The sequence below is a fragment of the Haloflavibacter putidus genome, assembly GCF_006546625.1.
Classification (GTDB): Bacteria; Bacteroidota; Bacteroidia; order Flavobacteriales; family Flavobacteriaceae; genus Mesonia; species Mesonia putida.
On sequence record NZ_VIAR01000003.1, the window covers coordinates 57,672 to 115,342 of the forward strand.

Annotated in this window: 52 protein-coding genes and 1 tRNA gene (1 of these 53 only partly in view); 27 read left to right on the forward strand and 26 right to left on the reverse strand. The window is 36.1% G+C overall.

Features of this window, described 5'->3' with window-relative positions:
* The 3 genes in view from FKR84_RS03835 to tsaB are tightly spaced (at most 9 nt apart) and all read left to right on the forward strand, a layout consistent with a single transcriptional unit that may run on beyond the window.
* Nucleotides 1–438, forward strand: the 3' end of a protein-coding gene (locus tag FKR84_RS03835) for a TolC family protein (RefSeq protein ID WP_141420880.1). The gene continues 894 nt to the left of window position 1, outside the view; only the last 438 of its 1,332 coding nucleotides appear in the window; its start codon lies off the left edge, out of view; its stop codon occupies nucleotides 436–438.
* Between the two features lie 4 nt (nucleotides 439–442).
* Nucleotides 443–1,705, forward strand: coding sequence for an efflux RND transporter periplasmic adaptor subunit (locus FKR84_RS03840; protein WP_141420881.1), 1,263 nt, complete (start codon nucleotides 443–445; stop codon nucleotides 1,703–1,705).
* Between the two features lie 9 nt (nucleotides 1,706–1,714).
* Nucleotides 1,715–2,386: a tRNA (adenosine(37)-N6)-threonylcarbamoyltransferase complex dimerization subunit type 1 TsaB gene (tsaB, locus tag FKR84_RS03845; protein WP_141420882.1), complete on the forward strand. Its 672-nt coding sequence runs from the start codon at nucleotides 1,715–1,717 to the stop codon at nucleotides 2,384–2,386.
* Here the strand turns inward: tsaB and FKR84_RS03850 are convergent.
* Nucleotides 2,383–3,234 carry a mechanosensitive ion channel family protein gene (locus tag FKR84_RS03850; RefSeq protein WP_141420883.1) on the reverse strand — a complete coding sequence of 284 codons (852 nt, stop codon included), beginning with the start codon at nucleotides 3,232–3,234 and terminating at the stop codon, nucleotides 2,383–2,385. The genes tsaB and FKR84_RS03850 overlap by 4 nt on opposite strands.
* Before the next feature lie 57 nt (nucleotides 3,235–3,291).
* On the reverse strand, nucleotides 3,292–5,349 hold the full coding sequence (locus FKR84_RS03855; protein ID WP_141420884.1) for a thioredoxin domain-containing protein: 2,058 nt from the start codon (nucleotides 5,347–5,349) through the stop codon (nucleotides 3,292–3,294).
* A gap of 154 nt (nucleotides 5,350–5,503) precedes the next feature.
* Between FKR84_RS03855 and FKR84_RS03860 the strand changes: the two genes are divergently transcribed.
* Nucleotides 5,504–7,756 (forward strand): inorganic phosphate transporter, encoded by a 2,253-nt coding sequence (locus FKR84_RS03860; protein ID WP_141420885.1) that lies wholly within the window; start codon nucleotides 5,504–5,506, stop codon nucleotides 7,754–7,756.
* Nucleotides 7,757–7,834: 78 nt separating this feature from the next.
* Here the strand turns inward: FKR84_RS03860 and FKR84_RS03865 are convergent, their stop codons facing one another.
* Nucleotides 7,835–8,740, reverse strand: coding sequence for a NifU family protein (locus FKR84_RS03865; RefSeq protein WP_141420886.1), 906 nt, complete (start codon nucleotides 8,738–8,740; stop codon nucleotides 7,835–7,837).
* A 217-nt stretch (nucleotides 8,741–8,957) separates the two neighbouring features.
* Between FKR84_RS03865 and FKR84_RS03870 the strand changes: the two genes are divergently transcribed.
* Complete coding sequence (locus FKR84_RS03870) at nucleotides 8,958–9,959, forward strand: PorP/SprF family type IX secretion system membrane protein (RefSeq protein WP_141420887.1); 1,002 nt, start codon at nucleotides 8,958–8,960, stop codon at nucleotides 9,957–9,959.
* A 1-nt stretch (nucleotide 9,960) separates the two neighbouring features.
* Here FKR84_RS03870 and murI read toward each other — a convergent pair whose 3' ends face one another.
* The 8 genes from murI to FKR84_RS03910 all read right to left on the reverse strand — a co-directional run bounded on the left by murI (nucleotide 9,961) and on the right by FKR84_RS03910 (nucleotide 17,959).
* The gene (gene murI, locus FKR84_RS03875; protein WP_141420888.1) at nucleotides 9,961–10,752 is read right to left on the reverse strand and encodes a glutamate racemase; all 792 of its coding nucleotides are present in this window, start codon (nucleotides 10,750–10,752) and stop codon (nucleotides 9,961–9,963) included.
* A 77-nt stretch (nucleotides 10,753–10,829) separates the two neighbouring features.
* On the reverse strand, nucleotides 10,830–11,342 hold the full coding sequence (locus FKR84_RS03880) for an OmpH family outer membrane protein (protein WP_141420889.1): 513 nt from the start codon (nucleotides 11,340–11,342) through the stop codon (nucleotides 10,830–10,832).
* Between the two features lie 51 nt (nucleotides 11,343–11,393).
* The gene (locus tag FKR84_RS03885; RefSeq protein ID WP_141420890.1) at nucleotides 11,394–12,260 is read right to left on the reverse strand and encodes an OmpH family outer membrane protein; all 867 of its coding nucleotides are present in this window, start codon (nucleotides 12,258–12,260) and stop codon (nucleotides 11,394–11,396) included.
* A gap of 42 nt (nucleotides 12,261–12,302) precedes the next feature.
* Nucleotides 12,303–14,873, reverse strand: coding sequence for a BamA/OMP85 family outer membrane protein (locus tag FKR84_RS03890; RefSeq protein ID WP_141420891.1), 2,571 nt, complete (start codon nucleotides 14,871–14,873; stop codon nucleotides 12,303–12,305).
* A gap of 7 nt (nucleotides 14,874–14,880) precedes the next feature.
* Entirely contained in the window at nucleotides 14,881–15,621 is a 741-nt protein-coding gene (locus FKR84_RS03895) for an isoprenyl transferase (RefSeq protein ID WP_141420892.1), read from the reverse strand.
* Complete coding sequence (porG, locus tag FKR84_RS03900) at nucleotides 15,621–16,310, reverse strand: type IX secretion system protein PorG (protein WP_141420893.1); 690 nt, start codon at nucleotides 16,308–16,310, stop codon at nucleotides 15,621–15,623. Before porG ends, FKR84_RS03895 begins: the two co-directional genes overlap by 1 nt.
* Before the next feature lie 96 nt (nucleotides 16,311–16,406).
* Nucleotides 16,407–17,300: an NAD kinase gene (locus tag FKR84_RS03905; protein ID WP_141420894.1), complete on the reverse strand. Its 894-nt coding sequence runs from the start codon at nucleotides 17,298–17,300 to the stop codon at nucleotides 16,407–16,409.
* Nucleotides 17,297–17,959 (reverse strand): acetoin utilization protein acuB, encoded by a 663-nt coding sequence (locus FKR84_RS03910; RefSeq protein WP_317129100.1) that lies wholly within the window; start codon nucleotides 17,957–17,959, stop codon nucleotides 17,297–17,299. Before FKR84_RS03910 ends, FKR84_RS03905 begins: the two co-directional genes overlap by 4 nt.
* An 82-nt stretch (nucleotides 17,960–18,041) precedes the next feature.
* Between FKR84_RS03910 and FKR84_RS03915 the strand changes: the two genes are divergently transcribed.
* From FKR84_RS03915 to FKR84_RS03955, 9 genes are all read left to right on the forward strand, one after another.
* Nucleotides 18,042–18,755 carry a pyridoxine 5'-phosphate synthase gene (locus tag FKR84_RS03915; protein ID WP_141420895.1) on the forward strand — a complete coding sequence of 238 codons (714 nt, stop codon included), beginning with the start codon at nucleotides 18,042–18,044 and terminating at the stop codon, nucleotides 18,753–18,755.
* A 2-nt stretch (nucleotides 18,756–18,757) separates the two neighbouring features.
* A complete protein-coding gene (locus FKR84_RS03920; protein WP_141420896.1) occupies nucleotides 18,758–19,525 on the forward strand; it encodes an alpha/beta fold hydrolase in 768 nt (255 codons plus the stop codon).
* Nucleotides 19,526–19,637: 112 nt separating this feature from the next.
* Nucleotides 19,638–20,894, forward strand: coding sequence for an OmpP1/FadL family transporter (locus FKR84_RS03925; RefSeq protein ID WP_141420897.1), 1,257 nt, complete (start codon nucleotides 19,638–19,640; stop codon nucleotides 20,892–20,894).
* Nucleotides 20,895–20,905: 11 nt separating this feature from the next.
* Nucleotides 20,906–22,444: an SGNH/GDSL hydrolase family protein gene (locus FKR84_RS03930; protein ID WP_141420898.1), complete on the forward strand. Its 1,539-nt coding sequence runs from the start codon at nucleotides 20,906–20,908 to the stop codon at nucleotides 22,442–22,444.
* A 68-nt stretch (nucleotides 22,445–22,512) separates the two neighbouring features.
* Complete coding sequence (locus tag FKR84_RS03935) at nucleotides 22,513–22,854, forward strand: phage holin family protein (protein ID WP_141420899.1); 342 nt, start codon at nucleotides 22,513–22,515, stop codon at nucleotides 22,852–22,854.
* A 75-nt stretch (nucleotides 22,855–22,929) separates the two neighbouring features.
* Nucleotides 22,930–24,252, forward strand: coding sequence for a trigger factor (gene tig, locus FKR84_RS03940; protein WP_141420900.1), 1,323 nt, complete (start codon nucleotides 22,930–22,932; stop codon nucleotides 24,250–24,252).
* A gap of 103 nt (nucleotides 24,253–24,355) precedes the next feature.
* Entirely contained in the window at nucleotides 24,356–25,045 is a 690-nt protein-coding gene (locus FKR84_RS03945) for a ClpP family protease (RefSeq protein ID WP_141420901.1), read from the forward strand.
* 5 nt (nucleotides 25,046–25,050) lie between these two features.
* Nucleotides 25,051–26,283, forward strand: coding sequence for an ATP-dependent Clp protease ATP-binding subunit ClpX (gene clpX, locus FKR84_RS03950; protein WP_141420902.1), 1,233 nt, complete (start codon nucleotides 25,051–25,053; stop codon nucleotides 26,281–26,283).
* Nucleotides 26,284–26,326: 43 nt separating this feature from the next.
* Nucleotides 26,327–28,162, forward strand: a complete 1,836-nt coding sequence (locus FKR84_RS03955; protein ID WP_141420903.1) for a DUF4139 domain-containing protein — start codon at nucleotides 26,327–26,329, stop codon at nucleotides 28,160–28,162.
* Between the two features lie 4 nt (nucleotides 28,163–28,166).
* Here the strand turns inward: FKR84_RS03955 and FKR84_RS03960 are convergent, their stop codons facing one another.
* The 8 genes from FKR84_RS03960 to miaB all read right to left on the reverse strand — a co-directional run bounded on the left by FKR84_RS03960 (nucleotide 28,167) and on the right by miaB (nucleotide 36,457).
* On the reverse strand, nucleotides 28,167–29,762 hold the full coding sequence (locus FKR84_RS03960; RefSeq protein WP_233357657.1) for an ABC1 kinase family protein: 1,596 nt from the start codon (nucleotides 29,760–29,762) through the stop codon (nucleotides 28,167–28,169).
* Between the two features lie 179 nt (nucleotides 29,763–29,941).
* Nucleotides 29,942–31,585 (reverse strand): chaperonin GroEL, encoded by a 1,644-nt coding sequence (gene groL / locus FKR84_RS03965; RefSeq protein WP_141420905.1) that lies wholly within the window; start codon nucleotides 31,583–31,585, stop codon nucleotides 29,942–29,944.
* A 41-nt stretch (nucleotides 31,586–31,626) separates the two neighbouring features.
* Nucleotides 31,627–31,902, reverse strand: a complete 276-nt coding sequence (locus FKR84_RS03970; RefSeq protein WP_141420906.1) for a co-chaperone GroES — start codon at nucleotides 31,900–31,902, stop codon at nucleotides 31,627–31,629.
* 150 nt (nucleotides 31,903–32,052) lie between these two features.
* Nucleotides 32,053–32,403 (reverse strand): preprotein translocase subunit SecG, encoded by a 351-nt coding sequence (gene secG / locus FKR84_RS03975; protein WP_141420907.1) that lies wholly within the window; start codon nucleotides 32,401–32,403, stop codon nucleotides 32,053–32,055.
* A gap of 6 nt (nucleotides 32,404–32,409) precedes the next feature.
* A complete protein-coding gene (locus FKR84_RS03980) occupies nucleotides 32,410–33,219 on the reverse strand; it encodes a hypothetical protein (protein WP_141420908.1) in 810 nt (269 codons plus the stop codon).
* Nucleotides 33,219–33,731 carry an LptE family protein gene (locus FKR84_RS03985; protein WP_141420909.1) on the reverse strand — a complete coding sequence of 171 codons (513 nt, stop codon included), beginning with the start codon at nucleotides 33,729–33,731 and terminating at the stop codon, nucleotides 33,219–33,221. Before FKR84_RS03985 ends, FKR84_RS03980 begins: the two co-directional genes overlap by 1 nt.
* Nucleotides 33,731–34,993, reverse strand: a complete 1,263-nt coding sequence (locus FKR84_RS03990; protein ID WP_141420910.1) for a sigma-54 interaction domain-containing protein — start codon at nucleotides 34,991–34,993, stop codon at nucleotides 33,731–33,733. The genes FKR84_RS03985 and FKR84_RS03990 overlap by 1 nt, the downstream gene beginning before the upstream one ends.
* 18 nt (nucleotides 34,994–35,011) lie before the next feature.
* Nucleotides 35,012–36,457, reverse strand: coding sequence for a tRNA (N6-isopentenyl adenosine(37)-C2)-methylthiotransferase MiaB (gene miaB, locus FKR84_RS03995; RefSeq protein ID WP_141420911.1), 1,446 nt, complete (start codon nucleotides 36,455–36,457; stop codon nucleotides 35,012–35,014).
* Nucleotides 36,458–36,710: 253 nt separating this feature from the next.
* Between miaB and FKR84_RS04000 the strand changes: the two genes are divergently transcribed.
* The 10 genes from FKR84_RS04000 (at nucleotide 36,711) to FKR84_RS04045 (ending at nucleotide 49,262) form a co-directional block, all read left to right on the forward strand.
* Nucleotides 36,711–38,621 (forward strand): BamA/TamA family outer membrane protein, encoded by a 1,911-nt coding sequence (locus FKR84_RS04000; RefSeq protein ID WP_233357658.1) that lies wholly within the window; start codon nucleotides 36,711–36,713, stop codon nucleotides 38,619–38,621.
* Between the two features lie 154 nt (nucleotides 38,622–38,775).
* The gene (locus FKR84_RS04005) at nucleotides 38,776–39,006 is read left to right on the forward strand and encodes a hypothetical protein (RefSeq protein WP_141420912.1); all 231 of its coding nucleotides are present in this window, start codon (nucleotides 38,776–38,778) and stop codon (nucleotides 39,004–39,006) included.
* 366 nt (nucleotides 39,007–39,372) lie between these two features.
* A complete protein-coding gene (locus tag FKR84_RS04010) occupies nucleotides 39,373–39,612 on the forward strand; it encodes a hypothetical protein (protein WP_141420913.1) in 240 nt (79 codons plus the stop codon).
* Nucleotides 39,613–39,658: 46 nt separating this feature from the next.
* The gene (gene topA / locus FKR84_RS04015) at nucleotides 39,659–42,166 is read left to right on the forward strand and encodes a type I DNA topoisomerase (RefSeq protein ID WP_141420914.1); all 2,508 of its coding nucleotides are present in this window, start codon (nucleotides 39,659–39,661) and stop codon (nucleotides 42,164–42,166) included.
* Entirely contained in the window at nucleotides 42,166–43,332 is a 1,167-nt protein-coding gene (locus FKR84_RS04020) for a formimidoylglutamase (protein ID WP_141420915.1), read from the forward strand. Before topA ends, FKR84_RS04020 begins: the two co-directional genes overlap by 1 nt.
* Nucleotides 43,333–43,445: 113 nt before the next feature.
* Nucleotides 43,446–44,849 (forward strand): T9SS ring complex lipoprotein PorK/GldK, encoded by a 1,404-nt coding sequence (porK, locus tag FKR84_RS04025; protein ID WP_141420916.1) that lies wholly within the window; start codon nucleotides 43,446–43,448, stop codon nucleotides 44,847–44,849.
* A gap of 64 nt (nucleotides 44,850–44,913) precedes the next feature.
* Nucleotides 44,914–45,555, forward strand: a complete 642-nt coding sequence (gene porL, locus FKR84_RS04030; protein ID WP_141420917.1) for a type IX secretion system motor protein PorL/GldL — start codon at nucleotides 44,914–44,916, stop codon at nucleotides 45,553–45,555.
* Nucleotides 45,556–45,607: 52 nt separating this feature from the next.
* The gene (gene porM, locus FKR84_RS04035) at nucleotides 45,608–47,173 is read left to right on the forward strand and encodes a type IX secretion system motor protein PorM/GldM (protein ID WP_141420918.1); all 1,566 of its coding nucleotides are present in this window, start codon (nucleotides 45,608–45,610) and stop codon (nucleotides 47,171–47,173) included.
* A gap of 10 nt (nucleotides 47,174–47,183) precedes the next feature.
* Nucleotides 47,184–48,128: a type IX secretion system ring subunit PorN/GldN gene (gene porN / locus FKR84_RS04040; RefSeq protein WP_317129101.1), complete on the forward strand. Its 945-nt coding sequence runs from the start codon at nucleotides 47,184–47,186 to the stop codon at nucleotides 48,126–48,128.
* 69 nt (nucleotides 48,129–48,197) lie between these two features.
* On the forward strand, nucleotides 48,198–49,262 hold the full coding sequence (locus FKR84_RS04045; protein WP_141420919.1) for an NAD(P)/FAD-dependent oxidoreductase: 1,065 nt from the start codon (nucleotides 48,198–48,200) through the stop codon (nucleotides 49,260–49,262).
* Here FKR84_RS04045 and FKR84_RS04050 read toward each other — a convergent pair.
* Nucleotides 49,223–49,621 (reverse strand): DUF983 domain-containing protein, encoded by a 399-nt coding sequence (locus tag FKR84_RS04050; protein ID WP_141420920.1) that lies wholly within the window; start codon nucleotides 49,619–49,621, stop codon nucleotides 49,223–49,225. The genes FKR84_RS04045 and FKR84_RS04050 overlap by 40 nt on opposite strands.
* 68 nt (nucleotides 49,622–49,689) lie before the next feature.
* On the opposite strand from FKR84_RS04050, the gene FKR84_RS04055 reads away from it, so the two are divergent.
* On the forward strand, nucleotides 49,690–51,624 hold the full coding sequence (locus FKR84_RS04055) for an ABC-F family ATP-binding cassette domain-containing protein (protein ID WP_141421205.1): 1,935 nt from the start codon (nucleotides 49,690–49,692) through the stop codon (nucleotides 51,622–51,624).
* A gap of 3 nt (nucleotides 51,625–51,627) precedes the next feature.
* The gene (locus FKR84_RS04060; protein WP_141420921.1) at nucleotides 51,628–51,807 is read left to right on the forward strand and encodes a CPXCG motif-containing cysteine-rich protein; all 180 of its coding nucleotides are present in this window, start codon (nucleotides 51,628–51,630) and stop codon (nucleotides 51,805–51,807) included.
* Nucleotides 51,808–51,857: 50 nt separating this feature from the next.
* Here the strand turns inward: FKR84_RS04060 and FKR84_RS04065 are convergent, their stop codons facing one another.
* Nucleotides 51,858–52,019, reverse strand: a complete 162-nt coding sequence (locus tag FKR84_RS04065) for a DUF1328 domain-containing protein (RefSeq protein ID WP_141420922.1) — start codon at nucleotides 52,017–52,019, stop codon at nucleotides 51,858–51,860.
* A 283-nt stretch (nucleotides 52,020–52,302) separates the two neighbouring features.
* On the opposite strand from FKR84_RS04065, the gene FKR84_RS04070 reads away from it, so the two are divergent.
* Nucleotides 52,303–52,375: transfer RNA gene (locus FKR84_RS04070), tRNA-Met, on the forward strand.
* Between the two features lie 144 nt (nucleotides 52,376–52,519).
* Here the strand turns inward: FKR84_RS04070 and cydB are convergent.
* The 5 genes from cydB to FKR84_RS04095 form a co-directional block, all read right to left on the reverse strand.
* Entirely contained in the window at nucleotides 52,520–53,557 is a 1,038-nt protein-coding gene (gene cydB / locus FKR84_RS04075) for a cytochrome d ubiquinol oxidase subunit II (RefSeq protein WP_141420923.1), read from the reverse strand.
* Between the two features lie 5 nt (nucleotides 53,558–53,562).
* Nucleotides 53,563–54,948, reverse strand: a complete 1,386-nt coding sequence (locus FKR84_RS04080) for a cytochrome ubiquinol oxidase subunit I (protein ID WP_141420924.1) — start codon at nucleotides 54,946–54,948, stop codon at nucleotides 53,563–53,565.
* A gap of 583 nt (nucleotides 54,949–55,531) precedes the next feature.
* A complete protein-coding gene (locus tag FKR84_RS04085) occupies nucleotides 55,532–56,533 on the reverse strand; it encodes a c-type heme family protein (RefSeq protein WP_141420925.1) in 1,002 nt (333 codons plus the stop codon).
* 117 nt (nucleotides 56,534–56,650) lie between these two features.
* A complete protein-coding gene (locus FKR84_RS04090; RefSeq protein WP_233357659.1) occupies nucleotides 56,651–56,842 on the reverse strand; it encodes a hypothetical protein in 192 nt (63 codons plus the stop codon).
* Between the two features lie 78 nt (nucleotides 56,843–56,920).
* Nucleotides 56,921–57,661, reverse strand: a complete 741-nt coding sequence (locus FKR84_RS04095) for a hypothetical protein (protein ID WP_141420926.1) — start codon at nucleotides 57,659–57,661, stop codon at nucleotides 56,921–56,923.
* Between the last annotated feature and the right edge of the window lie 10 nt (nucleotides 57,662–57,671).

Here is a 57,671-nt window from a genome sequence, read left to right on the forward strand (position 1 = left end):
GACCGCGATTTTATAAAACAAGTTTATCAAAATGATGGTACAAGTTACGGTCTGCGTTTAAATGTACCTATACTCAATGGTCTTTCAAGTAGAACCAACGTAAAGCGAAATAAAATTAATTTGCAACGAACAGAATACCAACTTGAGCAAGCAAAACTAGACTTAGAAAGTAATGTATACCAAGCCTATGTAGATGCCAAAGGCTCAGCAGAAGCTTTCGAAGCAGCATTACAAGCCTTAACCTCGCAAGAAAAAGCTTTTGAATATGCTACAGAACGTTTTGAGGTTGGGTTAACCAACTCGTTTGATTATAGTCAGTCTAAACAACGCTATGATAATGCAAAAATAAACGTTAATCAGGCTAAATATGATTATATTTTCAAACTCAAAGTACTCGAATTATATTTTGGGGTTAACCCCGAAAATATAAAACTCTAAAACTATGAAAAAAAAGACTTTATATATTATCGTAGCCATTGTAGTGGTGGTATTACTACTTTTGGTTGTAGGTAAAAAACAAGGCTGGTTTGGTAAAACCGGTAACTTTAAAAAAGTAGAAACTACACTGGTAGAGAAAATAGATATTATAGAAACCGTTTCGGCAACAGGAAAAATACAACCCGAGGTAGAAGTAAAAATTTCTTCGGAAGTTTCTGGAGAGATTATAAAACTGCCGGTAAAAGAGAACCAAGAAGTGCAAAAAGGCGATTTGTTGGTAAAGATAAATCCAGATCTTTATCAATCTAGTTTAGAGCGTTCTCGCGCAGGCTTACAAAATGTAAAATCTTCTTTGGCGCAAAGTAAAGCCAGTTTAAAACAAGCAGAAGCGACCTTTAACCGAAACAAAAAACTTTTTGATAAAGGGGTTATTTCCAAATCAGAATGGGATGCAATTGTATCGGAATACGAGATGGCAAAAGCAGCAAAAGATGCTGCTTATTATAATGTGCAATCTGCTTCTGCATCTGTAACAGAAGCGATGGATAATTTGGGCAGAACAACCATTTATGCCCCAATGACGGGTACAATTTCCCGTTTAGATGCAGAGTTGGGAGAACGCGTGGTAGGAACCCAACAAATGGCCGGAACAGAAATTCTTCGGGTTGCCAACTTAGAAGAAATGGAAGTTGAAGTAGATGTAAACGAAAACGATATTGTAAAAGTTGCAGTGCAAGATTCTGCTATTGTTGAAGTAGACGCCTATTTAGGAAAAGAATTTAAAGGGGTGGTTACCAGTATTTCTAATTCTGCCACAGCAGATTTAACCGCAGATCAAGTAACTAATTTTAAGGTAAAAGTTAGAATTTTAAAAGAGTCTTATAAAGACTTAACAGAAGGGAAACCAAAAAGTTACTCTCCGTTTAGACCGGGAATGACGGCTACGGTAGATATTATTACCAACAAAAAACAAGATATTATTGGTATACCAATTAGTGCTATTGTAATTAAAAACGATACAGCGTCTACCAAGAACAAGAAAACCTCTAAAATTAAAGACGATAAAACTTTTGAAGGTGTTTTTCTTAAAAAAGGCGATGAGGCCAAATATCAAGTAGTAGAAACGGGTATACAAGACGATACCAATATAGAGATTACTTCCGGTTTAGAAACCGATGATGAGGTAATAACCGGACCGTATAACACGGTTACTAAAATTTTAGAAACCGGCGATAAAGTAGAAGTAAAAGAAAATTCAGATAAATAAAAGAAGGTTTTGGCTATAATACTTTGTTTAGAAACCACTACGACCAATTGCTCTGTTGCGTTGGCAAAAGAGGGAAAACTTTTAGCTTTGCGCGAAGATAAAAGCAAGAATTACTCCCACGCAGAGCGCTTGCACGTTTTTATTGAAGAAGTCTTAGAAGAAACAAACCTGAGTTTTAATAATTTGTCTGCCATAGCCGTTAGCAAAGGTCCCGGTTCTTATACCGGATTGCGTATTGGGGTTTCGGCAGCAAAAGGACTTTGTTTTTCTTTAGATATTCCGCTTTTAGCGATAGATACTTTACAGGCCTTAAGCCTTCAGTACACAAAAGAAGAAATAAGCTTTTTTGTGCCAATGTTAGATGCCAGAAGAATGGAAGTTTTTACCGCCGTATATAAACACACTGGCGACTGTCTTCACGCTGCAGAAGCAAAAGTTTTAACGGAAAATGCTTACCAAGAATTTTTAGAAAAAGGCAAGACTTTGTTTTTAGGAAATGCGGTAAAAAAATGGGAAGCTATCTGCTCGCATCCCAATGCAATGTTTTTAGAAACCCTACCATCTGCAAAAGATATGCTTGCGTTGGTCAATGAAAAATACAAAAAAAGCGACACCGTAGATGTCGCTTATTTTGAACCTTTTTATTTAAAAGATTTCGTTTTAACCAAAAAGAAATCTTAGTCGTTTTCTTTATTTAATTCTTTACTGTGGTCGTAAAAATGCACATCGCGCTGTGGGTAAGGTATTCCAATCTCTGCTTCGTCTAGACGAACTTTAGCAGTTTCTATAGTGTACCAGTGGCAACCCCAGAAATCGTCGTTAGTGGCCCAAAACCTGGCCGAAAGGTTTACAGAGTTATCTGCCAACTCGGTAACCACAACTTGTGGCTCCGGATCTTTCATAATGCCTTCTTGCTCGTTCATAATATCTAAAAGAATATCTTTTGCTTGCTTAATATCGGCATCGTAAGAAATTCCAATGGTTATGGCATCTTTTCGTTTACCTTCTACCGTATAATTTATTACTTTATTGTTAGAAACTTCGCCGTTAGGTATAACAGCCAATTGGTTTCCAAAAGTGTTTAATTTCGTGTAAAACAAAGAAATTTCTTTTACACTTCCCGAAACACCTTGCGTTTCTATCCAGTCTCCAATCTTAAAAGGCTTTAATAAAATGATAAGTACCCCGCCTGCAAAATTGGCCAAAGAACCTTGTAAAGCCAAGCCTATTGCCAAACCAGCAGCACCAATAATTGCAATAAAAGAAGTGGTTTCTACACCTACTTGTGTAATTGCGGTAATAAAAACCAAGATTTTAAGTGTCCAACTAACAATATTGGCAAGAAAAGATTGCAGGGCTAAATCATAATCTCTTTTCTGAAGTATTTTTTTAATATAGCGCACAACTATGTTGGCTACCCACCAACCAATGGCTAAAATTAAAATCGCGGCAACTAAGTCCGGTAAAAAGTCTATAAATTTTTCAACATACTCTTTGGCAAGAGCAGAAAAGTCATTTAGTTTATCCATTTTATTAATTTTTTACAAAGAATGTACTTTTTGGTCTAATTATTAAATTTTCATTGTTTAAATTTTGTTAACAGAATCTGTTTGTAAGGCTTTAATAGCACTTTTAAAGTCTTGATGGGGAGCATCACAGGTTTGGTTTCTGCAAATGTAAATCAAGGTTTTATTCTTTTCTCCGCGGTTTTTTAGCAATACCGGTGTGTTTTTCCCTTTCGGGGGAAATTTACTCCCAGCAAAAATGCAATTTGGTAAATAATACGCATTAAATTTACTTTTTATTTCGGAAGCTTTTGGTCCTACAATTACAATTTCATAAAAATCGAAACTAAATTTACAAGCAAGCTTTAGCCAATTGGTATAAGCTCCGGGATAACGGCTAATTTTACTTTGGATGCCCGCAAGCATTTTTTGCGAAAGCTTTAAATAGCTCGTTTCAGCAAAATACTTACTTAAATTAAAAAGATTGTCTGCCATTACTGCGTTAGAACTGGGTATGACATTATCTTCTATTTCTTTGGTCTTTAAAAATAAGTTAGAATTTGTTTTTGGGGTGTAGAAAAATAAATTCTGTTCAGTATCTAAAAATAAATCTATGCTGGTTTGCATTAACTCGTTTGCTTTTTCTAGATAAGAAGTTTTAAAACTTTCTTGGTAGAAAAGGAGTAAAGCTTCAATTAAAAATGCATAATCATCTAAACAACCCTCTACTTTGGTTCCATAGCTGCGTAAAATCTTATTGTCTTTTTGAAGATTATTCCGTAAAATAAAATCTAAAATACCTTGCGCACTTTGTAAATAAGCAGGTTGGTTAAAGGCGGCATAAGCGTCGCAAAAAGCTTTTGCTGTAAGCGCATTCCAAGAAGTAAGAATCTTATTGTCTAATCTGGGTTGGGAGCGTTTGCTTCTTTCTGCTAATAATTTTTGGGTAATTGTATGGATATGTTCCGATAATTCTTCGGTAGAAATATTAAAATCGTTTGCAATTTCTTTGGTGGATTCTTTACGGACAAGAACGTATTTTTGGTCTTCCCAATACCCATATTCATTTATATTAAAATAGCTTTCGGCATATTTGTAATCGTTACCTAAGATAGTTTTTAAATTTTCTTTTTCCCAAACATAAAAAGCACCTTCTGTCAGTTTTCCTTTTTCGTCTATACTATCTGCATCTAAAGAAGCATAAAAACCGCCTTTTTTATGCAGCCAATCTGTTTGCATAAAAGCTAAGGTTTTCTCTACAACTTCTTTACAAAGATTATTTTCTTTGTACTGATAAGTATTGGCATATAAACTCACTAGTTGCGCATTATCGTACAACATTTTTTCAAAATGCGGTATATGCCAGCGCTCATCTACAGAGTAACGCGAAAATCCGCCGGCTAGCTGATCGAATATTCCGCCAAACGCCATTTTTTTCAACGTAAAATAAACAAAATCTTCTGTAGTTTGATTTTTCTCCAGACTGGCATAATGCAATAAAAAATCGAAATTGGTGGGCATCATAAATTTCGGGGCACCGTAATTTCCACCGTTTTTATGATCAAAATGCTCTTTTAATTCGGCTACATTTTTCCGTAAAAAACCTTTAGAAAAATTGGTTTCTTTAAAATCTTCTGGTTGTATAAGTTGCATTTGTTGCAACCCGCTTTCTAGTTTGTTGGCATATTCCAGTATTTTTTCCGGATCTTTTTTATACAAATCTTTTAATTGCAATAAAACAGATTTCCATTGCTCTGGTGGCACGTAGGTAGCTCCCCAAACTGGTCTGCCATCTGGTAGGGCAATAATATTTAAAGGCCAACCACCTTGGCGTGTCATAAGCTGTAAAGCTTGCATATAACTATGGTCAACGTCTGGTTTTTCTTCTCGGTCTACTTTTATATTGGTGTAAAAATCGTTCATAACAGAAGCGATTTCTACATTTTCGAAACATTTTTCTTCCATGACGTGGCACCAATGGCAAGCTGCGTAACCAATACTAATAAGTAGTAATTTGCCGGATTTTTCTGCTTCTTGTAACACATCATTATTGTACGGTAGCCAATTTACAGGATTATGCGCATGCTGTAATAAATAAGGACTGCTTTCGTGAATTAGACGGTTTGTAAAACTTGCCATATTTGCGTTTTTTCTAAATGTAACATATAATAACCTGAATGTGAAAAATGGAGGTAAAAATAATTAGCTATACATTTAATGATTTGGTAACAATAGAATTTAAAAAAATAAATAGAAAAAAGTGATTTTTGCATGATAATAGATTAGATGCTTTATGGAAAATTTTTATCTGGTAATGCTGGTTATTTTGTTTGCGCTTGCAATCACAGATTTGGTTGTTGGGGTTAGTAACGATGCCGTTAATTTTTTAAACTCTGCAATTGGTTCTAAAGCCATTTCGTTTAAAACCATTTTAATTATTGCCAGCCTGGGGGTAGCTATTGGGGCAATTTTTTCTAGTGGCTTGATGGAAGTTGCCCGAAAAGGGATATTTATGCCCGGCGAGTTCTATTTTGATGAAATCATGATTATTTTTATGGCCGTAATGGTAAGTGATGTCTTGCTTTTAGATTTTTTTAATTCTTTAGGCTTACCAACTTCTACCACCGTTTCTATCGTGTTTGAATTATTGGGAGCGGCCGTTAGTGTAGCGGTTCTAAAACTCTATACCACCTCACAAGATTTAAGTTTATTATCGCAATATATAAACACTTCAAAAGCTACCGAAATTGTTATAGGTATCTTACTCTCTGTTGTAATAGCTTTCTCTATAGGAGCAATTGTACAATATGCATCGCGTTTTGTTTTTTCGTTTCAATTTGAAAAGAAAATAAAATACGTTGGGGCTGTTTTTGGCGGGGTTTCTTTGGCCGCTATTACTTACTTTATTTTTATTAAAGGTTTAAAAAGCGTTTCGTTTATCTCTACAGAAGATATAGACTACATTCGCAACAATACTTGGGTAATTTTAGCGATAAGCTTTGTGTTTTGGACAATTGTGTCGCAGTTAATAATGTCTTTGTTTAAAGTACATATTTTACGTGCTATTATTGTTGTAGGAACCTTTGCTTTGGCTTTGGCTTTCGCCGGAAATGACTTGGTAAACTTTATAGGAGTGCCAATTGCTGCTTGGCAATCTTTTGATTTATGGATGGCCTCTGGAGTGGCACCATCTGAATTAAAAATGACCGGACTTTCCGGGGCTGTACCAACTCCCGAACTTTTATTAATTGGCGCCGGCTTAGTTATGGTGGTAACGCTTTGGTTTTCTAGCAAAGCCAAAACCGTAGTAGATACCGGTGTAAATTTGGCACGACAAGGAGACGGGGCAGAAAAATTTAAACCCAATAATCTCTCGCGGGTTTTGGTGCGCTATTTTGTTATTTCGAGTAATGTTATTACCAGCATTTTACCACAACGTTTTAAAAAGAAAATAGAAACTAAGTTTAATAAACCAAACGAGTTGTTGCAAGATCGCCGTATAGATGCTCCAGCTTTTGATATGGTTCGAGCTTCTGTAAACTTGGTGGTAGCAAGTATTTTAATTTCTATTGGTACCAATATGAAATTGCCGCTTTCTACCACTTATGTAACTTTTATGGTGGCAATGGGTTCTTCTTTATCAGATAGAGCTTGGGATCGTGAGAGCGCTGTTTATCGTGTTTCTGGTGTTGTAAATGTAATAGGAGGTTGGTTTGTAACTGCTTTGGTGGCATTTACTGCAGCCGCTATCTTCGCTGCAGTTATTTGGTTTGGCGGAATGATAGCTATTGTTATTCTGGTAATTTTGGCGGTGGTATTAATTGTACGAAGTGCAATGATACACAACAGAAAAATGAAAGAAGAAAAAGCCAAAAAGCGCTTTAACCGTAAAGATATTATTAGCATTAACGAGATAACCAGCGAGACTTCGCAAAATATCTCTGGAGTTATTAAAAACGTAAATAAACGTTATAGTAAAATAATAAATCATTTGGGTTATCACGATTTAGGGAAACTCAAAAAAGATCGTAAAAAATTAAGCAAGTTAGAAGACGATGTAGACGAGTTGAAAGATAACGTGTTTTACTTTATTAAGTCTTTAGAAGAAAATTCCGTAAAGGCCAGTAAATTTTATATTTTGTTTTTAGACCATTTGCAAGATATGGTACAATCTATTTCGCAGATTTCAAATGCCAGTTATCGTCACGTAAACAACAACCATAAAAATCTTAAATTTAATCAGATACGAGATTTAAAAAGTGTTGATCGAGAAATGCAGCTACTTTTTGATCAGATTATAGAAACTTTTGATAACCAATCTTTTGAGAATATTGATAAAATATTAGACGATAAACAATTGCTGTTAGACAAGGTTTCTAATTTAATTCAAAAGCAAATAGACCGCATTAGAACTTCAGAGACCAGTCCTAAAAACTCTAAGTTATATTTTAGTTTACTGTTGGAAACAAAAGATTTTATAGTTTCTACAATGAGTTTGTTGCAACTGTTTCAAGATTATTACGAAAATGCGAAAAGACAATTTTAATAGAAAATTGCAATAAAAAAAGCCTGCAATTTCTTTACGGAAATTTGCAGGCTTTTTTATATAACCTTTACGGAATTTTTAGCCGTTTATAGCTTCTACAGTTTCTACCTTGTCTTGTAACATCTCTTTAAGCATGTTTTCTATACCGTTTTTAAGCGTTATGGTAGAAGAGGGGCAACCACTGCAAGCGCCTTGCAAAATTACTTTAACACTTTTGTTCTCTGCGTTATAGGACTCAAAAACAATATTACCACCATCACTGGCTACTGCCGGTTTTACGTATTCTTCTAAGATGGCGATAATTTGTTTAGAGGTGTTGTCTAAATTGTTTGTTTGCTCTTCCTTTATTTTTTCATCGGTTTTTTTTGCGCGGGCTACAGCTTCTTCACTAAGAATTTCTTTTCCTTCTTGCAAATAATTTCTAATAAACTCGCGCAGCTCCATAGTAATTTCTTCCCATTCTGCTATGTTGTATTTGGCTACAGAAATGTAGTTTTCGTCTATAAAGACCTCTTTTACAAAAGGAAAGTGAAATAGAGCCTGTGCAATTGGCGCATTTTTAGCATCGTCTATATTTTTAAATTCGGCGGTTTTTACTACCAGTTTTTTATTGGCAATAAACTTCATAACTCCGGGATTTGGAGTTACTTCCGCGTAGACGGTAATGGGTATTTTTTTATTGGTATCTGGTTGGCTTATTGCAGCTATACCGCTGTTTAGATATTGGGTTATTTGTTGTGCTACTTCTTCTTGAACATCTTCCCACTCTACAATATCGTATTTTTGAATGGCAATAAAATTTTGCGCAATGTATACCGTTTTTACAAATGGTAAATGAAACAATTTTTGTGCAATAGGCGACTTTTCTGCTTCTTCGATATTTTTGAATTCAAAATTCTCGTGCTCTACTAGAAATTTATCGGTTTCAAACTTTACGATAGATTTATGGTTGGTTGGTCGTATCTCTATTTTATAACTTCTCATAATTGCAAATTTTAGACAAAATTACTAAAAGATATACAACAGATTGAATATATTTACAGCTTATATTTCGAAAGTTGGGGCAAAAAATTGTTTTTCTTCGGGATTAATTATATTTTTCGCTTCCAAAACTAAAACAACTACGACTACGGGATGATCTTTAAATTTTGTTAACTATTATTTTAAGATTATTTTAGTCCTATAAGATAACCCTAGATTTATGAAAACCATAACCCCTTACTTATTTTTATTAACCTTAATTCCTTTTTTTAGTTTTTCGCAAGAACGTGGAATTCCTGTTTATTCAGATTATTTAACAGATAATTTATATCTGGTTCACCCGTCTATGGCAGGAGCTTCTACCCGAAGCAAAATACGTCTAACTGCGAGACAGCAATGGTTTGATGTAGACGATGCACCAAATTTACAAACCTTAAGTGCACACGGAAAAGTTACCGATAAGATTGGTGTTGGTGCAATTTTGTATAATGACAGCAATGGTCGTTTTTCGCAGCAAGGTTTTTACGGTACTTTTGCCTACCATTTGATGTTCTCTAGAAGTGCGGCAGATTTAAATCAGTTATCTTTTGGTCTTAGTGTTGGTGTGCAACAAGAAAAATTAGACGAAACAGATTTAATGGGAGACGATCCTATTATAGCAGGTGTAGAACAAACCGACTCTTATTTTAATATAGATTTTGGTGTTTCTTATTACTTTTTAGAATTTTACTCGCATTTAACGGTTAAAAATGTAATTCCGCAGCAGCGTGATATATTTTCAGAAAATTTTGAAACAGATAATCAAAGACAATATCTAGCTTCTTTGGGGTATGTTATTCCGCTATATGACTCGCCTTGGTCTTTTGATCCTTCTGTGATGTTTATGTATAAAGATGAAACTTCAGAAGCTAGTGTAGATATAAATGCAAAAGCTTACAGAGAATTTGATTTTGGAACGCTTTGGGGTGGCCTTTCCTACAGAAGAAGTTTTGATGGCGCAGAATATACAGAAAACGGGACCAGCGTAGACAACCAGAAATTACAATATGTTTCTCCGTTCTTAGGAATAAACTATAACAATTTTATGTTTGCGTATACCTATACTTACCAAGCAAACTCTATTGTATTGGCCAACTCAGGTTTTCATCAAATTACTTTAGGTTATAACTTTGGCGAAAGCGATGAGCGTTTCCACTGTAATTGTCCAGCAATTAACCAGTAAATTAAAAATCTAAATAAGACACGTTAAAATTATTCTTGCCTGCCTCGATGAGGTGGGCAAGTACTTTTATATCTTTATTAGTGTAGAATTGTGGCTTTTTAAACTGCGGTTCTTCGTTGAGTAAATCTAAACTCTTTAATACTATTTTGGTTTGTCTTGCCACGCCGCGCCCGGAGTCTATAATGTTTACTTTTTTGGGTAAAAGTTTTTTTAACTGCGGAATAAGATAGGGGTAATGGCTGCAACCCAACACCAAATAGTCTATTTCTTTTGCCAGCATTGGTTGCAAGAGCTTTTCTAATAGCTTGAGCGTAACAGGATCGTTTTCTTTGCCGGCTTCTATTGCTTCTACCAAGCCTTTGCCTACCACTTCTATAACTTCTATATTTTTGGTAAACAAATCTGATGTTTTTGTAAATAACTCGCTAGATAAAGTTCCTTTTGTAGCCAAGATGCCAATAACCTTGTTTTTAGAATTTAAAGCCGCGGGTTTTATGGCCGGTTCTATGCCTATAATTGGTACATCAAATGTTTTTCTGAGATAAGTTATAGCATTGGTGGTTGCAGTGTTGCAAGCTACGATAATAAGCTTGCAACCGGCTTTTACCAGTTTGCTGGTATTTTTATGGCTGAGCTCCATAATCTCTGCCGCAGAACGTTCGCCATAGGGAGCATTTTTACTATCTGCCAAATAGATTATATGTTCCAGAGGCAACAGCCGGTGTACTTCTTTAAAAATGGAAGTCCCGCCTACGCCAGAATCAAATATGCCTATTGGATTGGTTTTATTCATAAATTAAAAAAGAGCGCATAAAAAAAGCACTTCCGTAAAAATAAGAAGTGCTTTTGAAATTTTGTAGAAATTATAGATTAAATTCCTAACTCTTTCTGTACGTCATTCATTAGGTTATAACCGTCTGCTAAAATTACGCCGGTTCCTGTAGTAGAATCCAATACGTAATCATAATTATTTTGACGTGCTACTTTTTGGATAGCAGTTCTTGCTTTTTCTAAAATTGGTCTAATTAACTCGTTTTCTTTTTTCTGAAGTTCTTGCTGCGCATTTTGACGGTATTGCATAATTTTTTGCTGGGTAGCTTGCAATTCTTGTGCTCTTGCAGCATTTTCTTCGTCTGTTTTTGTAGAAGCTTCTGCCTGGTATTGTTTGTTTTTATTTTGTGCTTCTTTCATCAAATCGTCTATGTCTGAAGTGTAAGTGTTTTGCAATTTCTCTAATTGCGACATAGCTGCTTGATATTCTGGCATAGATTCTATTAACTCTTGCGTAGCAATGTGAGCTACTTTAGAGTCTTGCGCGTTGGCGCTTAGCATTCCTCCTAAAATAATCGATACTGCTATTAAAAGTGTTTTAAACTGTTTCATTGGATTAAAAATTAAGTGTTACTTGTTTTGTTTAGATGATTATTTAATTTATTATTCTTCTTCGTTTCTATTGCCTTGGCCGTTTCTTGGTGGCATATCGTTATTTGGCCTGTTGTTATTTCTAGCATTCATAATAGAATCGCGTCTGCGTTGACGTTCTTCTAACATTCTAGCTCTTCTTTCTTCAAATTCTTTTTGTTTTGCCGCACGTATAGAATCTCTTTTGCGCTGGCGCTCGTTTTTAAGTGCTTCGCGCTCGTCTTCTATGCGTTGACGTTCTGCTTCCCTTTCGGCTTCTTCTTTTTTGTCTTCTTCTGCTTGCTCTACAGATTTATACTGACTGTCTTGTACGGCTTCTTTTTCTTTTTTGCGGTCTTCTATCTTTGTTTTTTGTGCAGAGCGCTGTATTAAAGCCAAAATTTGGTCGCTAATATCGTGCCTTCTTGCCGAAAACAACATTAAAGCATCTGCAGAGTTTTCAAAAATAAAATCATATTGTCTGGTTTGTCCAATTTCTTGCACCGCATTAAAAACTTGATCTTGCACCGGCTGTATTAATTGTCTTTTTTGAATGATTAAATCGCCTTGCGGACCAAATTTTTCTTGTTGATATTCTAAAATAGCTTCTTCTTCAAACTGTATATCGGCTTCTTTTTCCTCAATTAGCTCTTTAGTTAATAAAGCACGTTCGTTCTCTAAATTTTGCTTCATGCTTTCTACATGCTGGCGTTTAGATTCTATTTCCGTTTTCCATTTTTGCACTTTACTATTTAGTTGTTGTGTTGCTTGCTGGTATTCAGGAACGCTCTCTAAGATATATTCCATATCTATATAACCAATTTTCAAACCGCGTTGCGCGTGCAATTGCACGTTTGCAATAAAAATTGCTATAATAAGAAATAAAAGCCTTTTTTTCATATCGTAAAGTGTTTATAGAAAATATCGTGCCAAATTATTTTTTTAAAATTGCTGCCCAATAATAAAGTGCGTTTCCCAGCCATTTGCACCAGTGTTTGTTCCGGGAATAGGGTCAAACCCATATCCAAAATCTATTCCTAATAAACCAAAAGCCGGCATAAATATTCTAACACCAAAGCCGGCAGAACGGTTTAATTGAAACGGATTAAAATCTCTAAAATCTTCGTAAGTGGCACCGCCTTCTACAAAAGTAAGTGCAAATATAGAAGCAGTAGGCTTTAAAGTAATTGGGTAACGCAACTCTAAGGAGTATTTGTTATATATTGTTGCTCCATCATTTCTAGTAGCTCCGCTGCCCGGGTCTCTGTCTATTGGCGTAAGCGATTGGTTAGGATAACCACGCATACTAATGGTTTCGCGCCCATCTAAACTGTAACCGCCTAAGCCATCACCACCTAAATAAAATCGCTCAAAAGGCGGAATACCTCTATCGTTGTTATACGCTCCTAAGAAACCGTATTCTACGTTGGTACGAAGTACAACTTTATCAAATAGATTGTTGTACCAATCTCCGTTAAATTTAATTTTATAATATTCTAACCAGTTAAATCTTTTCTGGTCTATTTTGGCCGGGTCGGGTTCGCCGTTGGTTTGATATTCAGGATCGTTACCTAAGTTAGCATAATCTACACCATTCCATAAAGAATAAGGAGGCGTAAATTTGGCTGTAATACTAAATTTAGAACCACCCATTGGGTAAATTGGGTTGGTGTATGTGTTATCTCTACTTAAACCTAAAGTTATAGCAAAGTTGTTGGCATTCCCATCAGGGAAATTAAATAAACCAATATTATAATTTTTGAAACTGTAATGTTGGTAGCTTAACGCGGAAGATAAAGTAAAATAATCATCTGGAATGGTAAGACGTTTTGCCAAACCAACAGAACCACCTGTAATTAAAAACCTTCTGTCTCTATTGGCATCTCTATTATATGCATCGTAATAATATTGTATGGTATGCGAGAAAGAAGTAGTAAGACGTATAGGTTTTTTACCGCCCAGCCAAGGTTCTGAAAAAGATAAGCTATAAGTCTGGTAAAAACTTGCAGCTTGGGCTCTTAAAGATAAGGTCTGGCCGTCACCCATAGGTAAAGGTTTATAAGCCTCTTTATCAAAAATTCCCTTTAGGGAAAAGTTGTTAAAAGACAAACCTAGCGTTCCTACAAAACCGCCGCCGCCGTAACCACCTTGTAATTCTATTTGACTGGCGCCACTTTCTGTAACATTGTATTCTAAATCTATCGTCCCATCATTTGGGTTAACGTTTTTAAATTCTGGTGCTAAATTTTCTGGATCAAAAAAGCCTAATTGTCCAAGTTCTCTAACCGTACGTACTACATTTTCTTTACTGTATTGTTGGCCAGGGCGGGTACGTAAATTTCTGTAGATTACGTGGTCGTTGGTTTTTGTATTCCCAACAACGTCTACCTCATCAAAATAAGCAATTTTACCTTCTTGTATTCTTATTTCAAAGTCTATCGTGTCATTATAAACCCTTGTTTCTACAGGATTTATTTGTGAGAATAAATAACCGTTATTCTGGTATAAGTTAGTAAGATCGTCTGCATCTGGACGTTCGGTATCTGCGATTCTTTTTTCTAATAAAACACCGTTATAAACGTCACCTTTTTTTATGCTTAGAACTCTTCGTAATTGCTGGTCTGAGTATTTGCTGTTTCCTAAAAAACTAATATCACCAAAGTAATATTTATTGCCTTCTTCTACTTTTAGGTCTATGGCAATATCGTCATTATCTACTTTACGGATACTATCTGAAACGATACGCGCATCACGATAACCTTCAGATTTGTATTTTTTTATAATTTCTTGCTTGTCATTTTTGTACTCTTCTTCTATAAATTTAGAGCGTTTCCAAAACCTAATAAAATTCTTACGCTTAGTAGACATTTGTCTTCTAATCTTGCCATCGCTAAAAACTTCGTTTCCGGTAATATTAATAGCTTCTACCTTTACTTTTTCACCCGGCGATACATTTACAAACATATTAACCTTATTGGTTTTTGCATCTGTAGTGTCTGTAACCGGTTGGGTGTGTATTTTTACCTTTGCGTTAATAAAACCTTCTTTAGCATAATTGTTTTCTATAGTTTGCTTTGTGGTAGCAATAAGGTTTTCGGTTACTTTTTTACCGGGATCTAAGTCGTTGTTTTTAAGTATCTCTTTACGCTTTTTCTTTTTGTCCAGACCGTTAATGGTAACTTCGTTTAGTTCTGGTACCTCTTGTATTTCCAGTTCTAAGTTTACAGTCTCACCTTCTATGCTGTTTACATAAAAGTTAATATCGCTAAAGAGGCCTAAATCCCATAATTTTTTAATCACGGCACTCATGCGGTCTCCCGGAATATATATTTTATCACCTTTTTTAAGACCGGTAAAAGCAATTACCGTTTGCTCGTTATAGCTACTGTTGCCGGTTACTTCAATTTCACCTATGGTGTATTCTTTGCCATTTGCTATCGGGATATCTTGTGCCGATAGGTGCAAATTAAAGCTAAGAAAGCAAATTAAAAGAAAAAATAAATTTTTTGTCATAATTGCTTTAACTAAGTTGCTCGCTTGTTTTTCCAAATCTTCGTTCTCTGTTTTGATAATTTAAAATGGCTTCATAAAGGTGTTCTTTTCTGAAATCGGGCCATAAAATTTTGGTGAAATATAATTCGGCATAGGCGATTTGCCAAAGTAAAAAGTTACTAATTCTTTGTTCGCCGCTGGTACGTATTAATAAATCTACGTCGGGTAAATTTTGCGTATATAAATTTTCACTGAGTAAGGCTTCGTCAATCTGTGTTTGGTCTAAGTCTCCTTCTTTTACTTGAAGGCTTATTTTTTTAACCGCGTTTACAATCTCTTCTCTTGCGCCATAGCTAAGTGCCAAACAAAGCGTCATTAGCTTATTGTCTTTGGTTTTTTCTATTACTTCTTGTAATTCTTTTTGCGCTTTTTGCGGAAGGTTATCTACGCAGCCAATTGCCGTTAATTTTATATCGTTATCCATCAAGGTGCTAATTTCTTTTTTTAAGGAAGAAACCAGCAAATTCATCAGGGTTTTTATTTCTAATTTGGGGCGGTTCCAGTTTTCTGTAGAAAAGGCAAACAATGTTAGGTTGTCTATACCCAATTCCGCGCAAGCTTCTACTGTTTCGCGCACAGATTTGGTTCCTCTCTCATGACCTGCCACACGTAAAAAACCTTGTTTCTTGGCCCAACGCCCATTACCGTCCATAATAATGGCGATATGCTTGGGCAGTTTTTTGGTATTTATTTGTGTTTTTAAATTCATTAAAATTTACAATAACAGGGTTTACGCCCAAAAGTATAGGTTATGGTAATGCCGCTAAACATATACCAGTCGTTTGTATTTGGATTACCAAAGGAAGGATAGCTTTTCCCGCCTTCAAATTCTTCTGGGTTGCTTCCGTCTAAATTATCTGTAAAGGTGTAACGCGCGCCAATTTCTGCGGCCAATACCCAATTACCGCCCAAACTTCCTTTTATTCCTAATACCATTGGAATGGCAAAATCTATTTTACGGTTTCGTTTTATTAATCTTTCGCCGCGAAGGTACATATCGCGCGTTAGAAATCCGGTAATACCGGAATATAAATATGGTGTTGCTTGTGTTTTGTGGTTGTGAAGGTTCCACTCCCAAAAGGTATACTCTATTCCTAAAGAGCCTTCGGTTAGGCTGTTTTTAAATTCGTAACCACGATTTTGCCTTCTATTTTCGCTGGCATTGGCATCGTCTGCTTCTAGCTCTGTATGCGTTAAAGTGGCTCTAAAACTGTGACGGGTGCTTCTATTCCATTTTAAAATACCGCCAAAAGCTAACGATTTTGGAGCTATATAATTGGTAGAACCTACATCACCTATGTAATTGGCGCCGCCTAGGAAAGCTCCAATTTCGTAAGTTTGTGATTGTGTTGTAGTAGCAAAAAACAGCATTATCATAGCGCCCGTTAAATACCTCATAGATTCTCAAAAGTTTGCAAATATATGAATTAAGTTTTCTCTAACTTAATTTATAAGAATTTTGTGTGTGGTATGATAAACAAATTTTACGCAAAATTATTGTTTTTTGTTTCTTCTATCTTCGCCCCAGAGCAATTTTTTCCGTAAAGTTTTTATAAAGCTGTCATCTTCTAAAATAACCAGGCCTATTTTAAATGCTGCTTTTTTTATGGTAATAATTGTGTCTTTGTGTAAACTGGTAACACGAGAGTCTAATGAGACTAAAAAGTCTTCTAGGCGCCCGGTGACTTGCAATTTTATTTCTGTATCATCTGGAATTATTAATGGTCTGGCATTTAAATTGTGTGGTGCAATTGGAGTGATTAATGAAGATTTTGTTTCGGGAGAAATTATTGGGCCGCCGCAACTTAAAGAATAGCCGGTAGATCCGGTTGGTGTAGAGACTATAAGCCCGTCTGCCCAGTAAGAGGTAAGGTATTTCTGGTTAAGCCAAGTATGAATAGTAATCATAGAAGTAGAGTTTTTTCTGTTTATAGCTACTTCATTTAAAGCGTAGCTGGTTTGAGAAAGACTCTGGTTTTGTGGCGATGTTGCAACATCTAATAATTCGCGCTCAGAAATAATATATTTACCTTCTAGTATGGCTTGTACGCATTCTTGTATTTCTTCTTTTTGTATGGTGGCCAAAAAACCTAACCTGCCGGTGTTAATACCCACAATAGGAATGTCTAATTTTTTTATATAATCTATGCTTTTTAGAATAGTACCATCGCCACCAAGGCTAAATAAAAGATTAAAGCTGTTGTCTAAAGCGTTGAAAGTCGCCCAATTGTTATAGTCTTTTGTAATGGTTTCGTGTTGGTTGATAATAGAGAGAAACTTTTCTTCTATTACTACTTCAAAACCTTCTTTATCTAGCAGCTCTAAAAGTTCTTCGATGTATTTGCCGGAATTTTCATGGTAAAATTGTCCGTAAATTGCTACTTTCATATATTCAGATATTTGTTGAGGTAGTCTGAGCGTTCTTTAAGGTTTTTCAAAAAAGTGTCTTCTTGATGCTTACTCGCAATTTTATAGCCGTATCTTCTAAAAGTTTGAATAATTTCATTAATTCCGCTAAGGCCTAATTTAATAGTTATTTGCACAAAATCTTTATTCATGCTACTTATTAGAATACCCAAAATACTGCCATCATTAGATTCTACAATTCTGCTTACTTCACTAAAAGAATAGTCTTTAAAGCCTCTTTCTACTACCAGGGTAACGCCGTTTTCACTTAAAAATGGTGTCTCGTTAAAAATAGAAAGCAAATCTGCCAATTCTACATAACCCAAATAAGCATTATCGTCGTCTTGTAAGATGGGCATTATATTGGTTTGGTGCTTGGCAAAATTGGCCAAAATGTCTAACCAGTTATCATTTTCGTGCGCAAAAAAGCGCTCTATTGCATATTGGTAGTCTTTTAAAGTTTTTTCTTCTTCAAAACAACGTACATCATTTTCTGAGATGCAACCAACGTATTCCCGGTTATTGGTTAATGGCAGATGGCTGTGAGTCAGTTCTCCAAATAAATGTTTTAAATCACTTATTGGTTGCTCCCAACTTTGTGCAGCTACATCGTTAATTATATACGGCTCTATTTTCATCATCGTTCTTTCTCGCAAATTAATCAAAATATACTACAACAAAGCATATCAACTTTGTATTTTTGTAGGAATTAAAACTTTTATAATGACAAGACTTAGTGTAAATATCAATAAAATTGCCACCTTACGAAATGCTAGAGGAGGAGATGTGCCCAACGTTGTGCACGCAGCAAAACAGGCAGAAAAATTTGGCGCACAAGGCATAACCGTCCATCCAAGACCAGATGAACGGCATATACGCTACGCAGATGTGGCAGATTTGAGCGGGGTGGTTACTACAGAATTTAATATAGAAGGAAACCCGGTGCCTAAGTTTATAAATTTGGTCCTAAAACACAAACCTGCGCAAGTTACACTAGTGCCAGATGCAGTAGATGCCATTACTTCTAATGCTGGCTGGGACACCATAAAACATAAAGATTATCTTGCCGAGGTGATTTCAGAATTTAAGAAAAACGGTATTCGCACCTCTATTTTTGTAGATCCGGATGTAAAAATGGTAGAAGCGGCGCAATATACGCAAGCAGACCGTATAGAATTGTATACAGAAGCTTACGCGGAAGCATACGAAAAAGGCGATAAAACTGGGATACAACCGTATAAAGATTGTGCCGAAATTGCCAACAAAATTGGGTTGGGTATAAATGCCGGTCACGATTTATCTTTAGAGAATATAAAGTATTTTAAAGAAAATATTCCAGGTTTGTTAGAAGTTTCTATAGGTCACGCGCTTATCGCGGAAGCAATTTATATGGGTATGGAAGATACAATTAACCAATATAGAGTTTTATTAAAATAGATATGGAGTTATTTGCTAACGTAATAGGGGAAAAAGGAGAGCCATTTTTAATTTTACACGGTTTTCTAGGGATGGGAGATAATTGGAAAACCCTAGGCAAAGATTTTGCAGAACAAGGTTATCAAGTGCATTTGGTAGATTTGCGTAACCACGGCCGCAGTCCGCATACAGAAGAGTTTTCTTATCAAATAATGGCGCAAGACATTGCAGAGTATTGCAAACAAAATAGCTTAGAAGATATTATTCTTTTAGGCCATTCTATGGGCGGTAAAGTAGCTATGAAGTTTGCAGTAGAAAACCCAGAATTTTTAAAAGATTTAATTATCGTAGATATTGCGCCAAAATATTATTCGCCACACCATCAAACTATTTTAGAAGGTTTAAGCGCTTTGCAAGACGCCAATCTTGATAGCCGTGGTAAAGCAGACGATTTGCTTAAAGAATATATCAAAGAATGGGGAGTGCGTCAATTTTTACTGAAAAACTTGTACTGGAAAACCAAAGATAAATTGGCTTTTAGAATGAATTTAGACGTACTAAAAGAAAAAGTAGAAGCTGTTGGCGAAGCTTTGAACGAAGGAGAAATTTATGAAGGGAAAACCTTGTTTATAGCCGGAGAAAAATCAAATTATATAAAAGAGGAGGACAGAGATTTATTAAAAACCCATTTTCCAAAAAGTAATTTAGTTAAAATTAAAGGAGCCGGGCACTGGGTACACGCAGAAAAAGCCGAAGAATTCTATACCGCAGTAATGGGATTTCTTGATTAAAGAAATAAATTTTATTATGCTAACATAATATTTTTTAATTTTAATACGCATTTTAGGTAAATTATGTTAAGTTTACCTTTAAAAACTTACAACTTTTAACTTAAATTTAATTATGAGAAAACTACTCTTTTTTTCTATGTTCGTTTGTTTTGTAGGCAGTATGTATGCCGGCGGATATAGAATAAGTACACAAGGCCAGCGCGCTTTGGCAATGGGACATACCGGTGTTGCCGTGGTAAATAGTGCAGAACTTGCATTTTTTAATCCGGCAGGATTGGTATATTTAGAAGACCGAATAAACATCTCTGCAGGAGTTACCGGCGTAAAATCTAACGTAAAATGGCAAAACTCTCAAACCGGCGCTTATGCCGAGACAGATACTGGTGTAGGAACGCCGTTCTATATTTATGCATCCTATAAGGTAAACGAATGGTTTAGCGTAGGTTTAAGTGCTTATACTCCCTATGGTAGTAGCGTAGAGTGGCCAACAGATTGGGAAGGTTCTCACTTAGTAAACAATATAGATTTACAAGCTATTTATATTCAGCCGTTGGTTGCATTCAAAGTGTCTGATATCTTTAGTGTAGGTGGTGGGCCAATATTTGTTACCGGCTCGGTAAATTTAAACAGAAATATTAATAGAACACTTACAGACGAGCAAGGCAATAGATCTAATGTAGAAATAGATGCAAGTGGCGTGACCAATTGGGGATGGTCTGCAAGTGCTATGTTCTCGCCAACAGAAAATTTTAGAATTGGGTTTAAATACCAATCCGAGATTATTTTAGAGGCAGAAAATGGCGATGCTACTTTTAGCAACGTTCCTGATTCTCCTTTAGCTCCGGTTTCTAACGGTACGGTAGCTTTTGATGCAGAATTGCCAATGCCGGCAGAGCTAACCGTAGGACTTTCGTACGAGTTTATGGATAAGTGGTTATTTGCTTTTGACTATAACCGCGTTTTCTGGAATGCCTACGATAGTTTAAATATTGATTTCTTAGAACCGGGTATCCCAGATTCGGTTAACCCAAGAGAATATAAAAATTCTTCTACTTACAGATTTGGTCTACAGTACGAAGCTTTAGATAACTTAACTTTACGAGTAGGTTATTATCTTGACGAGTCTCCTGTACATTCCGGTTATTTTGCGCCAGAAACTCCAAGAAATGATTCGCACGCATATACTGCCGGTCTTTCGTTTGCTATAACACCAAAAATTGCTATAGATGCTTCTTTTGCGTATTTACGATTTGATGAAGTAAACGAGAGTTACGATTATTATACAGAAAACGGACAACAAGTTCCGTTTGGTGGTACCTACAAAAACAACGCGTTTTTAGGAGGCTTGGGAGTTACATTAAAATTATAAGATATTAAATTATGAAAAATTATATAAAATTTTTAGCAGTTTTAGCACTTGGGTTCGCAGCTTGTGAACCGGAGTTTGACAACCCGGTAGAAGATTCTGGGGTTTATACAAGTGGCGAAGCAGACTTTACCAATTATGTAGCCGTGGGAAATTCACTTACCGCCGGTTTTGCAGATAATGCTCTGTATCGTCAAGGACAAGAAAATTCTTTTCCTAATATTTTGGCAAATCAATTTGCTAAAGCGGGAGGAGGAGAATTTACGCAACCGTTAACCAACGATAATTTGGGAGGTCTGTTGCTTAACGGCACAACTATTCAAGGTACACGTTTAATTCTTTCGGTAGATGCACAAGGTAATCCAGCGCCTACAAATATTTCGGGTACACCCACCACAGAAGTAACCAATAAGTTAACCGGCTCTTATAATAATATGGGGGTTCCGGGTGCAAAAAGTTATCATTTGGTAGCGCCGGGATATGGTAATGTTGCCGGCGTGGCAACAGGGCAAGCCAATCCGTATTTTGCTCGTTTTAGTTCTTCTGCCAATGCTACTGTATTGGAAGATGCTTTAGCACAAAACCCAACTTTCTTCTCTTTATGGATAGGAAATAACGATGTTTTAGGTTATGCAACTTCAGGTGGAGCCGGCGTAGACCAAACAGGAAATTTAGACCCAAGCACATACGGTTCTAACGATATTACAGACCCTAATGTATTTGCTAGTATTTACTCGCAAGAAGTTTCGGCTTTAGCCGAAACGAGCAGCGGCGGAGTTTTACTTAACATTCCAGATGTAACTACTACTGCTTTTTTTAATACCGTGCCGGTTAACCCTGTACCTTTAGATCAAGCCACGGCAGATATGCTAAACGCTAATTTTGCAGCTTATAATACACAAGTGCTTCCGGGATTAGCACAAGCTGGTTTAATTTCGCAAGAAGAAGCGGCAATGCGCCAAATTAATTTTCAGGCAGGGCAAAATTACGTAACCATTGTAGACGAAGATTTAACAGATTTGTCTGGTGCTTTACAAGGACCTCCTTTTAATTTACCTGCAGAACAAGCACAATTATTAGGACAAATTAGACAAGCTAACGATCAGGATTTAATTCCGTTATCTTCTTCTTCAGTTATCGGTACAACCGTAAATAATAATCCGCAACTTATTAATGGAGTAAGCGTTCCTTTAGGAGATCAACACGTATTAACAGCTGTAGAACAGCAAAAAGTAGCAACTGCCACTGCAAACTATAATGCAGTTATAGAAAATCTTGCACAAAGCAATGGTTTAGCTTTTGTAGATGCTAACGCTTTATTGGCACAAGTTGCCAATGGTGGTTTATCTTTTGATGGCGGTACTGTTACTGCAGAATTTGCTACCGGTGGTGCTTTTTCTTTAGATGGTATACATTTAACCCCCAGAGGTTATGCAATAGTAGCTAACCGGATAATAGATGCGGTTAATACTACTTATAATGCTACTGTGCCAAAAGTAAATGTTGGTTATTACAATGGTGGTCCCGCAATAGGTAGTGGCGACCAGCAATAGTAAATCATTAAATATTTCTAAAAAGCATCATTAAGTAATGGTGCTTTTTTTATTTTTAAACAAAAAATATGCGAACTCTTATAAGAATTTTAGTAACTGCTCTAGTAGTAGTAATCTTAGCAAATTTGCTGGCAGGTGTAGAGATTAGAAATTATTTTACCGGTATCTTGGTAGCTGCAGTACTGGGACTGTTAAACCTAATTGTACGCCCAATTCTAGTATTGTTTACTTTGCCGGTAACCATACTTACCTTTGGATTATTTTTACTGGTAATAAATGCTTTTATTGTACTTATGGTAAGCGGACTTATAGGCGGGTTTTATGTTGCCGGTTTTTGGTGGGCTTTATTTTTTAGTCTTTTGCTTTCTATTTTTCAAGCCATCCTTTTCTCTGTATTTTCAGATAGATAATCCTTTGAATTAAAAACTTGGTTGGCAGGTAAATAAATTGTAATTTTGCACACCAATTTTTTAGAAAAGTAAAGAATGAATATCACAAGAGAAAATACAGATGAACTTAATGCAGTGGTAAAAGTTCAGATAGAGAAAGAAGACTATCAGCCAAAAGTTGATAAAATTTTAAAAGATTATCGTAGAACAGCTAATATTCCCGGTTTTAGAAAAGGTCATGTGCCAATTGGCTTGGTAAAAAAACAATATGGTAAAGCCGTATTGGTAGATGAGGTTAATAAACTCTTGCAAGAATCATTAAACAATTACCTTAACGAAGAAAAATTGGAAGTTTTAGGAAATCCGCTTCCTAAAGAGCAAAAAGACTTTGACTGGGATAAAGAAGATTACAACTTTGAGTTTGAGTTGGGACTTGCACCAAAATTTGAGGTAAGCGTAGATACTAAAAAAACAATTACGCATTACAATATTGTAGCCGATGAGGAGATGATAGACAACCAATTAAAAACCATTCAAAAACAATATGGTAAATTGGTTTCTAAAGAAGAAGTAGAAGAAGGCGACCTTATTGCCGGTACATTTGTTAATGAAGAAGAAGAAATAGAAAATACTACTACTTTAGAAGTAAACGATATTAAAGGAAAAAGAAACCTTGGTAAATTCTTAGGTGCCAAAAAAGGGGATGAGCTAAAGCTGAAAACCAAAAACTTATTCGAGACTAACGAAAAATTGGCAGAATATTTAGGTGTTGAGCAAGATAAAGCAGAAGACCTAGATATTGAGCTAAGTTTTACAATTTCTGAAGTAAACAAACAAGAGCCGGCAGAGTTAAACCAAGAGTTGTTTGATAAACTATTTGGAGAAGGTAAAGTAACTTCAGAAGAAGAACTTAGAAAACGCATTAAAGAAGATGCAGAAAATCAGTTTCAGCAACAAAGCGACCAACAATTGCTTAATGATGTAACCGAAACTTTAATAGAAGAAACCAGCTTTGAGCTGCCAAAAGAATTTCTTCAAAAGTGGATTCAGGTTAGCAGCGAAAAAGAAATGAGCGCAGAAGAAGCAAAAGATGAATATGAAAACAGCGAAAAAGGTTTGCGTTTTCAATTAATCGAAAGTAAGCTTATTCAAGAAAATGATTTGCAAGTGCAGTTAGAGGAAATTAAAGAAATGACTAAGGACCGCATAAAAATGCAAATGGCGCAGTTTGGACAACTAAATCCAGACGAAAAAGAACTAGACGATATTGCCGCACGTGTATTGTCTAACCAAGAAGAAGTGAAAAAACTTTCTGAGCAGGTTATGAACCAAAAATTATTGGATTTCTATAAAGAAAAAGCCAACTTGGAAATAAAAGAAATAACATACGAAAATTTTGTTAAGGAAGTATATAAATAGTCTTTTATAGATTTAATAATTATCTTTAAGGCGTTAAACCCATTGGGTTAACGCCTTTTTGGCTAAAAATAAACAGCCTTTAACGCTAAGAAAAAAGCATATTATGGATTTTGGAAAAGAATTTGAAAAGTTTGCAACAAAAGATCAGGGCATAAACCCAAATTACTACAATAAAATTATTAGTAGTATGACGCCTGTAGGAATGACTCCCAACATTATAGAAGAACGACAAATGAATGCCGTAGCAATGGATGTCTTCTCAAGATTAATGATGGATAGAATTATCTTTCTAGGCACAGCCATTAACGATCAAGTTGCCAATATTGTACAAGCACAAATGTTGTTTTTAGAAAGTACAGACGCCAACAAAGACATACAAATATATATAAACTCTCCCGGTGGTAGTGTTTATGCAGGTTTAGGTATTTATGATACCATGCAATTTATTAAGCCGGATATAGCTACTATTTGTACAGGAATGGCAGCTTCTATGGGAGCCGTTTTACTTTGTGCAGGAGAAGCCGGTAAAAGAAGTGGTTTGCCACATTCTAGAGTAATGATTCATCAACCTCTAGGTGGTGTGCAAGGCCAAGCTAGTGATATAGAAATTACTGCCAACCAAATATTAATTTTAAAAGAAGAATTATACAATATTATAGCTAAGCATAGCGGCCAATCTTACGAAAAAGTACACGAAGATAGTGATCGTGATTATTGGATGCGTGCACCAAAAGCTAAAGAATATGGTATGATAGACGAAATTTTAACAAGAGAAGACAAGAAAGAAGAATAGGTATTATGGCGAAGGAAGAATTAGAGTGCTCTTTTTGCGGAAGGAAAAAACCGGAGACTAATTTATTAATTGCCGGTTTGGATGCGCATATCTGCGATAGATGTATAGAACAAGCGCACGGTATAGTCTTGGAAGAATCTAAACAAGAAGGTAATAAAGCATTAAGTAGCGAGTTAAAACTGCGTAAACCAAAAGCTATTAAAGACTTTTTAGATAGTTACGTTATTGGGCAAGAATACACCAAAAAAGTAATGTCTGTTGCGGTTTATAACCACTACAAACGTTTATTGCAACCGCAAGACGACGAGGAAATAGAAATTCAGAAAAGTAATATTGTAATGGTGGGTCAAACCGGTACGGGTAAAACTTTGGTGGCCAAAACTATTGCAAAAATGCTCAACGTGCCATTGGCAATTGTAGATGCAACGGTATTAACAGAAGCAGGTTATGTAGGAGAAGATGTAGAAAGCATCTTAACCAGATTATTACAAGCCGCAGATTATAATTTAGAAAAAGCGCAGCAAGGTATTGTCTTTATAGACGAAATAGATAAAATTGCGCGTAAAAGCGATAATCCTTCCATTACAAGAGATGTAAGTGGAGAAGGCGTGCAACAAGCTTTATTAAAACTTCTAGAAGGCACAACGGTAAATGTTCCGCCAAAGGGAGGAAGAAAACATCCAGACCAAAAGTTTATAGAAGTAGATACCAGCAACATTTTATTTATTGCCGGAGGAGCTTTTGACGGGATAGAGCGTAACATTTCCAAACGTCTTAACATGCAAGCTGTTGGTTATAGTGCTTCGCGCTCAGAAGACACTATAGAAAAAGATAATATGCTCAAATATATCATCCCAAAAGATTTAAAAGACTTTGGTTTGATACCCGAAATTATTGGGAGATTGCCGGTATTAACTTTTATGAATCCGTTAGACAAACCTACATTAAGACGTATTTTAACCGAGCCGAAAAACGCTTTGGTAAAACAATACAAAAAGCTTTTTGCTATGGATAATATCGAGCTGCATATTACAGATGGCGCTTTAGATTTTATTGTAGATAAAGCAGTAGAGTATAAATTGGGTGCTCGCGGTTTACGTTCTTTGTGTGAAGCAGTTTTAACAGACGCTATGTTCGAGTTGCCAGATACAGATACTACAGAACTTAAGGTAACCAAAGAATACACAGAAAAAGCCCTTAGCAAGTCTACTATTAAAAAATTGAAAGCGGTTTCTTAACAAATCATTTTTATTTTATACCTTAGGGAGCAAAACTAAATTTATGCGCATCGCTTATATTTTATTTTTGCTCCCTTTCTATGTTTTGGCCGGTTCTATAGAGCCTAAGATTACTCCCAAAAAAGTAACGCTTTATTTAGAAAAAGCACAAATACACGCCACTAGTAACTTTCATTTAAAAGCCGGTAGAACACAAGTCGTTTTTAAGCAGATCTCTTCTGAAGTTGACCCCGCGAGTATACAAGTTAAAGGTTTAGGCAAATTAAACCTACATTCTGTCAGTTTTCAAACTAATTATATAGAAAACAAAGACATTTCTACCCCATTAAAGAATTTTCAGCAGCAGCTGGATAAACTAAACAGAGAAAAAGCAGTACTTGAGTTTGAAAAAGATGGTTTAGAAAAAGAACTTTCTTTGCTAGAAGCTAATAAACACGTTAACAACGAAAAACAAAATTTAAGTGTAAATCAATTAGAGGCTTATACGGTTTTTTACCGAAATAAAACCACCAGTGTAAAAACCAAACAATACGATTTAAAAATAGCTTTAGAACAACTCTCAAAGAATATTCAGAACTTAAAAAAACAAATAAGTACTGCCAAAGCAGATGCCGAAAAACCCACAGGAGAAATTATTTTAGAGTTAGAAGCACCAAATGCACAAACAGCAACTTTAGAAATAAGCTATGTGGTAAACAATGCAGGTTGGTACCCAAGTTATGAAATTAAGTCTGAAAATCTTAATTCTAATCTTCAATTTGACTATAAAGCAAATGTTTATCAAGCTACGGGCCAAGATTGGGAAACAGTAAAAATTACCCTTTCTACGGGAAATCCTAACCTCTCTAATCAAAAACCAGAAGTTAAGCCGCATTACTTAAACTTTGTACGGTATAACTACAGCAAACCAAATTACAAGTCACAACCTAAATACCGCTATAATCCGGGAGTAGATTTTGTAAGAGGAAAAGTTACAGACAAAAGTGGCATGCCGTTGCCGGGTGTAAATGTAATAATACAAAATACCAGAGTAGGCACCCAAACAGATTTTGACGGGAATTATAGCTTAGAAATTCCTAACGGAAGAAAATTGTCTTTTAGTTCTGTTGGTTTTGACACCAAAGTTGTACCCATTTATAGCAGTCAGATAAACGTTAGTCTAAGCTCTGGAGCAGCTTTAGAAGAAGTGGTTGTTTCTGCCTTGGCCGATAGCAGATATAAAGAAGACGCAGAATATATCAGGCAGCCTGAAGTAAAAAAAGATATTGCTCTATCGCAAGTTCTTTTTGAGATTTCGAAACCTTATACTATTACTTCCAGTTCTGAAACTCAGATTATAAATATAGATCAATTCGAAATTCCTGCAAAATATCAACATTTCAGTGCTCCTTTGGTTAACCCGGAAGTTTATTTAACCGCCAGTGTAGAAGATTATGAACAATACGACATGTTGCCGGGAGATGCTAATATTTATTTTGATGGCAGTTATGCCGGCAAGGTGTTTTTAGACCCGCGTTTGGCAGAAAGTAAATTGCAGCTTAGTCTTGGTGTAGACCCTAGTATTATAGTAGAGCGCACGCGCGTTAATAATAAAAAAGATAAAAGCTTTTTTGGAAACACCTTAAAAGTTAACCGAAATTATACGCTTAAAATTAACAATCAAAAAAATAGACCTATAAATTTGAAACTTATAGACCGTATTCCGGTTTCGCAAAATGACGCGATTTCTATTGAAGATATAGATTACGGTCAAGCCGAATTAAACAAAGATACCGGTATTCTAACTTGGGAGTTAAAAATAGGAGCTTTAGAACAAACCGATAAAAAATTTTCTTATCAAGTAAACTATCCTAAAGGAAAAACCATCAACTTAGATTAAAGCCTTATTTGTCTTTAAAAATGATTACAATACTCAAATAAATTCCGCCTACGGCAGCCAATAAAAATAATAATATTGCTAGCCCGGGGTAACCAAAAATGCTAAAATCTGTAGGAACTTGCATTAGCATTGCGGCACCAATTATCATAGATGCTATAATTAATCCTAATGTAATGCGGTTGGCAACTTTTTGAAAACCTTGTGTAAGTTGGCGCTCGTCTAAGGCATCAATTTCCATTTTAAAAGAATTCTCTGCCAGATTTTTGGTTATTTGGTTTACACGCTGTGGTAAGTTTTCGCCCAGACGTTTTAATTCTAAAAGCACCCCAAAAAGATCTTCAGATTTTAACTCCTGCCACATTCTGCGTTGCATTATTTTTTTGGTATGGCGCTTTATAGCTTCGTGCAAATCGTAATGAGGGTCTAAAGCAGCAATAATCTGGTCGATATTCATTAAAACTTTTCCCAGTATGTTTATTTCCACCGGAAGGTGAATATTGTTGGTTACGGCAAAATGATTCATCTGTATTATTAACCTACCGGTTTTTAAATCTTGCGCTTCATAATTATCGCTTTCCAATAAAACTCTGCTAATTTTCTTTTCAAAAACCGCGATATCTGCATCTTCTTTCTTTTCGCTCATTTTTAGGAGCGTATTGGCTGTTTTTTCGCCGTTAAGCTGACTAATACCAAGAAGAAGTTCTAACAAGAAATTTCTCATTTTAGGGGTAAGTTTGGCCGCCATTCCTAAATCTATCAAAGCAAGCTTGCCGTCTTTGGTAAGTCTAATGTTACCGGGATGCGGATCTGCGTGTACAAAACCGTCTTCTATAATTTGCTTTAAATAAGCTTCTACCAGATTGTCTACCAAGATAGAATAATCTTCTTCCAGTTTCCGTAAAGGAGAAATATCTGTAACTTTTATGCCTTCTATGAACTCCATAGTAAGCACTTGTTGCGAAGAATAATCGGGTATAGGTTTTGGCACTTTCAGTTTTTCAAACTCTGATAAATTGCTGCGTAAACGCGAAAGGTTTTTTGCTTCATTTTCATAATCGAGCTCTTGAATTAAGACGTGCCGCAATTCTTCTAAAATATCGTCAAAAGCATATTGTTTTATTACTTTAGAGTGTTTTACGGCCATCTCTATAATTTCTTTCAGCGTATCTAAATCGTTTAGAAATTGCTCTTTTACACCGGGACGCCTAATTTTTACCGCTACTTTTTTACCGGAGATAAGAACTGCCTGATGCACTTGACCTATTGATGCAGAAGCCATGGGTTCTTTCTCAAAACTCTCAAAAGCTTTAGAAATACGAGTGCCTATCTCGTCTTCCACAATTTCGTGTATTTCTTCGTATGGAATTGCTTCTACATCGTCTTGCAAATCTGCTAAAGCTTCTAAATATGCATTGGGTAATAAATCTGGCCGTGTAGATAGAAGTTGACCTAATTTGACATAAGTAGGCCCCATACTTTTTAAATCGTCTACCAACTCTTTTGGACTGTGGTTAAATTCTTCCAGCTCTTCTTCGTTAGCATTATCCATTGCTTGGTTGGCGGTCTGTTTCATAAGATCGCTATTCCAATATTTTAGCATGAATTGAAAAAATTTTTGGTAGCGTGATAAATTAGAAATTTCCATAGACTTAGTTTACGAAATTTAAAGGTATATAATTTTTAGGCTCAAAATTGCTATTATCTTCTTAAAATAGTACAAAAAAAGCCTCGCTGCAAAGAGCGAGGCTACTACTAATTGGTAAACTAAATTAATTTGGTTTACATCATTCCGGGCATTCCGCCACCCATTCCTTGTGGCATTCCGCCGCCGCCGGCGTTATCTTCTTCCGGTAAGTCTATTAACGCACATTCTGTGGTTAAAATCATTCCGGAAACAGAAGCTGCGTTTTCTAAAGCAATTCTGGTAACTTTTTTAGGGTCTATAATACCAGCTTTTAACAAGTCTACGTAAGTTTCGCTTTTAGCATCGTAGCCAAAACCTTTTTTACCTTCTAGTACTTTGTTAATAACCACAGAACCTTCGCCACCTGCGTTTTCTACAATAATTCTAAGCGGTGCTTCTATAGCACGACTTACAATTTGTATTCCGGTAGCTTCATCGTTATTGTCTGCTTTTAGTTTTTCTAAAACAGCAATTGCGCGTACTAAAGCTACACCACCACCTGCAACAATACCTTCTTCTACGGCAGCTCTTGTAGCGTGAAGTGCATCGTCTACACGATCTTTTTTCTCTTTCATTTCTACTTCAGAAGCAGCACCAACATAAAGTACGGCAACCCCGCCAGCCAACTTGGCTAAACGCTCTTGCAACTTCTCTTTGTCATAATCTGAAGTTGTACTTTCTATTTGTGCTTTTATCTGGTTAATGCGAGCTTTGATGCTATCATCATCTCCAGCGCCGTTTACAACCGTTGTATTATCTTTATCTATGCTCACTTTTTCTGCAGTTCCTAACTGGTCTATGGTAGCATTTTCTAAAGTAAAGCCTCGTTCTTCAGAGATTACGGTACCACCGGTTAAGATTGCAATATCTTCTAACATTGCTTTTCTGCGGTCTCCAAAGCCTGGCGCTTTAACAGCAGCAATTTTTAAAGAACCTCTTAGTTTATTTACCACCAAAGTAGCTAAAGCTTCGCCGTCTACGTCTTCTGCAACAATTAGTAAGGGTTTTCCGCTTTGTGCAACCGGCTCTAAAATTGGCATTAAATCCTTCATTGTAGAGATTTTCTTATCGAAAATCAAAATGTAAGGATTCTCCAAATCTGTTGTCATTTTTTCGCTATCAGTAACAAAATAAGGAGAAAGGTAACCTCTGTCAAACTGCATTCCTTCTACAACATCTACATAGGTTTCTGTTCCTTTAGCTTCCTCTACAGTAATAACTCCTTCTTTACCAACTTTTCCAAAAGCTTGTGCAATTAGGTCGCCAATTACTTCGTCGTTATTGGCAGAGATAGAAGCTACTTGCTTAATTTGTTCTGAAGAACTCCCTACTTCTTTGGTTTGCTTTTCTAGTTCTTTGGTAATAGCTATAACTGCTTTATCTATTCCTTTTTTAAGTTCCATTGGGTTAGCACCCGCTGCAACGTTTTTTAAGCCTTCTTTTACAATTGCTTGCGCCAAAACGGTTGCAGTTGTAGTACCGTCACCGGCCAAATCGTTGGTTTTGGAAGCTACTTCTTTTACCATTTGCGCTCCCATATTTTCTAACTTGTCTTCTAGCTCTATTTCTTTTGCTACAGAAACCCCATCTTTGGTAACTACAGGAGCTCCAAAAGATTTGCTAATAATAACGTTTCTGCCGCGTGGGCCTAAAGTAACTTTTACTGCGTTGGCTAAGGCGTCTACACCGCGTTTAATGCCGTCGCGTGCTTCTATATCAAATTTTATATCTTTTGCCATAATTTTATTTTTTTAGTTTAGTGAATTGTTGTGGAGTCGACTTATAGTATTCCTAAGATTTCGTCTTCTCGCATGATTAAGTAATCCTTTCCGTCTAATTTTAATTCTGTACCAGAGAATTTTCCGTAAAGCACTTTATCTCCTTCTTTTACGGTCATATCATGTTTTTTGGTGCCTTTACCAGCGGCAACTACTTTTCCGTGTTGAGGTTTCTCTTTGGCAGAATCCGGAATGTAGATTCCCGAAGCGGTTTTGGTTTCTGCTGCTTCTGGCTCTACCACAACTCTGTCGGCTAAAGGTTTAAAATTTAATCCCATTTGTGTGTGTATTTTAATTAATATTATTTTTAATAGTCTTCTTGGGTATTTCGAAAAGTATGCCATTGCTGTTTTTCTGCCAGATTACAAATAAAAAATGCCAACTTGTCACTGCAAGTTGGCATGTTATTTTTTAAGCAAAAGCTAGTTTTACTCGCTTTCTTGACCTTCTGTAGTAGTGGCCGGCGGTAAGTTTTGTGTATTGGTTTCTGGTAAAGTGGTTGGTGTGTTTTCGTCTATAATTCTAGATTCGCGGGTTGCGCCTCCATCCATAATAGCTACGTTAGAAAGTAAGATTAAAACCAATAACACAGTAGCTAAGGTCCATGTACTTTTATCTAAGAAATCTGTTGTTTTCTTTACACCACCCATTTGCTGTGTGCCTCCGCCACCAAAAGAAGAAGACAAGCCACCACCTTTAGGGTTTTGTACCATAATAACTACTACCAGCAAAAATGCTACGATAACGATAAGAACTAAAAATATTGTAAACGTACTCATTAACTTTTATTTTTCTTGCAATTTTTTAATTGCGCGGATTTGGTCTGCAAATAAACTACTTTTTTCGGGATTTTTCAAAATTAATATGTTATAAGCTTGAATTGCTTTCTCATAATTTTTCTGTTCTAAATATACCCGCGCCAAAGTTTCGGTCATTAACTCTTGGCTAGGTTGGTTTTTCTCTAAAGAAACCGGAGGAAAAGTTTTTTCTTTAGACGGTTTTATTTTTGGATTGTTTGCAATAAAATTATCGATTAAATCAAAATTTTCGTCTTTTTTCTTATCGGAGTTTTTTGGAGAAATAGCTTCCTTTTCTTCCGCCAAGGGTTTTACTTTAGTTAGTTGCAACCACTGGGCAAAAGAGTGTTCTTCTTTTTTATCGAATTCTAAAGGCGCACCAATAGCAGAATTTTTATCCTCCTTACGGTTTTCTTTATTTGTTTCTTCTTTTATTGCCGGCGAAAATAAATTGGGATCTAAAATTTTATTTGCTTCCTGAGCGTTCATGGCAATCTCATTTTCCTGCGCTTTTTCAGAAAAATGATTATTGGTAATTTGCTTTGCTATGCTTTGTTGGGTAAACTCTTTAGAAGTGATAAAATCAAACAAAACGGCGCGGTCTGTAGTATGGGCAGCGGTTACTTTTAAAGCTTGATTATAAGAAAAAGAACGGTGCATTTTAATGCCTTTTAATTGCATTGCTCGCGCTGCTTGAAAATAGGGGTAAGCTTCTACCAAAGTATCCAGCTCGTTGGTTTGCTCTGCATCCAAACTGCTGTTTTGCGATAATATAGATAGAAATGCTTCCTTGTTCATTACCAGCCGGTTAAGGATTTATTAAAAATCTCTTGGGTTATTTTAGAATAAATTTCTTCCAATGCCGTGTCTAAAGTGCCGCCAACCAATTGTTGTGTAGCAGGATAATCGTAATAGTGAGAGAAACGTTGTTCAAAATCTTTCTCAGGATCTAAGTTGTTATAAAAACGCACATTTATAGCTATAGTTAGGCGGTTTTGCGCTGCTTGACTGTCTGCTGTGGCTGTCATTGGAGCAATATAGTATCGTGTAATTTCGCCTTCGTAAACCAAATCGCCATTTTGATTGGTAAGACCTAAACTGGTTTGACTTTGTATTAAATCTTGCAATTCTAAAGTAAAGGTTCTGTCTATCCCCGGCTCTACAATATCTGCGTTGTTACGGAAATAATTAACTTGAAAGGTTTTTGCATTTCCTATATCTGCTCCCGATAAAGAATAAACACCGCAACTGCTTAAAAGCAAAAACAAGGGCGCAACAAATACTATAATTTTTAATTTTAGCTTAGCCATTACAAGTCGTATTGTTTTATTTTTCGGTAAAGGGTGCGTTCGCTTATGCCTAATTCGTCTGCGGCAGCTTTTCGTTTGCCATCGTGACGTTCTAAAGATTTTTTAATAAGCTCTAACTCTTTATCTTGTAAAGACAAGGTTTCTTCTTCTTCAATATCTTCCGCAAAGCTATATTTATCTGTAGTTTCTTTGTTTTCGTGCAGGTTTTTTTCAGGAATTTGCAGTACTTCCATTTTTTCATCCAGCTCTTCTTCAAAGTTTTCTTGCTCTTTGTCGTCGCCGTAAATTTTATTGATTAAGGATTGGTGGTCTTCTTGTGCTTCTTCCAAATTACCGCTTTGAATCAATTTTAACGTCAGGTTTTTTAAATCGTTCAAATCGTTTTTCATATCAAAAAGAACCTTGTACAAGATTTCACGTTCGTTAGCAAAATCGCTTTCTTTTTTCTGCTCTTTTACTACTGCAGGGAGGTTGCTGCCCATTTCTGGTAAATAACCAGACAAGGTTTCTTTAGAAATGCTGCGCTCTTTTTCTAACACCGAAATCTGCTCGGCAATATTGCGCAACTGGCGTACATTTCCGGTCCACCGGTATTTTAAAAGCAATTCTTTAGCGCCTTCTTCTAAGCGAATGGACGGCATTTTATATTTTAAAGCAAAGTCTGAGGAAAACTTCCTAAACAATAAATGTATATCTTCTTTTCTTTCCCGAAGCGGTGGCAAATGAATCTCTACTGTGCTAAGGCGATAATATAAATCTTCTCGAAATTTCTCTTTTTTTATGGCTTCAAACATATTTACGTTGGTAGCCGCTACAATACGCACGTTGGTTTTTTGCACTTTAGAAGAACCAACTTTTATAAACTCGCCGTTTTCTAGCACACGCAATAAACGTACTTGGGTGGTGAGTGGTAACTCGCCAACTTCGTCTAAAAAAATAGTGCCGCCATCTGCAACTTCAAAATAGCCACTACGCGTTTGGGTGGCGCCGGTAAAAGCACCTTTTTCATGCCCAAAAAGTTCACTGTCTATTGTGCCTTCGGGAATTGCGCCACAGTTTACGGCAATATATTTGCCGTGCTTGCGGTGAGAAAGAGAGTGTATAATTTTAGGAAGACTTTCTTTTCCTACGCCACTCTCGCCGGTTACCAAAACAGAAATATCTGTAGGCGCAACTTGTATGGCTTTTTCTATGGCGCGGTTTAAACCCGGATCGTTGCCAATAATTTCAAATCGTTGCTTTATAGCTTGTAAAGACTCCATAAGTAAACCTTAAATTGCTTAGTTGTTATCTGAATATCCTACGGCTTCTCCCATTAAAGTCGCACTGGTACAATCTGTTATTTTTACATTTACAAAATCACCAACTTTATACTTCCCTTTAGGGAAAACCACCATTGTATTTTGCGTGTTTCTACCGCTCCATTCTTGGTCAGATTTCTTAGATTCTTTCTCTATTAAGATTTCCTCTATTTTACCAAGATGTTGTTGCGTACGGTAAGCCGAATGTTCTCGTTGTAACTGAATAACCTCTTGCAATCTGCGTTTTTTAACTTCTTCGGGTACATCGTCTTCCATTTTTCTTTCTGCCGATGTTCCCGGTCTTTCTGAATATGCAAACATAAACCCAAAGTCATATTTTACATATTCCATTAAAGAAAGCGTGTCTTGATGGTCTTCTTCTGTTTCTGTAGGAAAACCGGTCATCATATCTTGCGAGATTGCACATTCTGGTAATATTTTGCGAATGTTATCTATCAACTCAAAATATTCTGCTCGCGTGTGCAAACGGTTCATCTTTTTCAAAATGCGATCGCTACCGCTTTGCACCGGTAAATGTACGTATTTACAGATGTTTTTATGTTTAGCCATAGTTTCTATAACGTCTAGCGTCATATCTTGCGGATTGGACGTAGAGAAACGTATACGCATTTTTGGTTGCGCTTTTGCTACCATATCTAACAGATTGGCAAAATTTACTGCAGTTGCTTTTTGCATTTCGGTAGCTTTGGCAAAATCTTTTTTAAGTCCGCCGCCATACCATAAATAAGAATCTACATTTTGACCTAACAAAGTAATTTCTTTAAAACCTTTTGCAGCCAAATCGTTTACTTCTTTTACAATACTTAGCGGATCTCTACTGCGTTCTCGGCCACGTGTAAAAGGTACCACACAAAATGTACACATATTATCGCAACCGCGGGTAATAGAAACAAAAGCAGTTACACCATTGCTTTGTAAACGCACCGGCGAAATATCGCCATAGGTTTCTTCTTTAGAAAGTATAACGTTTACGGCATTACGGCCATCTTCTACTTCGCTAATTAAATTTGGTAAATCTTTATAAGCATCTGGGCCAACAACCAAGTCTACTATTTTTTCTTCTTCTAAAAATTTACTTTTTAGACGTTCTGCCATACAGCCCAAAACGCCAACTTTCATTTTTGGGTTGTGTCTTTTTACGGCATTGTATTTTTCTAAACGTTTACGAACGGTTTGTTCTGCTTTTTCGCGAATAGAACAAGTGTTTACCAAAACCAAATCTGCTTCATCTAGCTTTTGCGTAGTGTTAAAACCTTCTTTGGCCAAAATAGAAGCAACAATCTCGCTATCGCTAAAGTTCATTTGACAACCGTAACTTTCTATAAATAATTTTTTTGTATTGGCTTTATTTTCTTCTAAAACAAGAGATTCGCCTTGTTTGCTTTCGTCAATAACCTTCTCCATAATCCTATTTGTACTAACTAATTTAAAGCGCAAATATACAAGTAAAATGAATTGCTGACAAACTGACAGCATGAAGATTTTAAATTAAAAAGCAAGAACCACTTCCGTAAAGAAAATTTTAAAAATACCTTAAGTTTTTCACGCCTTTATTTTTTATAGTTTTGGCGTTCTAAAGATTGCTTTATCTATTTAAAAAGAATTTTGTGTTTTTTGGGTTTTTTACGGAAGAGCATAGGGCATTTAAAATATAATCTTGAAGGAATTTATAGTTGTTTTATTGGTGATATGCTTTTGCGGAAAAAGTTTTGGGCAGGAAGACAAAAAAAAGTCAGACAGCACCAAACAGGATAGTATTGGTTTTTATGAAAAAATAGAAAACTACTCACAAAAAAGAAAACTAACCGAAGTTTTACACCAATGGATTTTTAGAGGGAAAGAGCCTAAGAAAAATAAACACGAGAAGGCCGCTCCAAGTCCCGATTACACACCTTACTCCGGAAAAGTTATTAGAAATGTTATTATAAAAACCAAAGATCCTTTTGGTTATTCTATTAACGATACTACAGAGAAACCTACCAAATGGTTAGAAAAGACTGGAAACCATATTCATATCAAATCTAAAGATATGGCTATTCGTAAATACCTTTTGATAGAAAAAGGACAGACTTTAGATACATTATTAATACAGGAAACCGCCAGGCTTTTAAGAAAGCAAGATTACATTCGTAGAGTGGGGGTTTTTCCTAAGCCAATTGGTCCAAACAGCGATTCTTTAGATATTCTCGTAGAGGTTTTAGATTCTTGGAGTCTTATTCCTAAAGGAAGTTTTTCTGATTCTCGTACAAGATTAGGTCTGCGCGAACGTAATTTTTTTGGTACCGGCCATCGCTTAAATTTACGCTACGCCAAGCGGTACCAAGATGGCAATACCGGTTACGAAATGATTTATACCATACCCAATATTCAGAATTCGTTTGTTAACGCTACCGGAAAATATGCCTACGATGTAGACAGTTATTACGATCATTTTTTTGCTATAAACCGTGAGTTTTACTCGCCATTGGCGCGTTGGGCGGGTGGAGCTTTTGTGCAAAACCGCTTTTTACACCGGCTTTTTCCTAATGGGGATGCTGAGTTTGTTAACCAAGATTTTAAATTTTTGTACCACGATTATTGGGCAGCTTATTCTTTTAAAATTTTTGAAGGAAAATCTAAACAAGAACGCAGCACCAATTTAATAGTAGGTTTACGCTCTTTTTTTCTGAATTATGATGAGTCGCCGGCTCCGGAGTATGACGAGATTAATTACTTTTCAGACGAGCGTTTTTATTTGGCCAGCCTTGGTTTGGCGTCTCGACAATTTGTAAAAGACCGATTTATTTTTAGAGATGGCGAAACAGAAGATGTGCCAATTGGTAGTCTTTATACATTTACTACCGGGGTGCAACGCAAAAACCAAAACAACCGGTTATATATGGGGGTGCGAGCTTCGTATGGTAATTATTTTGATTGGGGTTTTTTAAGCGGAAATATAGAATTGGGTAGTTTTTTTGAAGCTACACAACCCGAGCAAACCACCCTTAGCGTTAAAGCAAATTACTTTAGCAATCTTTTAGATTTAGGTCGCGGCTGGAAAATGCGCCAGTTTGTAAAACCGCAAATTGTGCTTGGTTTTAACAGGCTAAACTCTATAGGAGATCGTTTAGGGCTTAACGAAAGTGCTTATTTTACTGGCGTAAATAGTTATGAGTATGTAGACTATTATAACAAACATAAATACGTAGATTATAGAAACGGTAATATTAATGGCTTTAGAAGCGAGGCAACTGGTACAAAGAAATATGTAGTAGATTTTCAGACGCAATTTTACTCACCGTGGAATTTTTTAGGATTTCGGTTTAATCCTTTTGTACATGCAAGTTTTGGTGTGTTAACCGGCGGCGAACATAGCTATGCGAGCAATAAATTGTATTCTTCCTACGGAGCAGGGTTTATTATTCGTAACGATTATTTGGTGTTCGATTCTTTTCAGCTTTCGTTTTCTTTTTACCCTTCTATGCCCGGTCAAGGCCGAAATATTTTTTCTGTAAATAACTTTAGAAGTGAAGATTTTGGTTTTCAGGGTTTTAAATTTGATGAGCCCCGGCCGGTGATTTATGAGTAGGCTTCTATAAAATTGCTGCTGGTTAACTACAATCTTATTTTTTTCTTATCTTTTGGGTATGAAACCATTTGTATATATATGCTTTTTTGTTGGTTTAACTTGTTTTCCGCAAAGGCAGGATAAAACAGCAAATTATTATATAGAAAGTTAGTTGGTGCAATGGGATAAAAATGATAATCTGTTAAGGTTTACCACCGTTTTATTGCAAGATATTAGTCCGTCAGAAGTGCAAAAATTATTTTCTTTGCCCAAAGAGGTTTACAACCATAATAGGTTTTTGCAGCTTTATGTACGTGATTATTCAGGTTTAAATTCCGTAAAGAAAAAAGATATAGAGGCTATTTCTGTATACGACTTTACGGAAACTATAGCGCATAAGTATTAACGTGAATTTGATATAACAATTTAGGATCTTTTAGTTCTTTTTCTTCAGTATAGCTAAGCTTTTCCGTAAAGAATTTTTGAAGCCTTGGAAAAAATTTAGGAAAGGCTTAGCGGTTTTTCGCTATAAGCGAAAAAATACCTAAGAAAAAGCGTCTTTTCTTTTGGTTCGTTTTCTTTGGACGAGCAAAGAAAATGAACAAAGCTTCTTTAAGTGCAAGCTTCCTATCGATTAATAAATTTTTCAGTTAAAAAGCTTAGATCGAACTGAGGTTATTACATTAATGACAGCGGTAATTTTAAATTGTCTCCAAAATATACCACTAAATTTACACAACCTATAAAATGCGAATGGTATGAAAAACTGTTTATGATAGAAACGCTCGCTAAAAACACCGATAAAAATCCGGCCTTAATTATAATTCACGCTAATAGGCTTCCCAATAAACAAAAGAATGATTTGGCAGATAGATTTCGCGAATTCATTGCTTCTTATGCGCCAACAAAAGAAAATAAAAAATATAAAAAGCTGCGTGCTGCTTACGACAAGAGCTACATTAATAAGGTAGAATTGGTGAAAACTGACACGATTTTTATATTAAAAAAATAGAAATCAAAAATTTCATATACTTTTGCACTCACAAATATTTTGAAGTATGGCGAAGAATTTAGTGATAGTAGAGTCACCGGCAAAAGCAAAAACCATCGAAAAGTTTTTGGGTAAAGACTATAAAGTAGCTTCCAGTTTTGGGCATATAGCAGATTTACCCACCAAAGAATTGGGCGTAGATGTAGAAAAAGATTTTAAACCTAAATACGTTGTTAGCAAAGACAAAAAAGATGTCGTAAGCAAATTGCGAAAATTGGCTTCTAAAATGGAAACCGTTTGGTTGGCGAGTGATGAAGATAGAGAAGGAGAGGCTATTGCTTGGCACTTGGCAGAAGAGTTAAATCTAGCCAAAGACAAAACTAAACGTATTGTTTTTCACGAAATTACCAAAAAAGCTATTTTAAAAGCGATAGAAAATCCGCGAGAGATAGATTATAATTTGGTAAATGCGCAACAAGCCAGACGCGTTTTAGACCGATTGGTTGGCTATGAGCTTTCTCCGGTATTATGGCGTAAGGTAAAAGGCGGTCTTTCTGCCGGGCGGGTGCAATCTGTTTCGGTGCGGCTTATTGTAGAGCGTGAGCGTCAAATTCTAGATTTTGAGACGACTGGCAGTTATAGAATAGATGCCGAGTTTTCTACACAAGAAGGAAAAAGCTTTAAAGCAAAAATTCCTAAAAATTTTAAAACCAAAAAAGAGGCAGAAGAGTTTCTGCAACAAAATATTGGTGCCAGTTATACAGTAGCAGATTTAACTAAAAAACCTGCAAAAAAGACGCCTGCGCCGCCATTTACAACTTCTACTTTACAGCAAGAAGCAGCCAGAAAATTATACTTTTCCGTAAGTAAAACCATGACAATGGCACAACGGCTATACGAAGCTGGTCATATTACTTATATGAGAACAGATAGTGTAAACCTTTCCGATCAGGCAAAGCAAGGAGCTGCACACGAAATTAATTCCGCTTACGGCGAAAAATATTTAAAAGCCAGAAATTATAAAGGTAAGTCAAAAGGCGCGCAAGAAGCACACGAAGCTATTCGGCCTACGCATTTTGAAAACCACAGCGTTCCGGCAGATCGCGATCAGCAGCGTTTATATGAGTTGATTTGGAAACGTGCCATTGCTTCGCAAATGAGCGATGCGCAATTAGAACGTACCAATGTAAAAATTGAAGCAGATAAACACAACAAGCAATTTACTGCTAACGGAGAGATTTTAAAATTTGATGGTTTTTTAAAAGTTTACCTAGAAAGTACAGATGAAGAGGAAGAAGAGCAAGCAGGATTACTTCCGAAAATGAAGGTAAACGATGCGCTTAAAAATAGATACATTACTGCAACAGAACGATTTACCAGACCGCCGTCCAGATATACAGAAGCTTCTTTGGTAAAAAAATTAGAAGAACTTGGTATTGGGCGCCCGTCTACTTATGCACCAACAATTTCTACTATTCAAAACAGAAAATATATAGAAAAAGGTTCTGTAGAAGGCAAAGAACGTAAATATGCAAAGTTCACTTTAAAAGCCGATAAAGTTTCAGAAAAAACACTTACAGAAATGGTGGGTGCAGACAAAGGGAAACTTATCCCAACAGATGTAGGAATGGTGGTTAACGACTTTTTAGTGCAGCATTTTAGCAATATTCTTGATTATAATTTTACCGCAAAAGTAGAGCAAGATTTTGATGATATTGCAGAAGGAAATGAAAAGTGGACCAAAATGATGAACGAGTTTTATAACGAGTTTCATCCTACGGTAAAAGATGTTGAAAAAAATGCAGAACGAGAAGTTGGCGAACGCGTTTTGGGAGAAGATCCCAAAACCGGAAAACCGGTAAGCGCACGCTTGGGTAAATTTGGTCCAATGGTGCAAATAGGTTCTGTAGAAGACGAAGAAAAACCACAATTTGCCAGTTTAGGACCAGATCAGACTCTATCAAATATCACTTTTGAACAAGCGATGGATTTGTTTAAACTTCCTAAAGAGGTTGGGGAATATAAAGGAGAAAAAGTAGAGGTAAATAATGGGCGTTACGGCCCCTATGTAAAATATGGTAAAAAATACGTTTCTTTAGATAAAGGAGAAGACCCCTTAGATGTTTCTTTAGACAGAGCTTTAGAATTAATTAAAGCAAAAGAAAAGGCAGATGCGCCCATTTATAATTACGAAGGTAAAGACGTGCAAAAAGGTGTTGGTAGATTTGGTCCCTATCTAAAATGGAACGACATTTTTATAAACGTAAATAAGAAATATGATTTCGATAACTTGTCAGAAGACGATATTGTAGAACTCATAGAAGATAAGAAGAAAAAAGAACGCGAAAAGTTAATTCACCATTGGGAAGAAGAAGGCATAAAGGTTGAAAAAACCCGTTGGGGGAGAAGTAAAATAACCAAAGGCCGTACAAAAGTTGAATTACCTAAAACCGTAGATGCTAAAAAATTAACCTTGGCGGAAGTAAAAGAACTGCTGGAAAAGAAATCCGGTAAAAAGAAAACTACCAAGAAAAAAGCTTCCGCAAAGAAAAAATCTTCTAAAAAGAAATCTTAATGGAATTTGATTTTTTAAAGTCCGTAAAATCGGAAATCTTTGAAGAAGCGCAAAAACAACATCCCGATACACTTGGCAAACGAACTCATTTTAATACATCAGAAGAAGACCTGCCAAATTTAGATGGTGTAAACATTGCAATTTTCGGAGTTTTAGAAAATAGACAATCGGTAAAAAACACCGATTCCAGGTTTGATTTTGATAAACTTCGCGAAGAATTTTATAAATTATTTGCTGGAAATTGGGATATTCAAATAGCAGATTTGGGAGATATTGCTCCCGGAGATAGTGTAGAAGATACTTATTATGCGGTTCAAAAACTCAATAATTACCTTATAAACCGTAAAATCTTGCCAATTATGTTAGGCGGCAGTCAAGACTTGGTTTATGCACAATACAGAGCCTATGATGATTTTGGCAGAATGGTCAATTTTGTCAATATAGACGCCTGTTTCGACTTTGGCGATACAGAGCAAAGCATTAATAGTAAGTCTTACGTAGGCAAGATGGTTGTAGACAGACCGTACAATTTATTTAATTATGCCAACATAGGTTATCAAACCTATTTTAACGCGCAAAGCGAAATAGATTTAATAGATAAACTCTTTTTTGAAGCTTATAGATTAGGTGATATAGCCGGTAATTTAAAATTGGCAGAACCCGTTTTGCGAGACGCAGATTTTGTGGCTATAGACGTAAATAGCATAGCTTCTGAAAATATTTTAGGAAGTTTTGCTTCTCCCAATGGTTTTAATAATAGAGAGATATGCGCTATATCGCGCTATGCAGGTATAAGTGACAAAGTGAGTTCGTTTGGTATTTATCATATAGAAAATTTGGATTTTTCGAAAAATAATTTTATGTTGCTCTCCCAAATTTTATGGTATTTTATTGAAGGAGTAAATTATCGAAAAAATGAACAGCAAGTTAATTCTTCAAAAAAATCGTTAATAACTTACAAGGTCCCCATTAATGACGACATTCTAAGCTTTTATAAAAGTGAACTTTCTGGAAGATGGTGGGTAGAAATACCTTTTTCTGACACTGTTAACAATAAGTTAAGAAAAAACACGTTATTGCCTTGTAGTTATGAAGATTATTTAGAAGCTTGCAATCAGAATATTCCTGAGAGATGGTTTAAAGCTAAAATGAAAAACGAAATTTAAATTAGTTAAAAAAGAAACGATCTTAGGTATTTTTGATAAAAAAATTGTTTTTTTACAAATTAATAAATAGGTTTACGCCCTTTAAATAAGATTATCTTAACCTTATTATAGTTATGAGAAAAATTTTTGTTATTGTTGCTGTAGCTTCTTTCCTAGCCAGTTGTGGTGGGGGGGACCGCGGGCAACTTGTTGGAGTAGAAGGTAAAAAATGGCATCCAGAAAAGCCTTACGGAATGACAATTGTTCCGGGGGGTTCATTTATCATGGGTAAATCTGATGATGATGTTGCTGGTTTGAAAGATGCTCCAACCAAAACGGTTACTGTTCGTTCTTTTTATATGGATGAAACCGAAGTTACCAATAGTGAGTACAGACAATTCGTAAACTGGGTAAGAGATTCTACCATTAGACAAATGTTGGCAGAAGAAGCAGAATTTGCCGGAGGCGGAGGAACCCAGGCTCCAGCGGGTCAACGTGGTGCTAGTGGCGCGTCTATTCAAGATTTTGCTTTTAAAGGGTCAGACCCAAACAATAATAACGCTAACCCTAACGATCCAAATGCTAATCAATCTGCTTACGAGCAGTACTCAATACATTTTGATCCTACAAATCAACGTTTAAACTGGGATCCTGAAATTATTACAAAAACTTCTGAATATCCAGATGAGCCTTATGTGCGTGTGATGGATGAAATTTATCTACCGCCAGATGAGTCTTATAATGGGCAGCGTCTTATGGATGTTACTAAATTTAAGTATAGCTATAAGACCATGAATATTCAAGCTGCGGCACGCGGAGAGGGTAAAAGGTCAGACTTTATTCAAGAAGAGGAAGTGGAAGTTTATCCAGATACTACTGTATGGATTAAGGATTTTAACTACTCTTATAACGAGCCAATGCACAACGATTACTTCTGGCATACTGCTTATGATAATTATCCGGTAGTGGGGGTTTCTTGGAAACAAGCAAAAGCTTTTTGTGACTGGAGAACACTTTACCATAATGCAGATAGAAGCGAAAGAGGTTTGCATAATGTAAACACCTATAGATTGCCATCGGAAGCAGAGTGGGAATATGCCGCTCGAGGCGGATTGCAGTCGGCTACCTATCCTTGGGGAGGTCCTTACTCCAAAGACGATAGAGGTTGCTTTTTAGCAAACTTTAAGCCGTTGAGAGGGGATTATGCGGCAGATCAAGCTTTATATACCGTAGAGGCAGAATCTTTTGAAGCAAATGGTTACGGTTTATATAATATGGCCGGGAATGTTGCAGAATGGGTGGATTCTTCATATGATCCTTCTTCTTATGAGTTTTATTCTTCTATGAACCCAAATGTTAATAATGAAAATGATGCGCGTAAAGTAGTGCGTGGCGGTTCTTGGAAAGACGTAGCCTACTTCTTAGAAGTAAGTACCAGAGATTATGAATATGCAGATTCTGCAAGAAGCTACATTGGCTTTAGAACTGTACAAGATTACCTAGGAAACGATTTAACCCTAAATGAACCTAGACGCTAATTAACAGTGTAATTAACTTAACTCAAATAAATCAAACTTAACTTAAACAATTAAAACTTAAATTATGGCAAAAGCTAAAAAATCAAAGAAAATAATGAATATGGTATATGGCCTTGGTGCGGCAGTTGTAATTCTAGGTGCACTTTTTAAAATTATGCACTGGCCATTTGGTAACGAAATGCTTATCTTAGGGTTGGTAACAGAAGCATTAGTTTTTACCATTTCTGCCTTTGAGCCAGCAGATAATGAACTAGATTGGTCTTTAGTCTACCCAGAGTTAGCCGGAGGGCAAACTAGAACAAAACCTGCTAAATCTGAAGAACCTAAAGAAGCAGAAGGAATGTTGTCTAAGAAATTAGATAAAATGTTAAAAGAAGCCAAGATAGATGGTGCGTTAATGGCTAGTTTAGGAGATAGTATCAAGAATTTTGAAGGTGCTGCAAAAAATATTCAGCCGACGGTAGATGGTATGGCTTCTCAAAAGAAATATAGCGAAGAATTAAGTCTTGCTGCGTCTCAAATGGAATCTTTAAACAATTTGTATAAAGTACAAGTAGAATCTGCTAGTGAGCAGGCTAAGGTTAATAAAGCTGTTGCAGAAAACGCCGGTAAATTACATAAAGAAATGGAATCGTTAACTTCTAACCTTTCTTCACTTAACAATGTTTATGGTGGTATGTTAACAGCGATGCGTCCTAACGCCTAGTCCATATTTACAACAAGTAATTTTATAAATAAATAAAAAACTAAACCAGAATATGGCATCAGGAAAGGAAACTCCAAGACAGAAGATGATTAACTTGATGTATTTGGTATTCATCGCGATGATGGCGCTAAATATGTCTAAGGAAGTTCTTACTGCTTTTGGAATGATAAATCAAAGTTTAGCAGAAGCTAACGAGACAACAGCTGAACGAAACGAGGCTTTTATGGCCGGATTAGCACAAAAGGCTTCTGAGCAACCGGAGCAGTATAAGCCGTTACAAGACAAAGCACAAAAAGTAGAAAGTGTTTCTAAAGATTTGAACAACTATATTGCAAATTTGAAGCAAGGAGCGTTAGAAGCGGGAAGTTATGAGAACGATGAAGGAGAGTTGCAGTACGAAACTATGGATAAAACACAATATTTTGATGAAAAGTTTTACCAAAGTAAAGTAACAAAAGACGGACAAGAGTTTTTAGACGAAATAGAATCGTATAAAAATCAAATGCTTCAGTTAGTGCAAGGTCTAGAAGGATCAAGTTATAGAAGTATTGAAGCTACAATTAAAGAAAAATTTGATATTAGCGATGTAACGAATAGCGAAGGGGTTACTAAACCTTGGATTAACTATAACTTTGTTGGTTTCCCAATAATCGCTTCTTTAACCAAATTAACCCAAATGCAAAACGACATCAAAACGGTAGAAAACCAATTGTTGTCTGCAATGTTACAAGGAGAGCAAGCAAGTCAGTTATCTATGAGTAACTATCAAGCAATGGTTGTTCCGGATAAATCTGCTTTCTTTAGTGGCGAGAACTTTACAGGTAAAATTGTATTGGGGCGTTATGATAATTCACTTACCTTTGATAAAGTAACTATTAACGGAGAAGAAGTAGAGGCAGGAACAGGAAATGTAGCCTTAGATTTCCCCGCAGGTAACGTTGGAGAACAAAAAATAGAAGGAGAGTTACAATTTCAAGAAGGTGACTCAACCGTAACTTTACCAATTAGTGATTCTTATGCGGTAATTCCTAAACCTAATGCAGCAGTAATTTCTGCAGATAAGATGAATGTAGTTTACCGTGGTGTAAAAAACCCAATGACTATTTCTATTCCAGGTGTACCATCTGTAAGTGCTAGTGCACCAGGTTTGGCTAAGACAGGTTCTTCTAGCTACGTTATGGATGTTACCAACGTAAAGGCAAAAGACGTAACTATTAGAGTAAATGGCGAATTGCCAAACGGAGAGCCGGTATCAGATAGTAAGAAATTCAGAATTAAAGAAATTCCAAGACCGGTAGGTATTGTTGCTGGTCGTGATGGTTCTGGTGGGGCGTTAAGAATGCCGCGAGGAACGGTTGCGGTTGCACAAGTAAATGCATCTTTACCAGACTTTGTTTTCGATTTAAATTTAAATGTAACCAGTTTTAAGTTTCAAGTAGTAGGAAAACCAATTGTTAACGTAGCAGGAAATAGATTGAACGGTACCGCAAAAGCGCAATTACAAGGAGCGCCAAGAGGAGCGGTAATTACAATTTTTGATATTAAAGCTAAAATACAAGGAAACTCTTCGTATACTTTACCAAGAATTTCACCGGTACTAATTGAGCTTACAGATTAAAATAAATAATATGATGAATAAGCAAATTTATTCTTTGTTGGTAACAGGATTACTGTTCGTAGGAGCAGCAAATGCGCAAGCAGATATCCTTAATGCCAAAAGCGTAGATAGTTTGAACAGTGAAGAAACAGAAACTATAAACGAACACGATAAACCGTTAGATTATGGTTATGTAGATGATAGAGATGTGCTTTGGGCAAAAACAGTTTGGGAGTTTATCGACCTTAACCAAAGAGTAAATTTTCCACTGTACTACCCGTTAGACGAGACGCCTACAAGACGTTCTTTGTTTACGGTAATTACAGATGCGATTCAAAAAGATAGTTTAAATATCTATAACGATTCCTATTTTATGCAAAAGTTTTCGCGCGATCAATTACAAGATAACTTGAAAGCACGACAAATTACAAATGTAGGTATCGAGGCCATGAACCAAGGTAAACCAGAAGACTCTTTGAGTGTAGGTTTAGGTGAAGTGGTAGAATCTGAATTAAATCCTGAAGATGTTGTAGGTTATAACGTTAGAGGCTATTGGTATTTTGATAAGCGTCAAGGAGAATTGCGTTATCGTTTACTAGGCTTAGCCCCTATGGTTACCTCAGCACAAGGGAAAGCGCAAATTTCAATGGCACAGATTAATGGTGATAACCTTTCTGACGAGCAGAAAAAAGCTATGTTGGCGCCGGTAGAGTTATTTTGGGTGTTTTATCCAGAACTGCGCCCGGCCTTGCATAAAGCAAAAGTGTTTAACAGAAATAATACGGCTAGACCTTTGAGTTTTGACCATTTGTTAAATGCAAGACGTTTTGATGCAGTAATCTATCGAGAAGACAACGTTCAAGGTGATCGTCAAATCGAAGATTATGTTGCAGACAACGCTTTAATGCAACTGTTAGAATCGCAAAGAATAAAAGAATCTATCCGCAATTTCGAATCGGATATGTGGAATTATTAAGTTTATTCATTAGCAGTAATATTAGTAACGCCCTTTTTTAAAAAAGGGCGTTTTTTATTCCGTAAAATTATGAAAGTAGAATACATTATTGTAGGTTTAGGTTTAAGCGGTATTGCCGTAGTCGAACAACTTAGAAAAAACAAACGTTCTTTTATGGTAGTGGCAGATCAATCGCAGCAAGCTTCTAAAGTAGCCGGAGGTTTAATGAATCCTGTGGTGCTCAAAAGATTTAAAATGGCTTGGAATGCAGAAGAACATTACATCACGGCAAAAAAGTATTATGCAGATTTAGAAAAGCTACTAAACACGAAGTTGGTTGAACAAATACCCATTTATAGAAAATTTAGCTCTATAGAAGAACAGAATAATTGGTTTGAAGCAGCAGATAATCCGCAATTAGCACCATTTTTAAACACAGGTTTATTAAACGAAATAGAAGGGGTTAAAAGCGATTTTAAATTTGGGAAAGTAGAGAATACCGGCTTATTAGATACCACCAAACTTCTAGAAAATTATCGCAATTTTTTACGAACACAAAACCTATTAATAGAAGAAAGTTTCGATTTTTCTGCTTTGCATCTCACTGAAAAAAATAAGTATAAAGAAATACTTTTTGAACGTATTGTTTTTTGCGAAGGTTTCGGGATGTTACAAAACCCTTATTTCAATTATTTGCCTTTGGTAGGAAATAAAGGCGAATACATTCATATAAAAGCCCCAAAATTAAAACTAGACAAAATTTTAAAAGCGGCAATTTTTATTATTCCCTGCGGCAACAATATATTTAAAGTGGGAGCGACTTATAGTCGAGAATTCGATAATCAAAATGCTTCAGAAAATGCTCGTACGCAACTTATCAATAAATTGAAAAAAATCTTAACCGTAGATTTTGAAGTTATTGGACAAGAAGCTGCGGTAAGACCTACTGTAAAAGATCGCAAACCTTTAATTGGGCAACATCCCATAGAAAAAAGTTTATACGTGTGTAACGGTTTTGGTAGCAGAGGTATTTTAATGTGTGCTCCAATGGCGCAATATCTTTTTAACTTTACGGAAAAGAATGAACCTTTACCAATAGAAATTGATAGCAAGCGCTACGAATCTTTATTTCCTTCGGCGGCAGATTCTTTATAATTATAAAAAAGATTAATCCATATATTCCGCGATAAGCGCATAATTATAGGCATTAGTAAAATTAAAACAGCTACTATTGCTATGAAAGAGCCAACAACGCCCAAACCAAAAAGCAGATGGGCAACTATAAAAGTGGCTACAGAAAATGCAACTCCTAAGGCATAGCTAACATACATTGCGCCGTAGAAAAAAGAAGGTTCCATTTTATATTTTATTCCGCAATGCGAGCAATATTCGTACATGTCGTAAACTTTGCTAAGTTTATACGGATTGGAAACTTTGTACATTTCGCCCCGGTGGCAAACGGGACAAGTACCAGTTAAAATACTATATAGCTTAGATCCTCTTAAAAACTTCATGACATCTTTTTTAAACTATGCAAATTTAAGCATCTTTGCACTTAATCTCGGTAACTTTTAGTACACAAATGCTCAACATTCATAATTTATCCATTTCTTTTCAAGGAGAATTTTTATTTCAAGAAATCACCTATAAATTAAATCCGGGAGATCGTGTAGGTCTAGTAGGTAAAAACGGAGCCGGAAAATCTACTATGCTAAAGATTTTGGCTGGTGAGATGGAAGCAGATAGCGGACAGTTAGCCAAAGAAAAAGACGTTGAAATTGGCTTCTTAAAACAAGATATAGATTTTGAAGAAGGCAGAACCGTATTGGAAGAAGCCTATCAAGCTTTTGAAAAGATAAAAGCTTGTGAAAAACAATTAGAAGAAATAAATACGCAATTGGCAGAGCGCACAGATTATGAAAGCGAAGGTTACCACCAATTAATGGTAGACTTAAACGATGTACAAAACCAATACGAAATAATTGGGGGGTATAACTACCAAGGTAATACCGAAAGAATTTTACAAGGCTTGGGTTTTAAAAGAGCAGATTTTGATAAACAAACCCATACTTTTTCCGGGGGTTGGCGTATGCGTATAGAATTGGCCAAACTCTTACTGCAAAACAACGACATATTGCTTTTAGATGAGCCTACCAACCATTTAGATATTGAAAGTATTATCTGGTTAGAAGATTTCTTAAAAACCCACCCCGGTAGTATTGTAATCGTTTCGCACGATAAAATGTTTTTAGATAAAGTGACTAATCGAACCATAGAAATTTCTTTAGGGAAAATATACGACTATAATCAACCTTATTCCCGCTATTTAGAGCTTAGAGAAGAGCGACGCGAACAACAAATGGCAGCGCAAAAAAATCAGCAGAAAGAAATTGAGCATACAGAGAAGCTTATCGAAAAGTTTAGGGCAAAAGCAACCAAGGCATCTATGGCGCAATCGCTTATCAAGAAACTAGGTAAAATAGATCGTATTGAAGTAGATCAAGAAGATAATGCGGTGATGAGTCTGCAATTTCCTGTTTCGGTAAATCCGGGAAAAGTAGTAATAGAAGCAGAAAATATTTCTAAAAGCTATGGCAAAAAGCAAGTGTTGCAAAATATAGACCTAATGGTAGAGCGCAACACAAAAACTGCTTTTGTGGGACAAAACGGACAAGGAAAATCTACTTTGGCCAAAATTATTGTAGGAGAGATAGACTATGATGGTCATTTAAAATTGGGCCATAATGTACAAATTAGCTATTTTGCCCAAAACCAAGCCGAATATTTAGATGGTAGTAAAACGGTACTAGATACAATGTACGATGCGGCAAATGCTTCTAATCGTACAAAAGTACGCGATATTTTAGGCGCGTTTCTGTTCCGCGGAGACGAGGTAGAAAAACAAGTAAAAGTACTTTCAGGAGGAGAGCGCAACAGACTGGCTTTGGCTAAAATATTATTAGAACCCTTTAATGTGTTGGTTATGGATGAGCCAACCAATCACTTAGATATTCAGTCTAAAAACGTTTTAAAGGATGCGCTTGCTAATTTTGAAGGCACGCTGATTGTAGTTTCGCACGATAGAGATTTTTTAAACGGATTAACAGATAAGGTTTACGAATTTAGAGACCATAAATTAAAAGAATATCTGGGAGATATAAACTATTATTTACAAGAGCGCGCTATGGAAAATATGCGCGAAGTAGAAAAAGCTTCCGAACCCAAAAAAACAACACAAAGAAAATCTAGTGAGAAAAAATCTGAGGCCAAACAAACTTACGCACAGCAAAAAGAAATTAAAAGCTTAAAAAATAAATTAAGTAATATTGAAGCTTCCGTAACCAAATTAGAAAAAAAAATCAAACAGGCAGACGTAGATTTAGCGGTTAATTATGATGAAACTGCCGCCAACCCCGAGTTTTTTGATAATTACCAAAACGACAAAAAAGAATTGGAAAAGTTAATGAAAGACTGGGAGCGTGTGCAAGAGAAATTAGAAAATCTAGAAAACGAGTAAAGAATGGTAGAACATTTTTTTCAATGTCCGTATTGCTGGGAAGAAATTTCTATGCTTTTAGACCCATCTGTAAGTCAAACTTATATAGAAGATTGCGAGGTTTGTTGCAATCCTATTCGTATCGAAGTAAATTTTGAGCAAGGAGAACTTGCAGGATTTTCGGCAATTACTATAGAGCAATAAAAAAAGACGCAAAGCTAGTTGCGTCTTTTAATGTTAACTATCAAAGTTTCTTATCTTCTAAACAAACGTGCCAGTAAAGAAATTACCAGTAAGATTATAAAAATGTAAAAGATAATTTTAGCAATATCTGCTGCACCTTCAGCTATGCCACCAAATCCAAAAACGGCAGCAACTAAAGCAATGATTAAAAAAATAACAATCCATCTTATCATAATAATAAATTTTAAGGGTTAGTATTTAATTTATATAGTGATTACCATAAATGTAAACTACTATATTTATAATTAAAAGATTTTGTTCTCCTAAATATTTTTAAATTTAATAGTATAAAGTTTAGTATTCAATTTTTTTTGGTTGATTTTAACATTAAAATTGCACATTACTTAAATATTTGTTAGTTATTTTTATATGGAATTGTAGTTTCGGATTTTTTAAAAAAAATAAATATTTTATTTGGTTTAGAAAGATAATTTATAGTATATTTGCAGTCGAAATCGCGGGATAGAGCAGTAGGTAGCTCGTCGGGCTCATAACCCGAAGGTCACTGGTTCGAGTCCAGTTCCCGCTACTAGTAAAAACCATCTTTTTTAAGATGGTTTTTTTATTTTATGGAAAATGGAGGGATATGATGTTTACATTTTGGCTTCTGATATGTCGGAAAAGCTTTATTTAAAATTTGAGAATTTACAATAAAAAGAGTTAGGTCAACTGCCTAATATCCTTCTGTATCCGATTTCACCTTACCCCAAAAGGTTCTATACACAAAAAAACTGTACATAAGCACCAAAGGGCCTCCAACAGCTACAAATCCCATCATGATCTTAAGGGTTTTGGTAGAGGCTGCTGCATTGTAAATGGTGATGCTGTTTTCTGTTACGGAATTAGATAGCAACAAACGTGGGTAAAGTTCAAAAGCAACGATCACCAGCAATAAAGCAATGGTTAGACTAGTAAAAATAAAGGCCCAGCCGTATTTCTTTTTACTTGCTAGCCTGGGAACGTTTGCGATACTTAGAAAGACTAAAAAGGGCACCACAAAAAGGATTCGATTATTCTCAAAGACTACTAGTAAATGATCCAAATTAAAGAAACCGTAACTCGTGGTTACAATATAAGAGATAATAAAAAAAGCTATTCCTATTTTAAGAAATTGCTGAATGCGATTATAAAGTTTACCTTCGGTTTTTAGCAGTAGATAAATGGCGCCATGCATCATAAATAAAGCTAAACTTGTCACTCCAACCAAGACTGAAAATGGGTTAAGAAACTCGAAGAATCCTCGTCCAGTGTAATCAAAATTTTCATCTAAAGGCATCCCATTTAAGATATTTCCAAGGACAACACCCAATAAAAAAGCCAGCATAATGCTGGAGATAGAATACCCCCAGTCCCACATGCGTCGCCACCATAGCATCTCTTCCATATTTCTGAATTTGATAGAAATTCCTCTAAAAATAATAAAGAGAAGAAATAGAATAAAAGGAGTATACATGGCAGAAAACAGGGTGCCATAGAATACAGGAAAGCCAGCAAATAAAGTTCCTCCTCCTATCACTAACCAAACTTCGTTACCGTGCCACGTGGGATCGATAGCTTTAAGCGCGGTTTCTCTACTCGAATTTTTTCTAAAAAACGTATGCCAGGCCCCTGCACCAAAATCAAAACCATCTAAAATAGCATAGCCTGAAAATAAACCTCCTACAACTAAAAACCACCAGGTGGGATAATCTAAACCTAAAAATGTTTCCATATTAATTAGTTTTTTTCGTTTGCTATTGCTTGAGAGATCTCATTATTAAGTGATCCTTCTTCAGAATTCTGTTCATCGTATGGACCGCTTTTAATCTTTTTATTCATCAAATAGACAAAAAGAAGAAAGAGTATAAAATAAACGATAAAGAATAAAATTAAAGAGAACAGCACTTGATTGGCTCGTACACTTTTGGATAGTGCATCCGAGGTTCTTAGTAGGCCATAAACGACCCAGGGCTGTCTTCCCATTTCTGCTGCAAACCAACCGAATTGGTTAGCAATCTGTGGTAATAAAGCTGTGAACACGAAAGTCCAAAGCAACCATTTTTTTTGAAACAATTTACCTCTCTTCCATTGCCATAAGGCAAATAAACTTAAAGCGATGAGAAATATACCTATCGCTACCATAATGTGATAGAATTGAAATACAGCATTCACTTGTGAAGGTCGATCTTTTTCTGGGAAAGCGTTGAGGCCCGTTACATGGGTTTCAAAGTCTTGGTGTAGAATAAAAGATAGGCCTCCGGGAACTTTTAAGCCCGTGACCTCTTGGTTTTCTTGATCTACCCACCCCAGTAAGTATAAGTCAGCCGGTGCTTTTACATCAAAGTGACCTTCCATAGTAGCCAATTTCGCAGGCTGGTTAACAGATACACCTTCGGCCGAACTATGGCCAGTGGCAAGCTGTGCTAAAGAACAAACTGCAGCAACTACTAAAGTGATTTTGAAGGCTTTTTTGGAGATTTCAACATATCGTCCTTTAAGAATGTAATAGGCATGAACACTTAAAATCAAAAAGGTTCCAGCCAGAAAAGCGCCTAGCCAAACGTGCGTTAATCGATCTACTGAAGAGGGATTAAATACCATCGCCCAAAAATCGACAATTTCAGCCCTAGCCTGCATACCTTCTCCAACGATATGATAACCCGCAGGAGTTTGTTGCCAGGAATTAGCGATCACAATCCAAACCGCAGAAAACATAGAGCCTAAAAACACAGCCCAGGTAGCAACTAAATGCACCCATGGTTTCACCCGGTTCCATCCAAATAGCAAAATTCCTAAGGCACTACTTTCTAAGGCAAAAGCAAAGATACCTTCTGCTGCCAGTGCACTTCCGAAAATATCGCCCACATACCGCGAATACGTGGCCCAATTGGTCCCAAATTCAAATTCCATGACTATACCAGTTACCACGCCAATTCCAAATGTAATGGCAAATAATTTAGTCCAGAACTTGGCCAATACTTCATACTGTTTGTTGTTAGTTCGTATATAAATACTTTCGAAAACAACCATAATCAAACCAATACCTATACTCAAAGGTGGGTAGATATAATGGAAAGCAACTGTGAAAGCAAACTGGATTCGAGACAGAATTTCAACATCCATACCTTTTTTTTTTACAAATTTAAAGAAAACCCATTATACAGGTTTGCAACTTATGTTACCTGTCGCTGGTTTTTAATCCTAATCATTCAGGATTTCTTTTAATAAAAACAGCAATTCTTTTAGCGTTAACCTTATATTTTTTACCACGAACTATTCCAATACTCCTCTTGATATGCTTAGGATCTACGATATATACACTAAAGCTAAAATTCTCTAAAACCTCATAAAGGTTATAGTTGTAATAACCTGTTTTTACATGACGATAAAAGCTTTAGAATCTTCCTTGGCTATATTTTTCAATACTTTTAACCTTGTTGTTAATCTTGTGAAAACTTAGCTGTTCATCTGATTTAATATAAAAATCCAATGTACTCTTGCTAATGAAAACACCAAATTTGCCGGATTGATTGGAGATTGGAAGTTGCCGTTGCAGTTGGTCTCCTTCCTCAGGTTCTGCCCAATGCTCCGGTCCTGACTCTCCATCATAACTCCAGTGAGCAGAAGTACCTTTATGCTCTTCTTTTTTCTGGGCCGACTGTTAGCAACTTAAGATTAGAAATAAGATTGAAACGTAAATATTAATTTACTCATTAGTTTTAAATGTTATACTCCACATACCCCTCACTTCATTCACATCATAACCAGTGGCTTTGTCCTTAGGGTAAAGTTGCTGAATTCTTTGTATAGTTTTTGGTTGTATGTCCTGTCCCGGAGTTCCGTGACATTTCAAGCACATGTTATTGGTGATTATAGGGTAATAAAAATTGACCTTTTCACCTCTTTCTACAATTATGGGCTTTGGTTCTTCACCGTTTTTTAGTACCTTTTTATAGACCGAGATATATTCCAATTCTTTGGAATTTGCACTATTTTTCGAATTTCTATTTTTGTCGGACACTCGCTTTATGATCGCATTGTACTTAGTTGCCATAGAATCTGTAAGGGGTATCGCCTGGACATTACAAAAGGAAAGCGCATGCAGGATTCCTTCTTTCTGTATGGCTCCCATTAAATTTTTACCAAGAGTTGCATTAGTAGATTTGGCATAGGCCATGCCTATATCGGCGTAGCTCTGTTCAGGATCTGGAAGTGAGCTTACGGACTTACCCTTTTGCTTATATTTTTTTCCGTGATTCTTTTGCCAATGTTTTTCAAACCATTCGGGTTGAGCAATATCGTAATCGTACATAAAAGCAGCAATGGCCTCAATATCTCTCTGCTTATAAGGCTGATTCGGCATCAATCCAAAACGCTTAACCGCTCCTTTTAGCTTTACCTTTTCCTGAGCAGGTCGTTTCACAAAGTGCCATATCTGCCTAATAAATTCCTCTTTACTTTGCGCATCTTTGGAATATCTCGCTTTTATGGCAGCCATAGGTGGGGCTATCATCGAGGCCTGTTCTGCGTTTGGACTATGACAGAGGTAGCACTTGTTTACCATCAACTTTTTTCCTTTCACCGCGATGTCTTCAGAACTTAAATCTGCTGACTTTATTTTAATATAATCACCGTTATTTTTTTGGGTTGATTGCTTACAGGACGTCAGGCTCAAGAGCAAGACGAAGACCATTAGAATCCATTTCATCACTATCGTATTTGATACTGCAAGTTACTGGCACCATAGTAAATGGACGGTAACCAAAGTTACAGAAAGCAAAAAAAAGCGAAGTTCTACCTTCGCTCAACTTAATTTAACCACTATTTAAAATTGCTTTTTGGCTAAATACCAGATGGTTTTTTCCACAGAATTATCTTCTAGTCTGGCCTCATAGTCTTTTAAGGTCTTTGGTGGAGAAACGATTGCTTTTTCTCCTTTCTTCCAGTCTAAAGGATTTCTATGGCAAAACCAAACGGTTTTTATAAACACTTTGATTTTTAATTCATTTATACTCATATAGAATTTTACCAATTTAAAAATTTAACATAGGTCTAAAGAATGCCCCTCTTTTTATGACAAGTCCTGCTTATTAAGTTAGGTAGGTGAGAAGACTTTTAATAACCGCAAAGGTTGTAATTTTTTATCATTGATGCATCCCCAACCTAAAACTTGATTGTTTTCGAAATATAAGATGCCGCCCCATACAAAAACCCAGTCTGATGAAGTGAAGCTTTCACTGGTAAAGGAGGTTTGAGTAATCGGTTCGTTGCTGGGTGTGAGTTCTATTTGAAATAATTCTTCTTGTACCGAGAGATCGTCTTCTTCGCGATGTACTGCCATCCAAAAACAAAGCTTTGCTTTTTCGGCATTCACCGGCCAAGTGAGCGCTTGTTTCGGAAAAAAAGATTCCACCGTAAACTCTAGTTTTTGATCTATAATCGCGATAGTACTTAATTGAACTTGACAATAGCGATCATACGGACTGTGAAGGTTATATTCAAAACCTTCGAGTAAGGCAGGTGTTCCTTCCCAAAGTTTTCGTTCTCCCACCGGGGCGGGGTTATTGGTTCGAGCTGCAAGCTGTATGCGGGTGCGTAACCGGCAAAAGGATTTCGCATCTGCAAAACCACGACTATAGGTCTGTAATCCAATTCTTATTTTTTTGGCTGTTGTAGAAGCTCTTCCAAAATCGGCAGCTGCTTTTTTGGTAGGCTGGGTTTGCTTTACGGTATTTTTTTCAGGTTTTCGTTGAACAATAGTTTTCCCGTTCACCTGACGGAATACTAAGTCACCAAGGCTTCCGCTTATACGATTGTTTTTTCCTAAATACGCCATACGTGTTAAA

Excerpts from the sequence above, each read along its gene's own strand:
- FKR84_RS03840 (WP_141420881.1), top strand. The coding sequence starts at position 443 with ATGAAAAAAAAGACTTTATATATTATCGTAGCCATTGTAGTGGTGGTA.
- FKR84_RS03850 (WP_141420883.1), bottom strand. The coding sequence starts at position 3,234 with ATGGATAAACTAAATGACTTTTCTGCTCTTGCCAAAGAGTATGTTGAA.
- FKR84_RS03855 (WP_141420884.1), bottom strand. The coding sequence starts at position 5,349 with ATGGCAAGTTTTACAAACCGTCTAATTCACGAAAGCAGTCCTTATTTA.
- FKR84_RS03860 (WP_141420885.1), top strand. The coding sequence starts at position 5,504 with ATGGAAAATTTTTATCTGGTAATGCTGGTTATTTTGTTTGCGCTTGCA.
- FKR84_RS03865 (WP_141420886.1), bottom strand. The coding sequence starts at position 8,740 with ATGAGAAGTTATAAAATAGAGATACGACCAACCAACCATAAATCTATC.
- FKR84_RS03870 (WP_141420887.1), top strand. The coding sequence starts at position 8,958 with ATGAAAACCATAACCCCTTACTTATTTTTATTAACCTTAATTCCTTTT.
- murI (WP_141420888.1), bottom strand. The coding sequence starts at position 10,752 with ATGAATAAAACCAATCCAATAGGCATATTTGATTCTGGCGTAGGCGGG.
- FKR84_RS03880 (WP_141420889.1), bottom strand. The coding sequence starts at position 11,342 with ATGAAACAGTTTAAAACACTTTTAATAGCAGTATCGATTATTTTAGGA.
- FKR84_RS03885 (WP_141420890.1), bottom strand. The coding sequence starts at position 12,260 with ATGAAAAAAAGGCTTTTATTTCTTATTATAGCAATTTTTATTGCAAAC.
- FKR84_RS03890 (WP_141420891.1), bottom strand. The coding sequence starts at position 14,873 with ATGACAAAAAATTTATTTTTTCTTTTAATTTGCTTTCTTAGCTTTAAT.
- FKR84_RS03895 (WP_141420892.1), bottom strand. The coding sequence starts at position 15,621 with ATGAATTTAAAAACACAAATAAATACCAAAAAACTGCCCAAGCATATC.
- porG (WP_141420893.1), bottom strand. The coding sequence starts at position 16,310 with ATGAGGTATTTAACGGGCGCTATGATAATGCTGTTTTTTGCTACTACA.
- FKR84_RS03905 (WP_141420894.1), bottom strand. The coding sequence starts at position 17,300 with ATGAAAGTAGCAATTTACGGACAATTTTACCATGAAAATTCCGGCAAA.
- FKR84_RS03910 (WP_317129100.1), bottom strand. The coding sequence starts at position 17,959 with ATGATGAAAATAGAGCCGTATATAATTAACGATGTAGCTGCACAAAGT.
- FKR84_RS03915 (WP_141420895.1), top strand. The coding sequence starts at position 18,042 with ATGACAAGACTTAGTGTAAATATCAATAAAATTGCCACCTTACGAAAT.
- FKR84_RS03920 (WP_141420896.1), top strand. The coding sequence starts at position 18,758 with ATGGAGTTATTTGCTAACGTAATAGGGGAAAAAGGAGAGCCATTTTTA.
- FKR84_RS03925 (WP_141420897.1), top strand. The coding sequence starts at position 19,638 with ATGAGAAAACTACTCTTTTTTTCTATGTTCGTTTGTTTTGTAGGCAGT.
- FKR84_RS03930 (WP_141420898.1), top strand. The coding sequence starts at position 20,906 with ATGAAAAATTATATAAAATTTTTAGCAGTTTTAGCACTTGGGTTCGCA.
- FKR84_RS03935 (WP_141420899.1), top strand. The coding sequence starts at position 22,513 with ATGCGAACTCTTATAAGAATTTTAGTAACTGCTCTAGTAGTAGTAATC.
- tig (WP_141420900.1), top strand. The coding sequence starts at position 22,930 with ATGAATATCACAAGAGAAAATACAGATGAACTTAATGCAGTGGTAAAA.
- FKR84_RS03945 (WP_141420901.1), top strand. The coding sequence starts at position 24,356 with ATGGATTTTGGAAAAGAATTTGAAAAGTTTGCAACAAAAGATCAGGGC.
- clpX (WP_141420902.1), top strand. The coding sequence starts at position 25,051 with ATGGCGAAGGAAGAATTAGAGTGCTCTTTTTGCGGAAGGAAAAAACCG.
- FKR84_RS03955 (WP_141420903.1), top strand. The coding sequence starts at position 26,327 with ATGCGCATCGCTTATATTTTATTTTTGCTCCCTTTCTATGTTTTGGCC.
- FKR84_RS03960 (WP_233357657.1), bottom strand. The coding sequence starts at position 29,762 with ATGCTAAAATATTGGAATAGCGATCTTATGAAACAGACCGCCAACCAA.
- groL (WP_141420905.1), bottom strand. The coding sequence starts at position 31,585 with ATGGCAAAAGATATAAAATTTGATATAGAAGCACGCGACGGCATTAAA.
- FKR84_RS03970 (WP_141420906.1), bottom strand. The coding sequence starts at position 31,902 with ATGGGATTAAATTTTAAACCTTTAGCCGACAGAGTTGTGGTAGAGCCA.
- secG (WP_141420907.1), bottom strand. The coding sequence starts at position 32,403 with ATGAGTACGTTTACAATATTTTTAGTTCTTATCGTTATCGTAGCATTT.
- FKR84_RS03980 (WP_141420908.1), bottom strand. The coding sequence starts at position 33,219 with ATGAACAAGGAAGCATTTCTATCTATATTATCGCAAAACAGCAGTTTG.
- FKR84_RS03985 (WP_141420909.1), bottom strand. The coding sequence starts at position 33,731 with ATGGCTAAGCTAAAATTAAAAATTATAGTATTTGTTGCGCCCTTGTTT.
- FKR84_RS03990 (WP_141420910.1), bottom strand. The coding sequence starts at position 34,993 with ATGGAGTCTTTACAAGCTATAAAGCAACGATTTGAAATTATTGGCAAC.
- miaB (WP_141420911.1), bottom strand. The coding sequence starts at position 36,457 with ATGGAGAAGGTTATTGACGAAAGCAAACAAGGCGAATCTCTTGTTTTA.
- FKR84_RS04010 (WP_141420913.1), top strand. The coding sequence starts at position 39,373 with ATGATAGAAACGCTCGCTAAAAACACCGATAAAAATCCGGCCTTAATT.
- topA (WP_141420914.1), top strand. The coding sequence starts at position 39,659 with ATGGCGAAGAATTTAGTGATAGTAGAGTCACCGGCAAAAGCAAAAACC.
- FKR84_RS04020 (WP_141420915.1), top strand. The coding sequence starts at position 42,166 with ATGGAATTTGATTTTTTAAAGTCCGTAAAATCGGAAATCTTTGAAGAA.
- porK (WP_141420916.1), top strand. The coding sequence starts at position 43,446 with ATGAGAAAAATTTTTGTTATTGTTGCTGTAGCTTCTTTCCTAGCCAGT.
- porL (WP_141420917.1), top strand. The coding sequence starts at position 44,914 with ATGGCAAAAGCTAAAAAATCAAAGAAAATAATGAATATGGTATATGGC.
- porM (WP_141420918.1), top strand. The coding sequence starts at position 45,608 with ATGGCATCAGGAAAGGAAACTCCAAGACAGAAGATGATTAACTTGATG.
- porN (WP_317129101.1), top strand. The coding sequence starts at position 47,184 with ATGATGAATAAGCAAATTTATTCTTTGTTGGTAACAGGATTACTGTTC.
- FKR84_RS04045 (WP_141420919.1), top strand. The coding sequence starts at position 48,198 with ATGAAAGTAGAATACATTATTGTAGGTTTAGGTTTAAGCGGTATTGCC.
- FKR84_RS04050 (WP_141420920.1), bottom strand. The coding sequence starts at position 49,621 with ATGAAGTTTTTAAGAGGATCTAAGCTATATAGTATTTTAACTGGTACT.
- FKR84_RS04055 (WP_141421205.1), top strand. The coding sequence starts at position 49,690 with ATGCTCAACATTCATAATTTATCCATTTCTTTTCAAGGAGAATTTTTA.
- FKR84_RS04060 (WP_141420921.1), top strand. The coding sequence starts at position 51,628 with ATGGTAGAACATTTTTTTCAATGTCCGTATTGCTGGGAAGAAATTTCT.
- FKR84_RS04065 (WP_141420922.1), bottom strand. The coding sequence starts at position 52,019 with ATGATAAGATGGATTGTTATTTTTTTAATCATTGCTTTAGTTGCTGCC.
- cydB (WP_141420923.1), bottom strand. The coding sequence starts at position 53,557 with ATGGAAACATTTTTAGGTTTAGATTATCCCACCTGGTGGTTTTTAGTT.
- FKR84_RS04080 (WP_141420924.1), bottom strand. The coding sequence starts at position 54,948 with ATGGATGTTGAAATTCTGTCTCGAATCCAGTTTGCTTTCACAGTTGCT.
- FKR84_RS04085 (WP_141420925.1), bottom strand. The coding sequence starts at position 56,533 with ATGAAATGGATTCTAATGGTCTTCGTCTTGCTCTTGAGCCTGACGTCC.
- FKR84_RS04090 (WP_233357659.1), bottom strand. The coding sequence starts at position 56,842 with ATGAGTATAAATGAATTAAAAATCAAAGTGTTTATAAAAACCGTTTGG.
- FKR84_RS04095 (WP_141420926.1), bottom strand. The coding sequence starts at position 57,661 with ATGGCGTATTTAGGAAAAAACAATCGTATAAGCGGAAGCCTTGGTGAC.